This is a genomic window from Streptomyces sp. NPDC014995, from assembly GCF_043080745.1.
GTDB lineage: Bacteria > Actinomycetota > Actinomycetes > Streptomycetales > Streptomycetaceae > Streptomyces.
The window spans coordinates 57,672-114,692 of record NZ_JBIBVX010000009.1; the positions used below are offsets into that span (position 1 = coordinate 57,672).

48 protein-coding genes, 1 tRNA gene and 2 pseudogenes (2 of these 51 running past the window's edge) are annotated in these 57,021 nt (G+C 71.6%); 32 read left to right on the plus strand and 19 right to left on the minus strand.

The window, feature by feature from the left end; all coding sequences use genetic code 11:
- A protein-coding gene (locus ACF1A1_RS19235) for a Gfo/Idh/MocA family protein (RefSeq protein ID WP_392001224.1) crosses the window boundary here: on the minus strand, positions 1-15 show its 5' portion. Its footprint begins 1,137 nt before the window's first position; 15 of the gene's 1,152 nt are visible here — the first part of the coding sequence; it begins with the start codon at positions 13-15; the stop codon falls past the left edge of the window.
- A 288-nt stretch (positions 16-303) separates the two neighbouring features.
- Between ACF1A1_RS19235 and ACF1A1_RS19240 the strand changes: the two genes are divergently transcribed.
- Together ACF1A1_RS19240 and ACF1A1_RS19245 are read left to right on the plus strand one after the other, a co-directional pair.
- Positions 304-1,350, plus strand: coding sequence for a LacI family DNA-binding transcriptional regulator (locus ACF1A1_RS19240; protein WP_392001226.1), 1,047 nt, complete (start codon positions 304-306; stop codon positions 1,348-1,350).
- A 510-nt stretch (positions 1,351-1,860) separates the two neighbouring features.
- Positions 1,861-2,661 (plus strand): sugar phosphate isomerase/epimerase family protein, encoded by an 801-nt coding sequence (locus tag ACF1A1_RS19245; protein WP_392001228.1) that lies wholly within the window; start codon positions 1,861-1,863, stop codon positions 2,659-2,661.
- A 383-nt stretch (positions 2,662-3,044) separates the two neighbouring features.
- Here ACF1A1_RS19245 and ACF1A1_RS19250 read toward each other — a convergent pair whose 3' ends face one another.
- Complete coding sequence (locus tag ACF1A1_RS19250; RefSeq protein WP_392001229.1) at positions 3,045-3,677, minus strand: GNAT family N-acetyltransferase; 633 nt, start codon at positions 3,675-3,677, stop codon at positions 3,045-3,047.
- Positions 3,674-4,918 carry a 3-phosphoshikimate 1-carboxyvinyltransferase gene (aroA, locus tag ACF1A1_RS19255; RefSeq protein WP_392001231.1) on the minus strand — a complete coding sequence of 415 codons (1,245 nt, stop codon included), beginning with the start codon at positions 4,916-4,918 and terminating at the stop codon, positions 3,674-3,676. Before aroA ends, ACF1A1_RS19250 begins: the two co-directional genes overlap by 4 nt.
- A 518-nt stretch (positions 4,919-5,436) precedes the next feature.
- On the opposite strand from aroA, the gene ACF1A1_RS19260 reads away from it, so the two are divergent.
- Complete coding sequence (locus ACF1A1_RS19260; protein WP_392001233.1) at positions 5,437-7,233, plus strand: glycoside hydrolase family 3 protein; 1,797 nt, start codon at positions 5,437-5,439, stop codon at positions 7,231-7,233.
- A gap of 76 nt (positions 7,234-7,309) precedes the next feature.
- Here the strand turns inward: ACF1A1_RS19260 and ACF1A1_RS19265 are convergent, their stop codons facing one another.
- From ACF1A1_RS19265 to ACF1A1_RS19285, 5 genes are all read right to left on the minus strand, one after another.
- Complete coding sequence (locus ACF1A1_RS19265; RefSeq protein ID WP_392001234.1) at positions 7,310-8,734, minus strand: S28 family serine protease; 1,425 nt, start codon at positions 8,732-8,734, stop codon at positions 7,310-7,312.
- A 101-nt stretch (positions 8,735-8,835) separates the two neighbouring features.
- The gene (locus ACF1A1_RS19270; RefSeq protein WP_392001235.1) at positions 8,836-9,225 is read right to left on the minus strand and encodes a hypothetical protein; all 390 of its coding nucleotides are present in this window, start codon (positions 9,223-9,225) and stop codon (positions 8,836-8,838) included.
- A gap of 105 nt (positions 9,226-9,330) precedes the next feature.
- The gene (locus ACF1A1_RS19275) at positions 9,331-13,035 is read right to left on the minus strand and encodes an ABC transporter ATP-binding protein (RefSeq protein ID WP_392001237.1); all 3,705 of its coding nucleotides are present in this window, start codon (positions 13,033-13,035) and stop codon (positions 9,331-9,333) included.
- A 184-nt stretch (positions 13,036-13,219) separates the two neighbouring features.
- Positions 13,220-14,245 (minus strand): esterase-like activity of phytase family protein, encoded by a 1,026-nt coding sequence (locus tag ACF1A1_RS19280; protein ID WP_392001239.1) that lies wholly within the window; start codon positions 14,243-14,245, stop codon positions 13,220-13,222.
- Between the two features lie 73 nt (positions 14,246-14,318).
- Positions 14,319-15,179: a serine hydrolase gene (locus ACF1A1_RS19285; protein ID WP_392001240.1), complete on the minus strand. Its 861-nt coding sequence runs from the start codon at positions 15,177-15,179 to the stop codon at positions 14,319-14,321.
- Between the two features lie 318 nt (positions 15,180-15,497).
- On the opposite strand from ACF1A1_RS19285, the pseudogene ACF1A1_RS19290 reads away from it, so the two are divergent.
- Both ACF1A1_RS19290 and ACF1A1_RS19295 read left to right on the plus strand, forming a co-directional pair.
- A pseudogene (locus ACF1A1_RS19290) lies at positions 15,498-16,730 on the plus strand (hypothetical protein); the annotation flags it as partial.
- Between the two features lie 220 nt (positions 16,731-16,950).
- Positions 16,951-17,754: an endonuclease I family protein gene (locus tag ACF1A1_RS19295; protein ID WP_392001242.1), complete on the plus strand. Its 804-nt coding sequence runs from the start codon at positions 16,951-16,953 to the stop codon at positions 17,752-17,754.
- A gap of 87 nt (positions 17,755-17,841) precedes the next feature.
- On the opposite strand, the gene ACF1A1_RS19300 is transcribed toward ACF1A1_RS19295, so the two are convergent.
- The 3 genes from ACF1A1_RS19300 to speB are packed head-to-tail and all read right to left on the minus strand — an operon-like array spanning position 17,842 to position 21,214.
- Positions 17,842-18,498 (minus strand): hypothetical protein, encoded by a 657-nt coding sequence (locus ACF1A1_RS19300; RefSeq protein ID WP_392001243.1) that lies wholly within the window; start codon positions 18,496-18,498, stop codon positions 17,842-17,844.
- Positions 18,499-18,554: 56 nt separating this feature from the next.
- Positions 18,555-20,237: a thiamine pyrophosphate-binding protein gene (locus ACF1A1_RS19305; protein WP_392001244.1), complete on the minus strand. Its 1,683-nt coding sequence runs from the start codon at positions 20,235-20,237 to the stop codon at positions 18,555-18,557.
- The gene (speB, locus tag ACF1A1_RS19310; RefSeq protein ID WP_392001245.1) at positions 20,234-21,214 is read right to left on the minus strand and encodes an agmatinase; all 981 of its coding nucleotides are present in this window, start codon (positions 21,212-21,214) and stop codon (positions 20,234-20,236) included. Before speB ends, ACF1A1_RS19305 begins: the two co-directional genes overlap by 4 nt.
- Positions 21,215-21,464: 250 nt before the next feature.
- Between speB and ACF1A1_RS19315 the strand changes: the two genes are divergently transcribed.
- Positions 21,465-22,943, plus strand: a complete 1,479-nt coding sequence (locus ACF1A1_RS19315; protein WP_392001247.1) for a helix-turn-helix domain-containing protein — start codon at positions 21,465-21,467, stop codon at positions 22,941-22,943.
- A 90-nt stretch (positions 22,944-23,033) separates the two neighbouring features.
- A complete protein-coding gene (locus ACF1A1_RS19320; RefSeq protein ID WP_392001249.1) occupies positions 23,034-23,822 on the plus strand; it encodes a phosphatase in 789 nt (262 codons plus the stop codon).
- Between the two features lie 103 nt (positions 23,823-23,925).
- Here the strand turns inward: ACF1A1_RS19320 and ACF1A1_RS19325 are convergent, their stop codons facing one another.
- The 4 genes from ACF1A1_RS19325 to ACF1A1_RS19340 form a co-directional block, all read right to left on the minus strand.
- Positions 23,926-24,285, minus strand: coding sequence for a hypothetical protein (locus tag ACF1A1_RS19325; RefSeq protein ID WP_392001251.1), 360 nt, complete (start codon positions 24,283-24,285; stop codon positions 23,926-23,928).
- Positions 24,286-24,585: 300 nt separating this feature from the next.
- Positions 24,586-25,461, minus strand: coding sequence for an acyl-CoA thioesterase (locus tag ACF1A1_RS19330; RefSeq protein WP_392001252.1), 876 nt, complete (start codon positions 25,459-25,461; stop codon positions 24,586-24,588).
- A gap of 35 nt (positions 25,462-25,496) precedes the next feature.
- On the minus strand, positions 25,497-26,654 hold the full coding sequence (locus tag ACF1A1_RS19335; protein WP_392001254.1) for an acyl-CoA dehydrogenase family protein: 1,158 nt from the start codon (positions 26,652-26,654) through the stop codon (positions 25,497-25,499).
- 270 nt (positions 26,655-26,924) lie between these two features.
- The gene (locus ACF1A1_RS19340) at positions 26,925-27,521 is read right to left on the minus strand and encodes a TetR/AcrR family transcriptional regulator (RefSeq protein WP_392001256.1); all 597 of its coding nucleotides are present in this window, start codon (positions 27,519-27,521) and stop codon (positions 26,925-26,927) included.
- Between the two features lie 96 nt (positions 27,522-27,617).
- Between ACF1A1_RS19340 and ACF1A1_RS19345 the strand changes: the two genes are divergently transcribed.
- The 11 genes from ACF1A1_RS19345 to ACF1A1_RS19395 all read left to right on the plus strand — a co-directional run bounded on the left by ACF1A1_RS19345 (position 27,618) and on the right by ACF1A1_RS19395 (position 42,031).
- Positions 27,618-29,234: a carboxyl transferase domain-containing protein gene (locus ACF1A1_RS19345; protein WP_392001257.1), complete on the plus strand. Its 1,617-nt coding sequence runs from the start codon at positions 27,618-27,620 to the stop codon at positions 29,232-29,234.
- Between the two features lie 11 nt (positions 29,235-29,245).
- A complete protein-coding gene (locus tag ACF1A1_RS19350; protein WP_392001259.1) occupies positions 29,246-31,174 on the plus strand; it encodes an acetyl-CoA carboxylase biotin carboxylase subunit in 1,929 nt (642 codons plus the stop codon).
- Positions 31,171-32,130 carry a hydroxymethylglutaryl-CoA lyase gene (locus ACF1A1_RS19355; RefSeq protein WP_392001260.1) on the plus strand — a complete coding sequence of 320 codons (960 nt, stop codon included), beginning with the start codon at positions 31,171-31,173 and terminating at the stop codon, positions 32,128-32,130. Before ACF1A1_RS19350 ends, ACF1A1_RS19355 begins: the two co-directional genes overlap by 4 nt.
- The gene (locus ACF1A1_RS19360) at positions 32,130-33,290 is read left to right on the plus strand and encodes an acyl-CoA dehydrogenase family protein (RefSeq protein WP_392001262.1); all 1,161 of its coding nucleotides are present in this window, start codon (positions 32,130-32,132) and stop codon (positions 33,288-33,290) included. The genes ACF1A1_RS19355 and ACF1A1_RS19360 overlap by 1 nt, the downstream gene beginning before the upstream one ends.
- Positions 33,291-33,660: 370 nt before the next feature.
- Positions 33,661-34,710 (plus strand): ABC transporter substrate-binding protein, encoded by a 1,050-nt coding sequence (locus ACF1A1_RS19365; RefSeq protein WP_392001263.1) that lies wholly within the window; start codon positions 33,661-33,663, stop codon positions 34,708-34,710.
- 123 nt (positions 34,711-34,833) lie between these two features.
- A complete protein-coding gene (locus tag ACF1A1_RS19370; protein ID WP_392001265.1) occupies positions 34,834-35,688 on the plus strand; it encodes a siderophore-interacting protein in 855 nt (284 codons plus the stop codon).
- 172 nt (positions 35,689-35,860) lie between these two features.
- Positions 35,861-37,303 carry a lysine decarboxylase DesA gene (gene desA, locus ACF1A1_RS19375; protein WP_392001267.1) on the plus strand — a complete coding sequence of 481 codons (1,443 nt, stop codon included), beginning with the start codon at positions 35,861-35,863 and terminating at the stop codon, positions 37,301-37,303.
- Positions 37,287-38,570, plus strand: coding sequence for a lysine N(6)-hydroxylase/L-ornithine N(5)-oxygenase family protein (locus ACF1A1_RS19380; RefSeq protein ID WP_392001269.1), 1,284 nt, complete (start codon positions 37,287-37,289; stop codon positions 38,568-38,570). Before desA ends, ACF1A1_RS19380 begins: the two co-directional genes overlap by 17 nt.
- Positions 38,567-39,169 (plus strand): GNAT family N-acetyltransferase, encoded by a 603-nt coding sequence (locus tag ACF1A1_RS19385; RefSeq protein ID WP_392001270.1) that lies wholly within the window; start codon positions 38,567-38,569, stop codon positions 39,167-39,169. Before ACF1A1_RS19380 ends, ACF1A1_RS19385 begins: the two co-directional genes overlap by 4 nt.
- A complete protein-coding gene (locus tag ACF1A1_RS19390) occupies positions 39,166-40,935 on the plus strand; it encodes an IucA/IucC family protein (protein ID WP_392001271.1) in 1,770 nt (589 codons plus the stop codon). The genes ACF1A1_RS19385 and ACF1A1_RS19390 overlap by 4 nt, the downstream gene beginning before the upstream one ends.
- 175 nt (positions 40,936-41,110) lie before the next feature.
- Positions 41,111-42,031: a DUF4429 domain-containing protein gene (locus tag ACF1A1_RS19395; protein ID WP_392001272.1), complete on the plus strand. Its 921-nt coding sequence runs from the start codon at positions 41,111-41,113 to the stop codon at positions 42,029-42,031.
- Positions 42,032-42,091: 60 nt separating this feature from the next.
- On the opposite strand, the pseudogene ACF1A1_RS19400 reads toward ACF1A1_RS19395, so the two are convergent.
- Positions 42,092-42,292 (minus strand): annotated as a pseudogene (locus tag ACF1A1_RS19400) (phosphoesterase); the annotation flags it as partial.
- Positions 42,293-42,463: 171 nt separating this feature from the next.
- Between ACF1A1_RS19400 and ACF1A1_RS19405 the strand changes: the two are divergent.
- Together ACF1A1_RS19405 and glmS are read left to right on the plus strand one after the other, a co-directional pair.
- Complete coding sequence (locus ACF1A1_RS19405; protein ID WP_392001589.1) at positions 42,464-42,721, plus strand: hypothetical protein; 258 nt, start codon at positions 42,464-42,466, stop codon at positions 42,719-42,721.
- Between the two features lie 24 nt (positions 42,722-42,745).
- Entirely contained in the window at positions 42,746-44,563 is a 1,818-nt protein-coding gene (gene glmS, locus ACF1A1_RS19410) for a glutamine--fructose-6-phosphate transaminase (isomerizing) (RefSeq protein WP_392001274.1), read from the plus strand.
- 190 nt (positions 44,564-44,753) lie between these two features.
- On the opposite strand, the gene ACF1A1_RS19415 is transcribed toward glmS, so the two are convergent.
- Positions 44,754-45,317, minus strand: coding sequence for a GPR1/FUN34/YaaH family transporter (locus ACF1A1_RS19415; protein WP_392001275.1), 564 nt, complete (start codon positions 45,315-45,317; stop codon positions 44,754-44,756).
- Between the two features lie 151 nt (positions 45,318-45,468).
- Positions 45,469-45,996 carry a universal stress protein gene (locus tag ACF1A1_RS19420; RefSeq protein ID WP_392001277.1) on the minus strand — a complete coding sequence of 176 codons (528 nt, stop codon included), beginning with the start codon at positions 45,994-45,996 and terminating at the stop codon, positions 45,469-45,471.
- A 306-nt stretch (positions 45,997-46,302) separates the two neighbouring features.
- On the opposite strand from ACF1A1_RS19420, the gene ACF1A1_RS19425 reads away from it, so the two are divergent.
- The 10 genes from ACF1A1_RS19425 to ACF1A1_RS19470 all read left to right on the plus strand — a co-directional run bounded on the left by ACF1A1_RS19425 (position 46,303) and on the right by ACF1A1_RS19470 (position 53,132).
- A complete protein-coding gene (locus ACF1A1_RS19425; RefSeq protein ID WP_392001279.1) occupies positions 46,303-46,641 on the plus strand; it encodes a hypothetical protein in 339 nt (112 codons plus the stop codon).
- Between the two features lie 377 nt (positions 46,642-47,018).
- On the plus strand, positions 47,019-48,284 hold the full coding sequence (locus ACF1A1_RS19430) for a helix-turn-helix domain-containing protein (protein ID WP_392001280.1): 1,266 nt from the start codon (positions 47,019-47,021) through the stop codon (positions 48,282-48,284).
- 178 nt (positions 48,285-48,462) lie between these two features.
- Positions 48,463-49,065, plus strand: a complete 603-nt coding sequence (gene orn / locus ACF1A1_RS19435; protein WP_189941427.1) for an oligoribonuclease — start codon at positions 48,463-48,465, stop codon at positions 49,063-49,065.
- Between the two features lie 75 nt (positions 49,066-49,140).
- A tRNA-His gene (locus tag ACF1A1_RS19440) sits at positions 49,141-49,213 on the plus strand.
- A gap of 125 nt (positions 49,214-49,338) precedes the next feature.
- The gene (locus ACF1A1_RS19445) at positions 49,339-49,620 is read left to right on the plus strand and encodes a hypothetical protein (RefSeq protein ID WP_392001282.1); all 282 of its coding nucleotides are present in this window, start codon (positions 49,339-49,341) and stop codon (positions 49,618-49,620) included.
- 242 nt (positions 49,621-49,862) lie between these two features.
- Positions 49,863-50,504, plus strand: a complete 642-nt coding sequence (locus ACF1A1_RS19450; protein ID WP_392001283.1) for a hypothetical protein — start codon at positions 49,863-49,865, stop codon at positions 50,502-50,504.
- Between the two features lie 564 nt (positions 50,505-51,068).
- On the plus strand, positions 51,069-51,272 hold the full coding sequence (locus tag ACF1A1_RS19455; protein ID WP_392001285.1) for a hypothetical protein: 204 nt from the start codon (positions 51,069-51,071) through the stop codon (positions 51,270-51,272).
- A 2-nt stretch (positions 51,273-51,274) separates the two neighbouring features.
- Complete coding sequence (locus tag ACF1A1_RS19460; protein ID WP_392001287.1) at positions 51,275-51,811, plus strand: DUF6879 family protein; 537 nt, start codon at positions 51,275-51,277, stop codon at positions 51,809-51,811.
- Positions 51,808-52,650, plus strand: coding sequence for a helix-turn-helix domain-containing protein (locus tag ACF1A1_RS19465; RefSeq protein WP_392001288.1), 843 nt, complete (start codon positions 51,808-51,810; stop codon positions 52,648-52,650). Before ACF1A1_RS19460 ends, ACF1A1_RS19465 begins: the two co-directional genes overlap by 4 nt.
- Positions 52,651-52,736: 86 nt before the next feature.
- Entirely contained in the window at positions 52,737-53,132 is a 396-nt protein-coding gene (locus ACF1A1_RS19470; protein WP_392001290.1) for a hypothetical protein, read from the plus strand.
- Positions 53,133-53,420: 288 nt separating this feature from the next.
- On the opposite strand, the gene ACF1A1_RS19475 is transcribed toward ACF1A1_RS19470, so the two are convergent.
- A complete protein-coding gene (locus tag ACF1A1_RS19475) occupies positions 53,421-54,476 on the minus strand; it encodes a LacI family DNA-binding transcriptional regulator (RefSeq protein ID WP_392001291.1) in 1,056 nt (351 codons plus the stop codon).
- Positions 54,477-54,835: 359 nt separating this feature from the next.
- Here ACF1A1_RS19475 and ACF1A1_RS19480 point away from each other — a divergent pair, with 359 nt between their 5' ends.
- Together ACF1A1_RS19480 and ACF1A1_RS19485 are read left to right on the plus strand one after the other, a co-directional pair.
- Positions 54,836-56,200 carry an ABC transporter substrate-binding protein gene (locus ACF1A1_RS19480; RefSeq protein WP_392001293.1) on the plus strand — a complete coding sequence of 455 codons (1,365 nt, stop codon included), beginning with the start codon at positions 54,836-54,838 and terminating at the stop codon, positions 56,198-56,200.
- A 5-nt stretch (positions 56,201-56,205) separates the two neighbouring features.
- On the plus strand, positions 56,206-57,021 hold the 5' portion of the coding sequence (locus tag ACF1A1_RS19485; RefSeq protein WP_392001591.1) for a carbohydrate ABC transporter permease. It continues 195 nt past the right edge of the window; the window shows 816 of its 1,011 coding nt (coding positions 1-816); its start codon is at positions 56,206-56,208; its stop codon lies beyond the right edge, outside the window.

Genomic DNA, 57,021 nt, shown 5'->3' on the forward strand with positions numbered 1-57,021 from the left:
CGTCTTGCGTGTCACCGTCGGTCCCTTCGTAGGCGTCGTACGCAGCGTCGTACGCGAATCTGCGCGCCGCGTACGCCTCTTCCTGATCAGCGTCACAGCAAGCGCTTTCTATCTAGGGAGAAGCTAGCCTCTGACCAGCGGTATGGACAAGACCGTGTCCATCCCGAGTTGTTCGAGGGGGCGAACAACTCGGGCGTTGGGCCGTAAGGTCTGCTCGGCACGCCCGGAACCATGCCCCGGGCACGGCTGTCTAGGTGGGCGTACGACGACGTACGACGAGATGCGCGACCGGAGGACGACGAGATGACGGTGACCCTGGCGGACGTGGCGGCCCGCGCGCAGGTCTCCCCCGCGACGGTGTCGCGCGTACTGAACGGGAACTACCCCGTGGCCGCATCCACCCGGGAGCGGGTGCTGCGGGCGGTGGACGAGCTGGACTACGTGCTGAACGGCCCCGCGAGCGCGCTGGCGGCGGCCACCTCTGACCTGGTCGGCATCCTGGTCAACGACATCGCCGACCCCTTCTTCGGCATCATGGCGAGCGCGATCCAGGCGGAGATCGGGGGGCCGGGCGGGAGAGCCGGCGGCGAGCGGCTGGCGGTGGTGTGCAACACCGGGGGCTCGCCGGAGCGCGAACTGACGTACCTGACCCTGTTGCAGCGGCAACGTGCCGCGGCCGTCGTGCTGACCGGCGGCGCCATGGAGAACGAGCCGCACGCGGCGGCGGTCGCCTCGAAGCTGCGGAAACTGGCCGAGGCCGGGACGCGGGTGGTCCTGTGCGGACGTCCGCCCGCGCCGGACACCGGCGCGATCGCGCTGACCTTCGACAACCGGGGCGGGGGCCGGGAACTCACCGAGCACCTCATCGGGCTCGGGCACCGGCGGCTCGGTTACATCGCGGGCCCGGAGGAGCGCACGACCACCCGACACCGGCTGGAGGGCCACCGGGCGGCGCTCGCGGCCGCCGGCATCGAGGAGGACCCGCGCTGGACGGTCCACGGACGGTACGACCGGCGGGCCGGCTACGAGGCGACGCTGGAGCTGCTGCGCCGGGACCCGTCCCTGACGGCGGTCGTCGCGGCGAACGACTCGGTCGCCCTGGGCGCCTGCGCGGCCCTGCGGGAGTCCGGCCTGCGCATCCCGGAGGACGTGTCGGTGGCGGGCTTCGACGACCTGCCCTTCAGCATCGACGCGGTGCCCGCCCTCACGACGGTGAGACTGCCGCTGGCCGAGGCGGGGGCGCGGGCGGGACGCATCGCGATGGGCCGGGAGGAGCCGCCGCCCGGGGGGATCGCCACGGTGCGGGGGGAGTTGATGGTGCGGGGGTCTTCGGGGGTGCCGCGGGGGTGAAGGGGTTTTCGGGAGTGCTGCGGGGGTGAGGCGCCCAGCGGCGGTCGGCGTGGGGCCTCGGGGTGCCGTGGGGGTGAGGCGCCCCGCGGAGGTCGGCGTGGCATAGCGGGGCCTCGGGGGGCCGTGGGAGTGAGGCGCCCGCGCCGTCGGGCCGGCGCAGCGGGACGTCGGGGTGCCACAGGGGCAGGGTCTTCGGGGTGCCCGCGGGCGGAGTCAGGCGGCTTCCGGGGTGCCGTGGGCTGGGCGAGGGGTTCGTCCCTCGACGAGCTGGTGCTCGTACGGAGCCCTGGTCCTCAGTGGGGGGCGAGTCGATCTCCCCGGGTGGACCGGCGGCGTGCTCCCCGTCGCCCACCGCGTCCACCGGGCGGCACGGCCTCGTCCACGCCGACCTGCCCGGCGGCACGGCCTCGTCCACGCCGTCCCGGAGACCGCACCGCTCCCGCCGGCAGGGCCTGGTCGGCCGGGACCGGTGACTGGACCGCACGGCACACCCGCGTCACAGTAAGGACCATGAAGCTCGCCTTCTCCACCCTCGGTGTTCCCGGCCTGCCCCTCGCCGACGTGCTGCGGCTCGCATCCGCGCACGGTTACCACGGTGTCGAACTGCGCACCCACCCCGAGGAGCCGGTCCACCTCGGTCTGGGCCCGGACGAACGGGCCGAGGCGGCCGCCGCGTTCAAGGAGGCGGGCGTCGAGATCCTGGGGCTCGCGGGGTACGCGCGCGTGGCCGCGCCGGGTGACGACCAGCCCGTGATCGAGGAGATGCGCGGGCTCATCGGCCTCGCCCACGACCTCGGCGCGCCCTTCGTCCGCGTCTTCCCCGGCGGTTCCGACGCGCAGTCCCCCGCCGAGGCGGACGCCGTCGCCGCCCGGCGGCTCGGGGCCGCCGCCCGGTACGCCGCCGACCTCGGCGTCCGCGTCCTGCTGGAGACTCACGACTCCCACCGCACCGGCGCCGCCGCGATGCGCGTCCTCGGCCTGGTCGGACACCGGCAGGTGGGCGCGCTGTGGGACGTGATGCACACCTGGCTGGGCGGCGAGCAGCCGCAGGAGACGTACGCGGCGCTCTCGCCGTATCTCGGATACGTGCAGGTCAAGGACATCGCGTCGGCCGAGGACACCACCCCGCTGGCGCTGGGCGCGGGGGTGCTGCCGCTCGCCGAGTGCGTGGAGGTCCTCTCGCGGCACGGGTGGGACGGCTGGCTGTGCTGGGAGTACGAGAAGCGGTGGTACGAGGCCGCCGAGCCGTTGGACGGGCTGCTGGGCCCGGGGCGCGGGCATCTCGCCCGGCTGCTCAACGACTCCGCGTGATCCGGTCGCCGAGGTGCGCCCGGCGCGCGACGGCGCACGGCCGTGAACGGGACGGCCGGTCACCGTCAGGTGCCGAGGTGCGGCCAGCTGGGGACTCGCCCCACAGCGCGGTCGGGAGCGGGCCGGCCGGACCGGTACGGGCGCTGCCGGTGATCCGCTTCGGGCTGCCGGACGGCGACCGCACCGCACCGCGAGCAGCGCCGGCACCGGCGCCCGGTACGAGAGCCGGGCCGGCCGTCGGCGCCGGGTACGAGAGCCGGGCCGGCCGTCGGCGCCGGAGCCCGAGGCCCCCGGCTACCGCTCCGGGACGACCGTGAACCTCGGCCCGGCGGCGACCGGGGCGGGGGCCGCCGGTCAGGGGCGGGGGAGGCGACGGGCTGTCGTCACGCCGTCCGGGCCCGGAACCGCGCCACCCGCTCCTCCAGCCGCGCCCGTCGCTCCGGCCACTCGTCCGCGGTGATCGAGAACATCGCGGAGTCGCGGAGCCGGCCGTCCTCGCCGGGCGCCCAGGAGCGGGACCAGTTGCGCAGGACGCCCTCGAAGCGGGCACCCACGCTCGCGATGGCCGCGCGGGAGCGGCTGTTGCGGGCGTCCGTCTTCAGGTCCACCCGGGACACCCGCCACTGCTCGAAGGCGTGCCGGAAGAGGAGGAGCTTGGCCTCGGCGTTCACGCCCGTGCCCTGGGCGGAGGCCGCGAGCCAGGTGTAGCCGACCTCGACGGCGTCCAGTCGGTCCTCGCCCCACCAGGAACGCGGCTCCAGGTACGCCGTGGCGCCGACCGCCCGGCCGGAGACGAGGGACACCTGCGCGTAGGGCGCGATCAGGCCGGTGGCCGCGCGGGCGAGCTGGGCGTCGACGTAGTCGCCGACCTCGTGGGCCCTCGGCACCCAGGTGTACGCGTACGACCCCCGGTCCTCCTCCGCCGCCCTCACCAGTTCGGCCGCGTGCCGGTGCTCCAGCGGCTCCAGGCGGACCAGCGTGCCCTCGAGGACCGGCCCCTCCGGCTCGAAACTCACCCGACGATGTCCTTCCGCAGCCGCCCGAACGCCTCGTGGAAACCGGGGAAAGTCTTGCGGACGCATCCCGGATCGTCGAACGAGATTCCGGGGGCGCGCAGCCCGGTCACCGCGAAGGACATGACGATGCGGTGGTCGCCGTGGCTCTTGATCTCCGTGCCGCCCCGCGCGACCGGGCCGGGCTGGATCTCGATCCGGTCGGGGCCCGTGGTGACGTCCACGCCGAGCCGCCGGAGGTTGTCCGCGCAGGCCTCCAGCCGGTCGCACTCCTTCACCCGTGTGTTCGCCACGTCCTCGATCCGCACCGGGCCGGAGGCGAAGGGGGCTATCGCGGCGAGGGTCGGCATGGTGTCGGAGATGTCCCGCATGGTGACGGTGACGCCGTGCAGTTCGCCGGTGCCCCTCACCGTCGTGCGGTCCGCCTCGACCGTCACCTGCGCGCCCATCCGCCGCAGGACGTCCACGAAGGCCAGGTCGCCCTGGAGCGCGCCCGCGCCGAGGCCGGGCACGGTCACCTCGCCACCGGGGGTCACGGCGGCCGCCGCGAAGAAGTAGCTGGCCGTCGAGGCGTCCGGCTCGATCGCGTACGTCGTCGCGCGGTAGCCGCCCGGCGGGACGACGAACACGTCCCCCTCCCTGGCGACCTCCGCCCCGAACGCCCGCATCATCGCGATCGTGATCTCGACGTACGGCGCCGAGACCAGGTCGGTGACCGTGATGCGCAGGCCCGTGCGGGTCAGCGGGCCGAGCAGGAGCAGGGCGGTCAGGTACTGGGAGGACTGGCCGGCGTCCAGCACGACGTCCCCGCCCTCGACGCCGGCGGCCGTGACGGTCAGCGGGTGGTGTCCCTCGGCCTCCTCGTGGCGCAGGTCGACGCCCAGGTCGCGCAGGGCGCGGGTCAGGGGCAGCAGGGGTCTGCGGCGCATCTGGGGGGAGGCGTCGAAGCGGTAGGTGCCGTGGCCGGCGGCGGCCAGGGCGGGCAGGAAGCGGGCGGTGGTGGCGCCGTCGCGGCAGTACACGTCGGCCTCGGCGACCGCCGGCCCCGCGGGACGTCCGTCGACCTGCCAGGCGTCCGGGGTCCGTCCGACGCGGTAGCCGAGCCGGGTCAGGCCCTCGGCGAAGCCCTCGGTGTCGTCGGAGCGCAGGGGCCGCTGAAGGGTGGTGACACCGTCGGCGGCCGCCGCGAGGAAGAGGGCGCGGGCGGTGATGGACTTGGAACCGGGGATGTCGACGAGGGCCATGCCCCCGATGATCCCGCGACGGCGTTCCGGAGCGCGGGCGCGTCCAGGGGGTGGACGACCGTCTCACGGGGGCGACGACGCCCCAGCTCGGCACCGCCGGCGCCCCGCCCGGCCGGCCGGGGTGCCGGCCGGACCCCACCTCCCGCCACGCTCCGACCCTGAGCACCCGTCCGTCGCGACCCTCCGTCAGGAAGGACCGGCGCGGGAGCGGCAGGACACCGGGACCGTGCCGGCCCGGACCGGACCGGAGGCCGGAAGGGGGCCCGCGCGGTGACTGCGCGCGGACATGCCCACGCCCGGGAACCCGGCCCGGCCCCCGTCCGTCCAAGCCCCGAGTTGTCGGATGAGTCACCTCGGTGCGGTGTCGGCCCTCGCCGCTGGCTGCGATCGCCGACCACCCTCTCCGCCGTGCCGCGGCCGGCAGCATGCCGCCACCGGCGCGCCCCCCTCCAATGCGCCGGTGGCGGCCCCTCCGGAGGTACCGTGCGCATCCCCCGGACCCCTCGGAAGGAGCGCACATGCCCTCCAGACGTACCGTCCTCGCCGCCACCGCCGGCCTGACCACGGCGCTCGGCCTCGGCGGAACCGCCCACGCGGACGACCGCCGCCTGCGCGCCCTGATCTCCCGCATGACGCCGGAGGAGAAGGTCGGCCAGCTCTTCGTCACCCGTGTCCACGGCCACTCGGCGACCGCCCCCGACCAGGCCGACATCGACGCCAACGTCAGGGAGCTGGGCGTCCGGACCGCCGCCGAACTGATCGCCCGTTACCGGGTCGGCGGCATCATCTACTTCACCTGGGCGCACAACACCCGCGACCCCCGCCAGATCGCCGACCTCTCCGACGGCATCCAGCGGGCCGCGCTCGAGCAGCCGCGCGGGCTGCCGGTCCTGATCTCCACCGACCAGGAACACGGGATCGTCGCCCGCGTCGGCAGGCCGGCCACCCTCTTCCCGGGCGCGATGGCGATCGGTGCCGGCGGTTCGCTCTCCGACGCCCGCACGCTCGGGCGCCTCTCCGGACGCGAACTGCGGGCGATGGGCATCCGGCAGGACTACTCCCCCGTCGCCGACGTGAACGTGAACCCCGCCAACCCGGTCATCGGCGTCCGCTCCTTCGGCGCCGACCCGGAGGCGGTGGCCGCCCTGACGGTGGCGGAGATCCGCGGCTACCGGTCGGCCGGGGTCGCGGCGACCGCCAAGCACTTCCCCGGGCACGGCGACACCACCGTCGACAGCCACTACGGCTTCCCCGTCATCACCCACTCCCGCCAGGTGTGGGAGGAGCTGGACGCGGTGCCCTTCCGGGCGGCGATCGCGGCCGGCGTCGACTCGATCATGACCGCGCACATCCTGGTCCCGGCCCTCGACGACTCCGGCGACCCGGCCACGCTCTCCCGCCCCGTCCTCACCGGCCTCCTGCGCGAACACCTGCGCTACGACGGGGTCGTGGTCACCGACGCCCTCGACATGGCGGGCGTACGGACGAAGTACGGCGACGACCGCGTCCCCGTGCTCGCGCTCAAGGCGGGCGCCGACCAGCTCCTCAACCCGCCGAAGCTGGACGTCGCCTGGCACGCCGTCCTCGAGGCCGTCCGGAGCGGCGAGCTGACCGAGGAGCGCCTGGAGGAGTCGGTCCTGCGGATCCTGCGCCTCAAGGCCCGGCTCGGTCTGCTCACCGACCCGTACACCGACCGGGACCTCGTGGGGCGGACGGTCGGCACCCGCGCCCACCTCGCGACGGCGGACCGGATCGCCGAGCGGACGACGACCCTGCTGGTCAACGAGGGCCCGCTGCTGCCCCTCTCCCCCCGCACGCACGCCAGGATCCTGGTCGTCGGCGCCGACCCGGCCTCCCCCTCGGGCACCACGGGCCCGCCCACCACCGTCCTCGCCGCCGCCCTCACCGGGCTGGGCTTCACGGCGACCGCCCTGTCCACGGGGACGGCCCCGTCCGCCGAGACGATCGAGCGGGCGGTCACGGCGGCGGGCGAGGCCGACGCGGTGGTGGTGGGGACGTACAACGTCACCGCCACGAGCCCGCAGCGGACGCTGGTGGAGCGTCTGCTCGCGACGGGACGGCCGGTGGTGGCGGTGGCGATCCGCAACCCGTACGACGTGGCCCACCTCACGGAAGTCCGGGCGTACTTGGCGGCCTATTCCTGGACCGACGTCGAACTGCGCGCCGCCGCACGGGTGATCGCGGGAGTCGTGGAGCCGCGCGGGGCCCTGCCCGTACCGGTGCGGCGGGCGGACGATCCGGCGCGGGTGCTGTATCCGATCGGCCACGGCCTGACGTACCAGCCCCACGCCTGACGCCGGGGCGCTCCCCGAACCGGCGGCGGGCCGGGACCGAACCCCGCACCCGCCGCCGGTCACCCCTCGACGGATGTCACGGACGCAGTGCGGGCTCCCGCTCCACGTCGCGGACATCCAGCTTCGCGTCGAACTTCGCCAGCGGCTTCGCCAGCGACGCGTCCTGCTGTACCGCGGCCGGCGCGACGCCCGCCCACTCCAGGATCCGAGCCGTGGCGAGGGCCTTCTCGTCCGCGACCAGGCCGGCCACGTTCGCCCCGTGGTTCGCCCCGGGCGCCGTGAACACGTACGCGTCCTTCGCGCCCTTGCCGAGGCGGAACGGCTCCGCCCCCCACGGGTCGTTCTCGCCGTACACGAAGAGCATGTGCCGCGCGTGGTGCCTCACCCACGTGTCCACGTCACGCATCGCGAACGGCTGGAACGTCATCGGGATGTCGCGCGGGACGAAGTTCCGAGGCGGCTGGTAGCCGTAGCGGACGTACTGCTTCTCGATGTGCGGGAAGTGGATCGTCGGCGCGCCCAGCTGCGTGCCCGCCTGGTAGTAGTACGGGGTGTACGGGGACAGGCCCTGGTCCGTGTAGAACGAGAAGCCGGAGATCGCGTCCACGGAGTTCCAGATCTCGTCGTCCGTCGCGTTCGCCGCGTCCGCCGGGACCGAGTCGCAGTCGGACAGCAGGCTGTACTGCCAGAAACCCCAGACGTAGTCGAGGACGACGGCCTCGTAGGCGCGGTCCAGGCCGCCGATGGTGTCGAAGGTGTAGCCCTCGGCCGCCGCGTACTCGGCGTACTTCTTCTCCAGCGGCTCGCGGCGCACCAGCGCCTCGCGCTGGACGGCGTTCAGGCGGTCGCGGCACTCCTTGGTGCCGACGGTGGCGAAGAAGCGGTCGTAGGCCGAGTCCTCGCGGTTCACGACGTCGTTGGGGGCGACGTAGGCCACCACGCCGTCCATGTCCCGGGGGTAGAAGCGCTCGTAGTAGGTGGCCGTCATGCCGCCCTTGGAGCCGCCCGTGGAGATCCAGTTCTTCGGGTAGACCTCCTTGAGGGCCTGGAAGATGCGGTGCTGGTCGCTCGCCGCCTGCCAGATGTCCAGCTTGGACCAGTCGGCGGGGTCGGGGCGGGACGGGGTGAAGAAGCGGTACTCCATGGAGACCTGGTTGCCGTCCACGATCTGGGTGGGCTCGCGGCGGCCGGGGGTGGTGGAGACGCTGTAGCCGCCGGTGTAGAAGACCGTCGGGCGGCTGACGTCCTTGTGCAGCACGGTGATCCGCTGCTGGAACGTTCCGGCGGAGGGGTGCCGGTGGTCGGTCGGCTGGGCGTAGTTCAGGACGAAGTAGCGGTAGCCGGGGTACGGCTTCTCCTGGACCAGGCTCATGCCCGGGATCGAGAGAAGCCGGTCCTTGATGTCCGCGGCGTCCGGCTCGGCGGCGGTCGCCGCACGGGCCGTGGTCAGCGTGCCTATGAGCACGGTGAGCGCCAGCAGCCATCTGAGCGCCTTGCGCATGCGCGTGCACCCTTCCCTGTGAGACAGATGTGCGCCGGAAGCTATCGGAGCAACACCCTTCGCACCAGGGGGGGTTGAGAATCAGCCACCGTGTCGGGGCGTCAGCAGAGGATCCAGCCCGAGCTGCCGGAGCCGCGCCCGACGGATCCCTTGACCAGGACGCACCGGTGACCGGCGTACACGTCGATCGGCCCGATCCGGCGGGTGCGGCTGCCCTCCAGCCGCCGGGGATGGTGGCCCCGCGCCTGCACGCTGACCGACATCGTCTTCCGCGTGCCGGGGTTCTTCTGGAGGGTGAAGGCGCAGACGGTGCCGTTGCTCTTGTAGACGTGCACCGAGCCGGTGGAGAACGACACCGTCCGCACCTTGCGGCCGGGGCAGGGCGAGGACGCGGCCTCGGCGCCGGCCGGTGCCACGAGCACGAGCAGCACGGACGTGATCAGCACGGCCAGTACGGCCGGCGTCCGTCGGCGTATCGCATCCCTGTCCACGGTTACCGGTCCCCTCCCGCTCTTCCGTCATCGCCGTACTGGTGTACGGACGCACGGCGCGGGGCGAAAGGTTGCGCGGCCGGACGCGGGAGGGTGCGTCACGCGTCAGATCGACGTGCCCACCGGCTCTCCCACGAAGGTCTTCCACAGCTGCGCGTACCGTCCGCCGCGGGCCAGCAGCTCCTCGTGGGTGCCGTCCTCGGCGATCCGGCCGTGGTCCATGACCACCACCCGGTCGGCGCGCGCCGCGGTCGTCAGGCGGTGGGCGACGACGAGGGTGGTACGGCGGCCCGCCAGGCGGTCGGTGGCCTGGTTGACCTGGGCCTCGGTGGCGAGGTCGAGGGCGGCCGTCGCCTCGTCGAGAAGCAGGATGTCGGGGTCGACCAGTTCGGCGCGGGCCAGCGCGATCAGCTGGCGCTGCCCGGCGGACAGGTTGCGACCGCGCTCGGCCACCTCGTGGAGGTAGCCGCCGTCCAGGGTGGCGATCATCTCGTGGGCGCCCACGGCCCGCGCCGCCGCCTCCACCTCGGCGTCGGTGGCGTCGGGGCGGCCGTAGGCGATGGCGTCGCGGACGGTGCCGGGGAAGAGGTACGCCTCCTGCGGGACGACACCCAGGCGGTGGCGGTACGACGTGAGGTCGAGGGAGCGCAGGTCCGTGCCGTCGACCAGCACCCGGCCCGAGGTGGGGTCGTAGAAGCGGGCCACCAGTTTCACCAGGGTCGACTTGCCCGCGCCGGTCTCGCCGACGAAGGCGACGGTCTGGCCGGCGGGGATGCGCAGCTCGATCCCGGTCAGGGCCTCCTCCTCGCCGCCGTAGGCGAAGTGGACGTCGTCGAAGGCGATCTCGCCGCGCAGGGAGCGGACCTCCCGCGGCTCGTCGGCGGCCTTCGTGGACGTCGGCTCCCGCAGCAGCTCCTGGATGCGGCCCAGGGAGACCGTGGCCTGCTGGTAGCCGTCGAAGACCTGGGAGAGCTGCTGGACGGGGGCGAAGAACAGGTCGATGTAGAGGAGGTACGCCACCAGGGCGCCGGTCGTCAGGGTCGCGGCGTCGATCCGGCCCGCGCCCGCGATCAGGACGGCCGCCGCGGCGACCGACGACAGGAACTGCACGAACGGGAAGTAGACCGAGATCAGCCACTGGCCCCGGATCCGGGCCCTGCGGTAGCTGTCGCTGCGCTCGGCGAACCGGCGACCGCCGTCCCGCTCGCGCCGGAAGGCCTGCACGATCCGCAGCCCGGCCACCGACTCCTGGAGGTCGGCGTTGACCCCCGAGACGCGTTCACGGGCGAGTTCGTAGGCCTTCACGCTCGCCCGGCGGAAGAAGAAGGTGGCGACGATCAGCGGGGGCAGGGTCGCGAAGACGACGAGGGCGAGCTGCACGTCGAGCACCAGCAGGGCGACCATGATGCCGAAGAAGGTGACGACCGAGACGAAGGCGGTGACCAGGCCCGTCTGGAGGAAGGTCGAGAGCGCGTCGACGTCCGTGGTCATCCTCGTCATGATCCGGCCGGTCAGCTCCCGCTCGTAGTAGTCGAGTCCGAGCCGCTGGAGCTGGGCGAAGATCTTCAGGCGCAGGGCGTACAGGACCCGTTCGCCGGTGCGGCCGGTCATCCGGATCTCGCCGGTCTGCGCGGCCCACTGCGCGAGGACGGCGAGCAGGGCGAGGAGGGAGGCCGTCCACACGGCGCCCAGCGCCATGCGCGTGACCCCGTCGTCGATGCCGTGCCGGATCATCACCGGCAGCAGCAGGCCCATGCCCGCGTCGACGGCGACGAGACCGAGGCTGACCAGGAGGGGCAGGCCGAAGCCGCGCAGGAGGCGGCGCAGGCCGTAGGACTCCTCGGCGGTGACCGCCCGGGCCTCGTCGACGTCCGGGAGGTCGGTCGCCGGCGGGAGCGCCTCGACCTGGGCGAGCAGCTCCGGGGTGGCCGGCGTCCCGGACAGGGCCGTGTCCTTGGGCTCGCGGTCGCCGGTCCACAGGCGCGGGGTCACCCCGCGCTCGGCGTCGAACTCGGCGTCCAGCTCCTCCCGTACGGAGATGTCCTCGCGGGGTGCGGCGGGCCGGGCGTGGCCGGGCGAGACGCCGCCGAGTTCGTCGGGGTCGGTGAGGAGGCGGCGGTACAGCGCCGACCGTTCCTGGAGCTCCTCGTGGGTGCCGAGGTCAGCGAGACGGCCGCCGTCGAGGACGGCGATGCGGTCGGCGAGGTTGAGGGTGGAGCGGCGGTGGGCGATCAGGAGGGTGGTCCGGCCCTCCATGACGTGCTTGAGGGCCTCGTGGATCTCGTGCTCCACGCGGGCGTCCACCGCCGAGGTCGCGTCGTCGAGGACGAGCAGGCGCGGGTCGGTGAGCAGCGCGCGGGCGAGCGCGATGCGCTGCCGCTGGCCGCCGGAGAGGGTCAGGCCGTGCTCGCCGACCGTGGTGGCGTAGCCCTCGGGCAGCTCGGCGACGAAACGGTCGGCCTGGGCGGCGCGGGCGGCGGCCTCGATCTCCTCGTCGGTGGCGTCGGGGCGGCCGTACGCGATGTTGGCGCGGACCGTGTCGGAGAACAGGAACGAGTCCTCGGGGACCAGGCCGATCGCGGCCCGCAGGGAGTCGAGGGTGAGCTCGCGAACGTCGTGGCCGCCGATCAGGACGGCACCGCGGGTGACGTCGTAGAAGCGCGGCAGGAGCAGGGAGACCGTCGACTTGCCGGAGCCGGAGGAGCCGACGACGGCGAGGGTCTCGCCGGGGCGGATCTCGAAGCTGAGCCCGTCGAGCACCGGACGGCCGTCCTCGTAGCCGAAGGAGACGTCGTCGAACTCGACGGTCGCGGGGGCGTCGGCCGGGAGCTCCTTGGTGCCGTCCTTTATCGAGGGCTCGGTGTCGATGAGTTCCAGGACGCGTTCGGTGCCCGCGCGGGCCTGCTGGCCGACCGTGAGGACCATGGCGAGCATGCGGACCGGGCCGACGAGCTGCGCGAGGTAGGTGGAGAAGGCGACGAAGGTGCCGAGCGTGATGTGGCCGCGGACGGCGAGCCAGCCGCCGAGCGCGAGCATCGCGACCTGGCCGAGGGCGGGCACGGCCTGGAGGGCCGGGGTGTACCTGGAGTTCAGCCGGATCGTGCGCAGGCGCCCGGCGAAGAGCCGGCGGCCGACCTCCCGCAGCTTCCCCGTCTCCTGCTCCTCCTGCCCGAAGCCCTTCACCACGCGGACACCGCTGACGGCGCCGTCGACCACGCCCGCGACGGCGGCGGCCTGGGCCTGCGCGTACCAGGTGGCGGGGTGCAGCTTCGTACGGCTGCGCCGGGCGATCCACCACAGGGCGGGGGCCACGGCGAGCGCGACCAGGGTGAGCGGCGGGGACAGCCAGGCCATGATCACCAGGGAGATCAGGAAGAGCAGGACGTTCCCGATGGTCATCGGGAGCATGAAGAGCAGGCCCTGGATGAGCTGGAGGTCGCTGGTGGCGCGGCCGACGACCTGGCCGGTGGACAGCTCGTCCTGGCGGCGGCCGTCGAGGCGGGTGATCGTCCCGTACATCTCGGTCCGCAGGTCGTGCTGGACGTCGAGGGCGAGACGGCCGCCGTAGTAGCGGCGGACGTAGGTGAGGACGTAGACGATCAGTGCCGCGCCGATCAGGGCGCCCGCCCAGGGGGCCATGGCGCGGCTGTGGCCGCCGATCACGTCGTCGATGATCACCTTGGTGATCAGCGGGACCAGCGCCATCACGGCCATGCCGGCCAGGGAGGAGCCCAGGGCGAGGACGACGTCCCCGGGGTGGCGCCAGGCGTAGCCCCACAGTCGTCGTGCCCATCCCCGTTGCGGTGCCACGCCGGTGCCCTCCGATCGTCCTGATCTTCCGGAAGGCACCAACGCGGACAGAGGCGGATTTCATCCCTCCGCCTTCATCCTTCCGCCTCATCCCCCACTTCCTCCCTGCGCTTGCGCCCTCCGCTTCCGCCCTCCGTGACAGGGCCGGGCGGACCGGACAGGGCCGGGCAGACCGCAGAAGAGATCAGATACGCACCCGGAGGCGGTAGAACCGGGTCGTCTGTACGGCGTTCTGGTTGTCGTCGCTGACCAGCAGCACGTTCAGGCCGCCCCTGCCCCGGCCCGTGACCGCCATCCCCTCGATGTTGTCCAGCAACGGGTTGGGCTGGGGCTGCTTCGCCGTCGCTCCCAGTGACGGGCAGGTCACCAGGTCGGCGAGGAGGGTCTTGCCGACCATGCGGACGCCGTCCTGGCCCGTCAGGTTCCGGATGCCGCTGGTGTCGGTCGCCCGGCGCGGGTCGGCCAGGTACAGGCGGACCGTGTTGCCCACGCCCGGGGTGAAGCCGCGCTCCAGGACGAGGAGGCGGCCGTCGGGGGTCGCCTGGACCTCCGGGACGCCGAGGCCGGTGTCGGTGCGGTAGGCGTACTGGGCGCCGAGCCCGAAGCGGCCGTGGCGGCGTTCCCAGGTCTGGAGGCGGACGATGCCCGCGCCGTCGCCGGAGAGCGCGTACTCCATCGACGCCAGCAGGGTGCGGCCGCCGGGGAGCAGGGTCAGGCCCTCGAAGGTGCCGTTGGGGACGGCGCGGCCGGCCGGGGCGGCCCGGAGGGCGTCCGGCACGGGCAGGCGCTCGAGGATCGTCCCCGCGGGGCTGTACCGGCGTACGGACGGCTCGGTCTCCGAGGTGATCAGACGGGTGCCGTCGCCGTCGACGGCCAGGCCCTCGGCGTCGAGGGGGACGCCGCTCTCGTCGGCGAGCGGCACGGCCGACTCGGGCGCGAGCGTGGCGGCGTCCAGGCCGAAGAGGGCGGAGCGGTCGGAGAGGGCGGCCGGTGAGCCGTCCGCGTCGACCGCGAGCGCGGAGAGGTTGCCGACGAAGGTGCCCTGGAAGGTCGTCTTGTCGAGGGCGTCGGAGAAGTGGTCGAGGGAGACGGTGGGCGAGCAGGCGTGGGCGGCACCCGTGGAGCGGGCGTTCGCGGGCCCGGCGGCGGAGAGGCAGGTGGCCGCCGCGAGGCCGGCGGTGAGGGTGGCGAGTACGGTTCGCAGACGCATGGCGGTCACCGTAGGGCGGACGGGTGACGGCCGGGAGGACGCCCGTTGAAGACCGCCGGACCGGTGGCCGGGCTCAGGAGGCCGCGAGGTCGCGGTGGATGACCTTGGCGACGCCCTGGATGGTGGTGATGCCGTAGTTCATGGTGCTGTTGCCGTGGGTGAGCACGGTGATGTGGTAGTCGTGGCCGCCGCCCTTGAAGGTGCCGACGCTGTGCACCCGCCAGCCGTGCGTGGCGCGCGACAGCCAGCCGTTCTTGACGTGCCAGGAGACGTTCGCGGGCCTGCCGTACGGGGTGCCCCAGCGCTGGGAGGCGACGACCTGGCCCATCAGCGTGCGGACGTAGGTGCGCGAGGCGTCGGTGAGGACCGCGTTCCTCGCGGTGAGCAGTCTGAGGAGCTTCTGCTCGTCGGTGACGGTGATCTGGGTCAGGCCCCAGTAGCCGTTCGCGCCCGGCGTGGTCCGGGTCATGGCGGCGGCGGTGAGGAAGCCCTTGATCTTCGTCAGGCCGAGCTGCCTCCACAGGGTGGAGGTGGAGGCGTTGTCCGATTTGGTGATCATGGCGGTGGCGAGCGTCTTCTCACGGCTCGTCAGGGCGCGGTCGTGTTTCTGCGCGTCCCACAGCAGCGCGGCGAGGACGGTGACCTTGACGACGCTGGCCGAGTCGTAGGCGGTGGACGGGCGCAGGGTGCAGGTGGTGTTGGTGCTGCGGTCGTACAGGCCGACGGCGACGGTGCCCTTGCGGTTGGCGAGCGCGGCCGTGATGTCCTTCTTCAGCTTGGCGGCCAGACCGGTCCTGGCGGAGGTGCAGCTGACGGTCGGGGTGGCGGCCGCGGCGGGAGTGGCCGCGCCGGTGACGAGGAGGCCGGCGCCGAGGAGGGTGGCGACGAGTGTCCTCGGGCGTCTGGAGGTCCGGGGCGTGGTCCGCTGAGTCATGCCCTGTTGACACACGAGTTCGGGTGAAAGGTTGTACGACTCGCCGGGGTTGTCGGGAAAGGTCCGGCCAAGGCGTTACCGCGGCCCGGGCGTCTTCACAGGCAACGGCCAGCTTCGGCACAGCGGTCACCCACACCGGACGTCCAGCATGCGCAGGGTGACATCTGCCACCGATCCCCTCCCCCACCCGACCGTGTCCGCCGCGTCCGCCGGGCCGGCCGCGCCCGTCGCGTCCGCCGACCGGCCGCCGCCGGCGACGACTTCGGCGGCGCCACCGCCGGACCGGGCCCCGCGCTGGTCGCTCCCCGCGCTGGTCGCGGCACCATGCACCCGTACTACACGACCGCGCTCGCCCCGGGCATCGCGGTCCTGTGCGGAGGCGGCGGCGCGATGCTGCTGCGCGCGTTCCGCGCCGACAGGCGGTGGGTGTGGGTGCTGCCGCTCGCCCTCGGCGTCACCGCCCTCTGGGCGATCGTGCTGCTGCGCCGGGCCGCCGGCTGGAACACCTGGCTGTGGCCGGCCGTCGGGGTCGTCATGGCGCTGGCGATCGTCGGTCTGTTCGTCTCCCTCCCCCACTCCCGGCCTCGCTCGAGCGGGGGGACCCCCCTCGGCAACCGGGCGCGGCTGCTGGCCGCCTCCGTGGCGGCGGCGGTGGTCGCGGCGGTGGCGGGTCCGGCGGCGTACGCCTGGTCGGTGCCGTCCGGTTCCGGTGGCGGCATGGGCGGGACGAACCCGACGGCCAGGCCCACGACGGGGAACGGCGGCTTCGGGGGTGGCCCCGGTGGCGGTGGCGGTGGCGACCGGGGCGGCTTCCCCGGGGAACAGCAGCAGGACGGGCAGAGCAGCCAGGCCGGCGGTCGGGCGGGGGGCGGTTTCCCCGACGGCGGCGAGGCGCCCGGCGGCGGCAACGGCGAACTGCCGGACGGGCAGGCGCCGGACGGCACGGGCGAGACGGGCGGTACGGCTCCGGGCGGCACCGCCGGGAACGGCGGTACGGGCGCGCAGGACGGCGGCACGGCTCCCGGCGCCGGTGGCGGCGGTGGCGGTACGGGCCTGGGCGGCGGCACGGGCGGCGCGAGCAGTGAGCTGCTCGCGTACCTGAAGAAGCATCAGGACGGCGCCGAGTGGCTGCTGGCGGTGTCGAGTTCGCAGAGTGCCGCGCAGCTCATCCTCAGCAGTGGCGAGCCGGTCATCTCCATGTGGGGCTGGTCCGGCAGCGACAGGGCGATGACCCTGGCCAGGCTGAAGGACCTGGTGAAGGAGGGCGAACTGCACTACGTCCAGATCGGTGGCGGCGGCATGGGCGGCGGCCCCGGCGGCGGCTCCGACGTCAGCTCCGAGGTGACGGAGTGGGTGCGGAAGAACGGGACGGCGGTGCAGGAGAGCGACTACAGCTCGTCGTCGGGCTCCACGTCGGCCTCGGGTTCGGGTTCGACGTCGGCTTCGGGTTCGGCTTCGACTTCGGGTTCGACCTCGGGTTCGAGCGGTGACGCCGGCTCCCAGAACAACCAGTCGACGGTCTACCGTCTGGACGCCTCGGACGTCGGCTGATCCGCGCGCCGCCGAGCGTCCGAGCGGCCCCCGGCCCACCGGTCGGGGGCCGTTCGGCTGCGCCGGTCTCCGCACCCTCGTGGTCAACTCGCGTAGACAACGCCCGACTTGCCGGTTCTCGTCACCCAATCGACACGTCAGATTCATTGCCATGGCCGCATGTCCATGTCACTCTCCCGAGTGCCGCCTCCAATCAACCCGCGTAGATGGGACACCCCACATGCTGGCGACACGCATACGCCGTTGGAAGTCGGTGGCACTGACCACCGCTGCCGTCCTGGTCGGTCTCACCGCTCCCGCCCTGACCGCGACCCCCGCCGCGGCGACCACGACGGCGTACGACTCGACGTACTACAAGAACGCGGTCGGCAAGACGGGTACGAGTCTGAAGTCGGCCCTGCACACGATCATCAGCCCCCAGACGAAGCTCTCCTACTCGGCCCTCTGGGAAGCGCTGAAGGTCACCGACCAGGACCCGAACAACAGCAGCAACGTCAAGCTGCTCTACTCCGGCATCTCGCGCAGCAAGACGCTCAACGGGGGCAGCACCGGCAACTGGAACCGTGAGCACGTGTGGGCCCAGTCGCACGGCGACTTCGGCACCTCGGCGGGCCCCGGCACCGACCTGCACCACATCCGCCCCGAGGACGTGACGGTCAACTCCATCCGCGGGAACAAGGACTTCGACAACGGCGGCAGCAGCTTCACCAACTCGGGCGGCAGCCTGACCGACTCCAACTCCTTCGAGCCGCGCGCCGCCGTCAAGGGCGACGTGGCCCGCATGATCCTGTACATGGCCGTCCGCTACGAGGGCGACGACGGCTGGCCGAACCTGGAGCCCAACGACCTCGTCACCAACGGCAGCGTCCCGTACCACGGCCGCCTGTCGGTCCTGAAGGCCTGGAACGAGGCGGACCCGCCGGACGCCTTCGAGGAGCGCCGCAACCAGGTCATCTACACCACCTACCAGGGCAACCGGAACCCGTTCATCGACCACCCCGAGTGGGTCGAGGCGATCTGGTAGGCACCACCCCGCACCGCGGCAGGGCGCGCAGGGCCTTCCCGGACCTCCGGGGAGGTCCTGTCCCGTGCCGCCGGTCCGCCGGGGGCCTCAGGTGAGGTCGGCCGCGGGGGCGCCGTACCAGCGCCACTTCGTGAGCCGCGCGTGACCCGGGAGGCCGCCCCGGCCGGTGGCCCACAGGAGGGTCGGCCACCGGTCGGTGTCCGTCGGGGCGTGGGGGAAGAGCCGGGACAGCACCCGGCCGCACAGGCCGGCGTCCGGTGTCCAGCCGACACCGAGTCCCCCGGCGACGTCGTGCACGTGCACCAGCGTCTCCACGACGCCCATGGCGGCGAAGCCCTCGGGGTCGGACGCGCCGAAGACGTGGTGCGACCTCACCGTCGGTGGCGTCGTCCGCACCATGGCGGTCAGCAGGGCCCCACTGGCTTCCAGCACCTGCAACAGCCCGGCCGGGCCCGCGGCCCGGTCCGCGAAGACGACGTTCGCCGGACCGCCGGGCGTCCTCCGGCTCCAGACGAACGGCACGTCCGTGTCCGACGGCGGCACCCGCGGGCCCAGTTGGGCGGCATAGGCGAACAGGTCGTCGGCAAGGTGCTCGACCGTCTCCCAGCAACTCCACTCCAGGGAGCCTGCCTTGGCGTCCCAGTCCGCCGACTCCGCCTCACGCAGCGCGGTCACCGCCAGCCGGACGGCGGACTCCACGTCGGAGGCCGTGACGGGATCACGCGGCACGGCTGCTTCGGACATGACGGGACCGTATCAACGATCACGTCGGGCCGGGCGCTTCGTCCGGGACGCGGGGCTCACCCGAGATGCGTGGGCGCGAACATCCGCAGCACCGCCGGGAGGACGACCACCGAGGGGCCGGGCTCGGACAGCGCCTTCGCCAGGTCCGCCTCCAGCGTCTGCGGAGTCGTCCGCACCCCCGGGACCCCGAACGACTCCGCCAGCGCCACGAAGTCCGGTCGCGTCAGTTCCGTCGCCGTCGCCCCGCCGAAGGCGTCGGTCATGTACTCGCGGAGGATGCCGTAGCCGCCGTCGTCGACGATGAGCCAGGTGACGTTCAGGTCGTACTGCCTGGCCGTGGCCAGTTCGGCGAGGGAGTAGAGGGCCCCGCCGTCGCCGGAGACCGCCAGGACCGGGCGGGTCGGGTCCGCGACCGCCGCGCCCAGGGCCGCCGGGAAGCCGTAGCCGAGGCCACCGGCGCCCTGGGCCGAGTGCATGTGGTTGGGACCCTGGGGATCGAAGGCCGACCAGGCCCAGTACGCCAGGATCGTCATGTCCCAGAAGGACGGGGAGGTGGCCGGGAGCGCCCTGCGGATCGACGCCAACAGGTTCTGTTCCAGGGTGAGGTCCTGCGAGGCGATGCGTTCGGAGACCCGCGAGAGCACGTCCCGTACCCGCTCCGCCGCCGTCTCGTCCGCCCGCCGTTCCACCGTCTCCAGCAGCGCCTGCAACGCGAGACGGGCGTCCGCGTGGATACCGAGGGCCGGGTGGTTCGACTCCAGTTTGCCGAGGTCCGCCTCGATCTGGATGACGCGGCCCCGCGGCTTGAAGGTGTGGTAGTTGGACGACAGCTCGCCCAGCCCCGAGCCCACCACCAGCAGGACGTCCGCGTCCTCCAGGAAGTCCGTCGTGTGCCGGTCCTCCAGCCAGGACTGGAGCGACAGCGGATGCTTCCAGGGGAAGGCGCCCTTGCCGCCGAAGGTCGTCACCACCGGGGCCTGGAGCAGCTCCGCGAGCTGCCGCAGCTTCTTCGAGGCGTCCGCCCTTACCACTCCCCCGCCCGCGATGATCGCCGGGCGGGCGGCACGGGACAGCAGGTCGGCCGCGACGGCGGTCAGTTCGGGGCGCGGGGGCAGGTCCTCCGGGAGCGCGTCGGGTGCCGTCACCACCGGGATCGACGTCCGCGCGAGCAGCACGTCCTGCGGGATCTCCACCCACACCGGGCCGTGCGGCGCCGTCAGCGCCGACTTCCAGGCCTCCGCCAGCGCGGAGGGGATCTGGGACTGGGTGCGGACCGGGTGGACCGACTTGACCACGCCCCGGAACGAGGCCGCCTGGTCGGGCAGTTCGTGCAGGTAGCCGTGGCGGCCGCCGCCCAGGCCCGCCGTCGGGATCTGGCTGCCGATCGCCAGCACCGGCGCGCTGGCCGCCGCCTCCTGGAGGGCGGCGAGTGACGTCAGCGCTCCCGGGCCCGTCGACAGCAGCAACGGCGCCGCCTCGCCCGTGACGCGGCCGTACGCGTCCGCCGCGAAGCCCGCGTTGTTCTCCACCCGCAGGCCGATGTAGCGCAGGTCCGAGCGGCGCAGCGCGTCGAACACGCCGAGGGCGTGCTGGCCGGGCAGGCCGAAGACGGTCGTCGCGCCGAGCCCGGCCAGGGTCTCCACGACCAGGTCTGCGCCGCTGCGGCCGGGGGGAGGGTTCAGGGCGGCCTCCGTCTGCGCGGCGGTGGGGCGGAGCACCAGGTCGTGGTCGTGGGTCACTTGCCCTCGTTCTCCTTGCGGGCCTCGGCGATCTGGCGGGACATGATCGTGGTCAGTTCGTACGCCGTGTGCGATGCCGCCACGGACGTGATCTCCGCGTGATCGTACGCGGGGGCCACCTCGACGACGTCCGCCGAGACCAGGTTGCAGGAGGCCAGGCCGCGCAGGATCTCCAGCAGCTCGCGGGAGGTCATGCCGCCCGCCTCCGGGGTGCCGGTGCCCGGCGCGTGGGCCGGGTCCAGGCAGTCGATGTCGATGGAGATGTAGAGCGGCCGGTCGCCGATGCGCTGGCGGAGCTGGTCGGCGACCTCGTCGGCGCCGCGCCGGTAGATGTCCGCCGACGTGACGATGCCGAAGCCCATCTTCTCGTCGTCCGTCAGGTCCTGCTTGCCGTACAGCGGGCCGCGCGTGCCGACGTGGGACAGGGCCTCGGTGTCGAGGATGCCCTCCTCCACCGCGCGGCGGAACGGCGTGCCGTGGGTGTACTCCGCGCCGAAGTAGGTGTCCCAGGTGTCGAGGTGGGCGTCGAAGTGGAGCAGCGCGACGGGGCCGTGCTTCTTCGCGACCGAGCGCAGGAGGGGGAGCGCGATGGTGTGGTCGCCGCCGAGGGTCATCAGCCGGGCGCCGGTGCCGAGCAGGTCGTCGGCGGCCGCCTCGACCGTCTCGACGGCCTCGTTGATGTTGAACGGGTTCACCGCGATGTCGCCGCCGTCCGCGACCTGGGCGAGCGCGAAGGGGGAGGCGTCCTGCGCCGGGTTGTACGGCCGCAGCAGCCGGGACGCCTCGCGGATCGCGTTGCCGCCGAAGCGGGCGCCCGGCCGGTACGAGACACCCGAGTCGAACGGCACGCCCACGACGGCGACGTCGGCGCGGCCGACCTCGTCGAGGCGGGGCAGCCGGGCGAAGGTCGCGGGGCCGGCGTACCGCGGGATCCGCGAGGAGTCGACGGGGCCGCGGGGCGTCTCGTTGCTGCTCATGAACTGCCTACTTTCCTACGCGTCGTCGCGTATGTACTGCTCTGTACCGCTGAGCACGACTCTACTGGGGAGCCGGGACGGGGTCGGACACGAGTTCGGGGGGCCGGCCCGGCGAGGCGGGCCGCCGGGCGGCGAGGGCGACCGCGCCGGGGGCCGGGGCGCCCGTGCGCGCGGCTGCCGGTCCGGTCCGACCCTAGGTGGCCGGAGAGCGACTGCGAAGTGTACGTTTCATCCACTGGAGCCGTACGGCATGGAAGGAACGCACACCGTGCCGGAACCCGCCGTTCCGCCCACCCCGCCGGTCCCGCTCACCGCGCTGCTGGCCCGCGAGGACCTGGCCCTGCGCCAGATCGCCGGACCCCCCGCGCCCGGCCTGACCGTCCACGGGGCGCTCACCTCGGAACTGGCCGACCCGTACCCGTACCTGCTGGGCGGCGAGCTGCTGCTGACGGCGGGGGTGCACATCCCGGAGGCGGCGGGGTCGGGCACGTACTTCGACGACTACGTCGCGCGGATCGTGGCGGCGGGCGGCGCGGCGCTCGGCTTCGGTCTCGCGCCCGTCCACGACACGGTGCCGCGCGCCCTGGTCGCCGCCTGCGAGGCGTACGGCCTGCCGCTCCTGGAGGTGCCGCCGCAGACCACCTTCTCGGGCGTGGCCCGCGCCGTCTGGCAGCTCATGGCCCAGGCCCGGCACGCGGAGCTGCGCCGGGTGACGGAGGCCCAGCAGAGCCTCGCCTCCGCCGCCTCCCGCCCGGACCCGGTGCCGTCGGTGCTGCGCCGGCTGGCCCAGCGGACCGGCGGACGGGCGGTGCTGTACGGGCCGGACGGCGCGCAGATCGCGGCGGCGGGACGCGGGCCGGGAGAGCCGGTGGACGGGCCGCTGGCGGAACTCGCCCGGGTGCTCACCGCCCGGGGCTCCGCCACCGCCAGCGACACCGGCCCCGCCGGAACCCACCTCGCCGCCTACGCCCTCGGCGCGGGCCGGGGCTTCGTGCTCGGGGTCGCCGCGCCCCGGCGCGAACCCGGGGACCACACCATCGCCTCCGTCGCCGCCGTCCTGCTCTCCCTCCTCACCGGCGAACACCAGAGCGGCACGGGAGCGGCCCGCTCGTCGGCGCTCGTACGGCTGCTGCTGGGAGCCGCGCCGGAGACGGTGGCGCCGCTGCTCGGCGGGGAGCGGTGGCGGGTGGTGCATGGACGGCCGGAGGCGCAGCGGACGCCGGACGCCGTGGCCGCCTCCGCGCTGGGCGCCGCCCTCGGCTCACCCCTGGTCGACCTCGGCGACGGCGTCGTACGGGTCCTCGTCCCCGCCGACCGGGAGCCGGCCGCGCAGCCGGGATGGACGCTGGGGGCCAGCGCGGCCGTGGGGCCCGCCGACTGGCCGGCCGCCGACAGCCAGGCCGCCCGCGCCCTGGCCCGGGCCCGGGCGACCCGCGCACCCCTCGTCCGGCACGGCGCCCGCACCGCGCTCGCCGACCTCCTCCCGCCCGACGAGGCCGAGACCCACGCCCGTGCGCTCCTCGCGCCCCTCGCGGAGAACCCGGCCCTCGCCGACACCCTGCGCACCTGGCTGTCGCTGCACGGCGGCTGGGACCGTACGGCGGTGGCGCTGGGCGTGCACCGCAACACGGTGCGCCAGCGGATCGCCCGCTGCGCCGCCCTGCTGGACACGGATCTGGACGACCCGGACGTGCGGATGGAGCTGTGGTTCGCCCTGCGGCGACGGTGAGTTCAGGGGCGCGGGTCAGCACGAGTGACCCACGTCCCAGCGTCCGGGACACCGCAGACGGCCACAGTCGGCTGCCTCACAATGGACACCATGCCGATACCCGGGACACCCAGCCGCGCCGAGCTCGTCGACCACCTCGTCAGGACCCGCATCGCGGGTGACGTCGCCACCCCGCGCGAGAACAACCTCTCCCACTACCGTCAGCTGGCGAACGGTGTCCGCAACTTCTGGCTCGGTCTGGAGCTGGGCGACCGCTGGACCGACGAGCAGGACGTGCTCGCGGTGATGGCGGAACGGGTCGGCGTCAACGACGACCCCGAGTACCGGTACGGCCAGGACACCATCGACCCCCAGCTGACCGTCGACGCGCTGGACCGACTGGCGGGACGGCTGCGCAAGGCGGCCGAGGACCGGCAGCGGGTGCTGTTCGCCACCGGCCACCCGGGCGGCCTGCTCGACGTCCACCGCGCCACCGCCGCCGCCCTGCGCGCGGCCGGCTGCGACATCGTCGTCATCCCGGACGGGTTGCAGACCGACGAGGGGTACGTCATGCAGTTCGCGGACGTGGCGGTGCTGGAGCACGGCGCCACCCTCTGGCACACCCATTCCGGCGAGCCGATGAAGGCGATCCTGACCGCGCTGGAGCGCTCGGGCCGCCCACTGCCCGACCTCGTGGTCGCCGACCACGGCTGGGCGGGCTACGCCGGCCGGCACGGCGTCGACTCCGTCGGGTACGCCGACTGCAACGACCCGGCGCTGTTCATCGCCGAGGCGGAGGGCACCGTGCAGGTGACCGTGCCCCTCGACGACCACGTGGTCAGCCCGCGCCACTACGACCCGTTGACGGCGTACCTGCTGGCCGAGGCGGGCCTGGCGTAGGTCCGTCCACGATCCGGCGCCCGGAAACGGCGCGATGTGCGGCCCCGCCGAGGACCGCACATCGCGTGGTGACGATGTTGTTGACGGTGCGTATCAGTCCTTGTCAGTGCTTGCCGTTGTCGTCGTGGTCGCCATGGTCACCGTTGCCGCCACGGCCGTTGTCGTCGTGGTCGTCGTGGTTGCCGTTGCCGCCACGGCCGTTGTCGTCGTGGTCGCCATGGTCACCGTTGCCGCCACGGCCGTTGTCGTCGTGGTCGCTGTGGTGACCATTGCCGCCACGGCCGTTGTCGTCGTGGTCGCAGTGGTCGTCCCACCAGGAGTCGTCACAGTGATGGCTGTGGCTGTATTCCTGGGAGGTGACGGACGCCGAAGCGGTGCCCGCCGTACCGAAGGCGATACCGCCCGCCATCATCAGGCCGGCGGCGGACGCCGCGGCGAGGCGCCTCGCGCGTTGTGCTCGCATGGGAATTACCTTTCGCTCCACGGTCTTCCGCGCCCCGGGAGAGCCGCGGAAGTGGAGGCCGCAGCCGCGACAAGGAATCGCGACAGGGTCTTCGGGTGTCACCGCGTGTTCATCTGAAGCACAGGCTCGACCGCCGACGCCTCCAGGTCACCCACCACTACTCGCGGGCGATCGCTGTGGCCCTGGTCCGCTCTGTACGGGAACCGGTCGGCCGGGCGTACCGTGCGTGCGGCATTCACTCACTGAGCCTAGTCACGCTCCCGCACATCGGCATCTCGGGGAGAACCGTGCGCGGGACCGTCACCGGGGAACGCGGACCACACCCTCCTGGATCACCGAGACGGCGAGGCGTCCGTCCTGCGTGTAGATACGCGCCTGTCCCAGGCCGCGGCCGCCGTACGCCGACGGGGACTCCTGGTCGTACAGCAGCCACTCGTCTGCGCGGAACGGGCGGTGGAACCACATCGCGTGGTCGAGGGAGGCGCCGACGACGTCCCCGACCGCCCAGCCGCCGCGGCCGTGCGCGAGCAGGACCGAGTCCAGGAGCGTCATGTCGGAGACGTAGGTGGCCAGGACGACGTGCAGGAGCGGTTCGTCGACGGCACCGCCGAGCTTGCCGTTGGTGCGGAACCACACCTGCGAGTGCGGCTCTCGGGGCTCGCCGAACCTCCCGTACGGCGGCTCGTCGACGTAGCGCAGGTCGATCGCCTGACGGGCCTCGAGGAACCGCTCCACGACGGCCGGGTCGAGGTGGTCGTAGCCGCGCAGGCGGTCCTCGGAGGTGGGCAGCGACGCCGGGTCGGGCGCGGGCGGCATGACGGCCTGGTGGTCGAGGCCGTCCTCGTACGTCTGGAAGGACGCCGACAGGGCGAAGATCGGCCGGCCGTGCTGGACCGCGACCACCCGGCGGGTGGTGAAGGAACGGCCGTCGCGGATGCGCTCGACGTTGTAGACGATGGGCGCGCCCGGGTCGCCGATGCGCAGGAAGTACGCGTGCAGGGAGTGGGCGGGCCGGTCCGCGGGGACCGTGCGCCCGGCGGCGACCAGCGCCTGCGCCGCGACCTGACCGCCGAAGACGCGCGGGACGACGGCGGAGCGGGACTGGCCGCGGAAGATGTTCTCCTCGATCTGCTCCAGGTCGAGCAGATCGAGGAGATCGTGTAGTGCCTGACTCATGGCGTCAGTTCTACCGGCGGGGAATTTCGCGGACCTTACAGACCCATGTCCTTGGCGATGATCGTCTTCATGATCTCGCTGGTGCCGCCGTAGATGCGGTTGACCCGGTTGTCCGCGTACAGGCGGGCGATCGGATACTCGTTCATGTAGCCGTAGCCGCCGTGCAGTTGGAGGCAGCGGTCGATGACGCGGTGGGCGACCTCGGTGCAGAACAGCTTGGCGCTGGCGGCCTCGGCGGGGGTCAGCTCACCGGCGTCGAGGGCCTCCGTCGCGCGGTCGGCGACGGCCTCGGCCGCGTCCACCTCGGCCTGGCAGGCGGCCAACTCGAACTTGGTGTTCTGGAAGTGGGCGACCGGCTTGCCGAAGACGGTGCGCTCCTGCACGTACTGCTTGGCGAACCGGACGGCCGCCTTGGCCTGCGCGTAGGCGCCGAAGGCGATGCCCCACCGCTCGGAGGCCAGGTTGTGGCCGAGGTAGTAGAAGCCCTTGTTCTCCTCGCCGAGCAGGTCCTCGGCCGGCACCTTGACGTCGACGAAGGCCAACTCGGCCGTGTCGGAGGTGCGCAGACCCAGCTTGTCCAGCTTGCGGCCGATGGAGTAGCCCTCGGACTTGGTGTCCACCGCGAAGAGGGAGATGCCGAAGCGGCGGTCCTCCGCGGTCGGGGCGGAGGTCCGGGCGCAGACGATGACCTTGTCGGCGTGGACGCCGCCGGTGATGAAGGTCTTGGAGCCGTTGAGGACGTAGTGCGTGCCGTCCTCGGAGAGCTTGGCGGTGGTCTTCATGCCCGCGAGGTCGGAGCCGGTGCCCGGCTCGGTCATCGCGATGGCCCACATCTCCTCGCCGGAGACGAACTTCGGCAGGTACCGCTTCTTCTGCTCGTCGGTGGCGAGCATCTTGATGTACGGCAGGGCGAGCAGGACGTGCACGCCGGAACCGCCGAACTGGACGCCGGCGCGAGCGGTCTCCTCGTAGAGGACGGCCTCGAACTTGTGGCTGTCCAGACCCGCGCCGCCGTACTCCTCGGGGACGTTGATGCCGAAGATGCCCAGCTCGCCCAGCTTGTAGTAGAACTCGCGCGGGGCCTGACCGGCGGCGAACCACTCGTCGTAGACGGGCACGACCTCGGCCTCGATGAAGGCGCGAAGGGTCTCCCGGAACGCCTCGTGATCCTCGTTGAACACCGTACGGCGCACGCCGCCACCTCCACGTACCTCGGCCTGTCTAAGCGCTTGCTCACAGCACCGTACCGGCGAGTACGAGGTGCGTCCAGGGTGGGCCGGTGGTAACGCTCGTCACGCCGGGACCCGGTGGAAGGGGAACTCACCCACCCAACCCACCCGACGACCCGGCCGACGAAGTCGTACGAGTGGTGGGCGGGAACACAGACCCGGCCGGAGGCCGGGTGTCCCACCACGCACCGCGCACCCGCGCGCCCCCACCCACCACGCACCCCCGCCGGAGGCCTACCGCTCGCCGGCGGAGCCGAACGCCCCGCGGGCCATCCGGTGCAGCAGCGCCGCCGTGGTCCCCCGGCCCGGCAGTGAGCCCGCCCCGCCCAGGTGGGGGGTCGAGTTCAGCAGCCCGAACACCGAGTGGACCGCCGACCGGGCCGTCGGTTCCGTCAGCTCGGGGTACACCTCCCGGACCACCCCGACCCACAGCTCCACGTACTGCCGTTGCAGCTGCCGCACCAGCTTGCGGTCGCTGTCGCGGAGGCGGTCCAGCTCGCGGTCGTGCAGGGTGATGAGGGGGCGGTCGTCGATCGCGAAGTCGATGTGGCCCTCGATGAGGGAGTCGAGGACCGCCTCGGGACCCACGCCGTCGGCCTCCTGGAGGCGGCGCCTGGCGCCGTTGAGCAGCTGGCCGCTGATACCCACCAGCAGCTCGGCGAGCATCGCGTCCTTGCCGGGGAAGTGCCGGTAGAGGCCGGGGCCGCTGATGCCGACGGCGGCGCCTATCTCGTCCACCCCGACGCCGTGGAACCCGCGCTCGGCGAAGAGCCGCGCGGCCTCCTTGAGGATCTGCTCGCGGCGGGTGGGGGCGTCGGTTCTGGTGGCCATGGAAGCAATTCTAGACAGGGAGGTTAGCGGTCGTTAACCTGAGGGAAATGGTTAACGCTCATTAACAGTCGATCACTGGGTGAGGGGACCGCAAGGATGGAAGAGGCACCGGAGCTGACGAGCGCGGCGGACCCCGCGTCGGAGGCCTGGCGGGCCAACGAGGAAGCCCACCTCGCACTCGTCGGGGAGCTGCGCGGCAAGCTCGCCGCCGCCCGGCTCGGAGGCGGTGAGAAGGCGCGGGCGCGGCACACCGCGCGCGGCAAGCTGCTGCCGCGTGACCGGGTCGACACCCTCCTGGACCCCGGGTCCCCGTTCCTGGAGCTGGCGCCGCTCGCCGCCGACGGGATGTACGAGGGACAGGCCCCGGCCGCCGGTGTCATCGCCGGGATCGGGCGGGTGAGCGGGCGCGAGTGCGTCGTCGTCGCCAACGACGCCACCGTCAAGGGCGGGACGTACTACCCGATGACGGTGAAGAAGCACCTGCGGGCGCAGGAGGTCGCGCTCGAGAACCGGCTGCCCTGCCTGTACCTCGTCGACTCCGGCGGCGCCTTCCTGCCCATGCAGGACGAGGTGTTCCCCGACCGTGAGCACTTCGGGCGGATCTTCTACAACCAGGCCCGGATGTCGGGCGCCGGGATCCCGCAGATCGCCGCCGTGCTCGGGTCGTGCACGGCGGGCGGGGCGTACGTCCCGGCCATGAGCGACGAGGCCGTCATCGTCCGGAACCAGGGGACCATCTTCCTCGGCGGGCCGCCGCTCGTGAAGGCCGCCACCGGCGAGGTCGTCACCGCCGAGGAGCTCGGCGGCGGCGAGGTCCACGCGCGCGTGTCGGGTGTCACCGACCACCTCGCCGAGGACGACGCGCACGCGCTGCGGATCGTGCGGACCATCGTGTCCACCCTTCCGGCCCGCCCGGCGCTCCCCTGGGAGGTGCGGCCCGCCGTCGAACCCAAGGTCGACCCCTACGGGCTCTACGGCGCCGTCCCGGTCGACTCCCGTACCCCCTACGACGTACGGGAGATCATCGCGCGCGTGGTCGACGGGTCCCGGTTCGCCGAGTTCAAGTCCGAGTTCGGGCAGACCCTCGTCACCGGCTTCGCCCGGATCCACGGCCACCCGGTCGGGATCGTCGCCAACAACGGCATCCTGTTCTCCGAGTCCGCCCAGAAGGGCGCGCACTTCATCGAGCTGTGCGACCAGCGCGGGATCCCGCTGGTGTTCCTCCAGAACATCTCCGGCTTCATGGTCGGCCGGGACTACGAGGCCGGCGGCATCGCCAAGCACGGCGCCAAGATGGTGACCGCCGTGGCGTGCACGCGCGTGCCCAAGCTGACGGTCGTCGTGGGCGGGTCGTACGGCGCCGGGAACTACTCCATGTGCGGCCGCGCCTACTCCCCCCGCTTCCTGTGGATGTGGCCGAACGCCAAGATCTCCGTCATGGGCGGCGAGCAGGCCGCCTCCGTCCTCGCCACCGTCAAGCGCGACCAGCTGGAGGCGCGCGGCCAGGAGTGGCCGCCGGAGGAGGAAGAGGCGTTCAAGGACCCGATCCGCGCGCAGTACGAGCGCCAGGGGAACGCCTACTACGCCACCGCCCGCCTCTGGGACGACGGCGTCATCGACCCGCTGGAGACGCGCCAGGTGCTCGGCCTGGCCCTGACCGCCTGTGCCCACGCGCCGCTGGGTGACCCCCAGTTCGGCGTCTTCCGGATGTGAGGAGGGGAACCGTGTTCGACACCGTGCTCGTGGCCAACCGGGGCGAGATCGCCGTACGCGTCATCCGCACCCTGCGGTCGCTGGGCGTGCGCTCGGTGGCCGTCTTCTCGGACGCGGACGCCGACGCCCGGCACGTCCGCGAGGCCGACACGGCCGTACGGATCGGCCCGGCGCCGGCCGCCGAGAGCTACCTGTCCGTGGAGCGGCTGCTGGAGGCCGCCGCCCGCACCGGTGCCCGGGCCGTCCACCCCGGGTACGGCTTCCTCGCGGAGAACGCGGGCTTCGCGCGCGCGTGCGCCGACGCGGGCCTCGTCTTCATCGGGCCGCCGGCGGAGGCGATCTCCCTCATGGGCGACAAGATCCGCGCCAAGGAGACCGTGAAGGCGGCGGGCGTGCCGGTCGTGCCCGGGTCCAGCGGCAGCGGGCTCAGCGACGCCCAGCTCGTCGAGGCGGCCCGGGAGATCGGTACGCCGGTGCTGCTGAAGCCGAGTGCCGGCGGCGGCGGCAAGGGCATGCGGCTGGTCCGCGACCCCGCCGTCCTGGGCGACGAGATCGCCGCCGCCCGCCGTGAGGCCCGCGCCTCCTTCGGTGACGACACGCTCCTCGTCGAGCGGTGGATCGACCGGCCCCGGCACATCGAGATCCAGGTCCTCGCCGACGGCCACGGGCACGTGATCCACCTGGGCGAGCGCGAGTGCTCCCTCCAGCGCCGGCACCAGAAGGTCGTCGAGGAGGCGCCCAGCGTGCTCCTCGACGAGGCCACCCGGGCCGCGATGGGCGAGGCGGCCGTGCAGGCGGCCCGTTCCTGCGGGTACCGGGGCGCGGGCACGGTGGAGTTCATCGTCCCCGGCGGGGATCCGACGTCGTACTACTTCATGGAGATGAACACCCGTCTCCAGGTGGAGCACCCGGTCACCGAGCTGGTCACGGGAGTGGACCTGGTGGAGTGGCAGCTGCGGGTGGCGGCCGGGGAGCCCCTGACCCTCGGGCAGGACGACGTCCGGCTGACCGGCCACGCGATCGAGGCGCGCCTGTGCGCGGAGGACCCCGCGCGTGGCTTCCTCCCGTCGGGTGGGACCGTGCTCCGGCTGCGCGAGCCGCAGGGCGACGGCATCCGCACCGACTCCGGGCTCGACGAGGGCACCGAGGTGGGCAGCCTGTACGACCCGATGCTGTCCAAGGTGATCGCGTACGGCCCCGACCGGGCGACGGCGCTCAGGAAGCTCCGGGCCGCCCTCGCGGAGACGGTCACGCTGGGCGTGCAGACCAACGCCGGGTTCCTGCGCCGGCTGCTGGCCCATCCGGCGGTCGTGGCGGGCGAGCTGGACACCGGACTGGTCGAGCGGGTGGTGGCCGAGCTGGTCCCCACCGAGGTACCGGAGGAGGTCTACGAGGCCGCCGCCGCCGTACGGCTGGAGGCGCTGAAGCCCCGCGGCGAGGGGTGGACGGATCCCTTCTCGGTGCCGAGCGGCTGGCGGCTGGGCGGGGCGCACCGGCCCGCCGTGTTCCCTCTGCGGGTCACCGAGCCCGTGGAGTACGTCCCGCGCGGCACCCACACCGTCACCGACGACCGGGTCAGCGTCACCCTCGACGGCGTCCGGCACACCTTCCACCGGGCGGGCGAGTGGCTGGGCCGGGACGGCGACGCCTGGCAGGTGCGTGACCACGATCCGGTCGCCGCGTCCCTGACGGGGGCCGCGCACGCCGGCGCCGACTCGCTGACCGCGCCCATGCCGGGCACGGTGACGGTGGTGAAGGTCGCCGTCGGCGACGAGGTGGCCGCGGGCCAGAGCCTGCTGGTGGTGGAGGCGATGAAGATGGAGCACGTCATCTCCGCCCCGCACGCCGGCACGGTCGCCGAACTGGACGTGACCCCCGGCGCGACCGTCGCCATGGACCAGGTGCTGGCCGTGATCGCGCCGCACGAGGAGGAGGGATGACCGTGCGAGGGCTCCCGATGACCGTGCCGGCGCCCGGCCTGCCCGAGCGGGTCAGGATCCACGAGGTCGGCGCGCGCGACGGCCTGCAGAACGAGCAGGCGACGGTGCCGACCGAGGTGAAGGCGGAGTTCGTGCGCCGGCTCGCCGGGGCGGGGCTGACGACGATCGAGGCGACCAGCTTCGTCCACCCCCGGTGGGTGCCCCAGCTCGCCGACGCCGAGCAGTTGTTCCCGCTCGTCGCCGACCTGCCGGTGGAGCTGCCGGTGCTGGTGCCGAACGAGCGCGGGCTGGACCGGGCCCTGGCGCTCGGCGCGCGCCGGGTCGCCGTGTTCGCCAGTGCCACCGAGTCCTTCGCCAAGGCCAACCTCAACCGCACGGTGGACGAGGCGCTGGCCATGTTCGCACCGGTGGTGGAGCGGGCGAAGGCCGACGGCGTGCACGTACGCGGCTATCTCTCCATGTGCTTCGGCGACCCCTGGGAGGGCGCGGTCCCGGTCCCCCAGGTCGTCCGGGTGTGCCGGGCGCTGCTCGACATGGGCTGCGACGAGCTGAGCCTCGGCGACACGATCGGGGTGGCGACCCCGGGCCATGTCGTCGCTCTGCTCGCCGCCCTCGACGAGGAGCGCATCCCCGTCGGCGCGCTGGGCGTGCACTTCCACGACACCTACGGCCAGGCACTCGCCAACACCCTGGCCGCTCTCCAGCACGGCGTCACCACCGTCGACGCCTCCGCGGGCGGCCTCGGCGGCTGCCCGTTCGCGAAGTCCGCCACCGGGAACCTCGCCACCGAGGACCTCGTGTGGATGCTTCACGGCCTCGGTATCGACACCGGGGTCGACCTCGGCCGTCTCGTCGCCACCAGCGCGTGGATGGCCGGCCGACTGGGCCGGCCCAGCCCGTCCCGAACCGTCAGAGCCCTCGCCCACAAGGCCGACGAGGACCTCAAGGAGCAGTGATGGACCACCGTCTCTCCCCCGAACTCGAAGAACTCCGCCGTACGGTCGAGGAGTTCGCGCACGACGTCGTCGCGCCGAAGATCGGCGACTTCTACGAGCGGCACGAGTTCCCGTACGAGATCGTCCGCGAGATGGGCCGCATGGGCCTGTTCGGGCTGCCGTTCCCGGAGGAGTACGGCGGCATGGGCGGTGACTACCTCGCCCTCGGCATCGCGCTGGAGGAACTGGCGCGCGTCGACTCCTCCGTGGCGATCACCCTGGAGGCGGGCGTCTCCCTGGGCGCCATGCCGGTCCATCTGTTCGGCACGGAGGAGCAGAAGCGCACATGGCTGCCGCGGCTCTGCTCCGGCGAGGTCCTGGGCGCGTTCGGGCTCACGGAGCCCGACGGCGGCTCGGACGCGGGCGCGACGCGTACGACGGCCCGCCTCGACCCGGAGACCGACGAGTGGGTGATCAACGGCACCAAGTGCTTCATCACCAACTCGGGCACCGACATCACCGGACTGGTCACGGTCACGGCGGTGACGGGCCGCAAGCCGGACGGCAAGCCGCTGATCTCGGCCATCATCGTCCCGTCCGGCACTCCCGGCTTCACGGTCGCGGCGCCGTACTCGAAGGTCGGCTGGAACGCCTCCGACACCCGCGAGCTGTCGTTCTCGGACGTGCGGGTCCCGGCGGCCAACCTGCTGGGCGAGGAGGGCCGCGGCTACGCCCAGTTCCTGCGCATCCTCGACGAGGGCCGCATCGCCATCGCGGCGCTCGCCACCGGCCTCGCCCAGGGCTGTGTCGACGAGTCGGTGAAGTACGCGAAGGAACGGCAGGCCTTCGGCCGGCCGATCGGTGCGAACCAGGCCATCCAGTTCAAGATCGCCGACATGGAGATGAAGGCCCACACCGCCCGCCTGGCCTGGCGGGACGCGGCCTCCCGGCTGGTGGCCGGGGAGCCGTTCAAGAAGGAGGCGGCGCTGGCGAAGCTGTACTCGTCGACGATCGCCGTCGACAACGCCCGCGAGGCCACCCAGATCCACGGTGGCTACGGCTTCATGAACGAGTACCCGGTCGCCCGCATGTGGCGCGACTCCAAGATCCTGGAGATCGGCGAGGGCACGAGTGAGGTGCAGCGGATGCTGATCGCCAGGGAGTTGGGGCTGGTGGGCTGAGCCCTGCGGGGCCTGTCCGTCGGGAGTCGCCGCACCCCTGCGAGCAGCAGGCCCGGCACCGGCTGTCCCGTTGCGCGCACACGTGGGGTGTGGTGCAGCGGGCCGGCCGGGGCGGCGCGGCGAGCCTCCCCCGTCCGCAACGGGCGTCGTGTGACCGGATGGTGACCGTCCAGCACCCGGACGACGGCTGAGCCAGAGATGCTTTTCGGCCAACTCCCTTTGACACACGGCAAATTGACCGAAGAGGGCCGAGCACAGACATCTCACAGGATGTGGATCACACTCCCCCACCCCTGGACAAGATCTGAGGTTAGGCTAACCTACCTTCGAATTGTCCGGCGGTGATCCGCACGTTCGAAAGCAGCCACACATGTCCAACGCCAGAGCCACCCACCTCACCCGCCGCGGCATCATCGCCGCCGGTGGCGCCCTCGGCCTCGGTGCCGTGCTCGCAGCCTGCGGGGACGACGACGCGAAAAACGGTGGCTCGGAGTCGACGGCCGGAGCCACCGCCAAGTCCGGCCCCTGGACGTTCAAGGACGACCGCGGCACCACGGTGAAGCTCGACAAGATCCCCGCGAACATCGTCGCGTTCACCGGTGTCGGCGCCGCCCTCTACGACTACGGCATCCAGGTCAAGGGCGTTTTCGGCCCGACCAGGACGACCGACGGCAAGGCCGACGTCCAGGCCGGCGACATGGACATCACCAAGGTCGAGATCCTGGGCAACGTCTGGGACGAGTTCAACGTCGAGAAGTACGCGGCCCTCGCGCCCGACGTGCTCATCTCCACGACGTTCGACAGCGCCGGCACCCTCTGGTACGTCCCCGAGGCCTCCAAGGACAAGATCGCCAAGCTCGCGCCGAGCGTCGCCGTCTCCGTCTACGACCGCCAGCTCACCGCGCCGCTGGAGCGCATGTGGGAGCTCGCCGGGTCGCTGGGCGCCGACATGACCGCCGCCAAGGTCACCGACGCCAAGAAGCGCTTCGAGACGGCCGCCACCCGCCTGCGCGCCGCCGCCAAGGCCAAGCCCGACATCAGGGTCATGGCCGGTTCCGCGAGCGACCAGCTCTTCTACGTCTCCGGCACCAACCTCTCCATCGACCTGGAGTACTTCAAGGCCCTCGGCGTGAACTTCGTCGAGCCGCCGGAGAGCGCCAAGAAGGAGGGCGGCGGCTGGTACGAGTCGCTGAGCTGGGAGAACGTCGACAAGTACAAGGCCGACATCATCATGATGGACGACCGTTCCTCGACCATCCAGCCGGCCGACATCACCAAGGCGACGTGGAAGCAGCTGCCTGCCGTCAAGGCCGGGCAGATCATCCCCCGTTCGCCGGAGCCGATCCTGTCGTACGACAAGTGCGTGCCGCTTCTCGAGAACCTCGCGCAGGCTCTCGAGAACGCGAAGAAGGTTGCCTGAGAAGGGGCTGACGTCGTGGGTGAACTGCGGGCCGCCGTCTGTGGCCGGTCGCGCGGTTCCCCGCGCCCCCGAGTGGGCCGCCCCGCCCCCTGACTGATACCTGGCGATGATTCAGGAGCCCTGATGACCACGGCCGTAGCCGCCCCGTTCCGTTTCTTCTCCCTCCAGGTCGTACGGACGAGGCGGCTCGGGCCGTCTCTGGTCCGGGTGAGCTTCGCCGGGGAGGATCTGCGGGACTTCTTCTCCGACGGGTACGACCAGTCCCTGTCGCTGTTCCTGCCGCACCCGGGACAGAGCGAGCCGCGGATCCCCCACCAGCTCGGCGACGGCTGGTGGCAGGCATGGCGTGAACTCCCGGACGACGTACGGGCCGTGATGCGCTCGTACACGCTCCGGTCGCTGCGCCGCGACGGGCTGGGCCGGACCACGGGGATCGACATCGACTTCGTGCTGCACACCCCGGCCGGCCCCGCCTCCCGGTGGGCCGCCCGGGCCGCCGCCGGGGACCGGGTGGTGCTGCTGGGTCCGGCGATCGCCGACAACCGGGCGATCCGCTTCCGCGCGCCCGAGGACACCGACCTGGTGCTGCTGTGGGGCGACGAGACGGCCCTGCCGGCCATCTCGTCGATCCTGGAGTCGCTGCCGGCCGGTCTGCGGGTGCGGGCCTGGCTGGAGGTGCACGACGCCGGGACCATCCAGGACCTGCCGACCCCGGCGGACGCCGACATCACCTGGCTCGTGCACGACGGCCACGGCGAGGACGGCGCCGAGGGGTCCCCGTTGGCCCTCGGCCACCTTCGGGACGCCCCGCTCCCGCCCGCCGAGCGGCCGTACGTCTGGATCGCCGGCGAGTCGGGGTGTGTGAAGCAGCTGCGCCGGCACTTCGTCGGCGAGCGCGGGATCGACCGGCGCCGGGTCACCTTCGTCGGATACTGGCGTCAGGGCCTGACCGAGGAACAGCTGCGCGAGCAGGAGTAGGCAACCACCGCTCCCGCCGGGGAAGTCGACCGGCGGGCACGAACGTGATCACCGTCACCGCAGGGGCGGGACTCCGGACAATCAACTTAGGTTAGGCTTACCTAAGTTGAACCCGAGACTCCGCCCCTGAGTCCGTCCCGCAGCGGACCGTCCCCATCGGAGGACCCCCACCATGCGCTCGCACCTGCTCAATGACACGACCGCGGAGCAGTACCGCCGCTCCGTGACCGAAGGAGTAGAGCGGGTGGCCGCCAAACTCGCCGCCACCGACCGTCCGTTCACCGGCGTCACGGTCGACGCCCTCGCTCCCCGCATCGAGCAGATCGACCTCGACCAGCCGCTGGGCGACAGTTCCGCGGCCCTGGACGAGCTGGAGGAGGTCTACCTCCGCGACGCGATCTACTTCCACCACCCCCGCTACCTCGCCCACCTCAACTGCCCGGTCGTCATCCCCGCCGTGCTGGGCGAGGCGGTCCTCTCCGCCGTCAACTCCTCCCTCGACACCTGGGACCAGTCGGCCGGCGGCACCCTCATCGAGCGCAAACTGATCGACTGGACGGCCGCCCGCATCGGTCTCGGCCCCGCCGCCGACGGGGTGTTCACCTCGGGCGGCTCGCAGTCCAACCTCCAGGCGCTGCTCCTGGCCCGCGAGGAGGCCAAGACCGACAGCCTGGCGAAACTGCGCATCTTCGCCTCCGAGGTCAGCCACTTCAGCGTGAAGAAGTCCGCGAAACTGCTGGGCCTCGACCAGGACGCGGTGGTCTCCATCCCCGTCGACCACGACAAGCGCCTGCAAACCGTCGCGCTCGCCCATGAGCTGGAGCGCTGCACGAAGGACGGCCTGGTCCCCATGGCCGTCGTCGCCACCGCCGGCACCACCGACTTCGGCTCCATCGACCCGCTCCCCGAGATCGCCGAACTGTGCGAGCAGTTCGGGGCCTGGATGCACGTCGACGCCGCCTACGGCTGCGGCCTGCTCGCGTCGGTGAAGTACCGCGGCCGCATCGACGGCATCGAGCGCGCCGACTCCGTCACCGTCGACTACCACAAGTCCTTCTTCCAGCCGGTGAGCTCGTCCGCCGTACTGGTCAAGGACGCGGCCACGCTGCGCCACGCCACCTACCACGCCGAGTACCTGAACCCGCGCCGGATGGTGCAGGAACGTATCCCCAACCAGGTGGACAAGTCCCTGCAGACCACCCGCCGCTTCGACGCGCTCAAGCTGTGGATGACCCTGCGCGTGATGGGCGCCGACGGCATCGGCCAGCTCTTCGACGAGGTCTGCGACCTGGCCGTCGAGGGCTGGAAGCTGCTGGCCGCCGACCCGCGTTTCGACGTGGTCGTCGAGCCGTCCCTCTCCACCCTCGTCTTCCGCTACGTCCCCTCGGCCGTCACCGACCCGGCCGAGATCGACCGCGCCAACCTCTACGCCCGCAAGGCCCTGTTCGCCTCCGGCGACGCGGTGGTCGCAGGCACCAAGGTGGGCGGCCGCCACTACCTGAAGTTCACCCTGCTCAACCCCGAGACCACGACGGCCGACATGGCCGCCGTCCTCGACCTGATCGCCGGCCACGCCGAGCAGTACCTGGGAGAGTCCCTTGACCGCGCTTGCTGACACCACGGACAAGACCTACGACTTCGTGGGCATCGGGCTCGGCCCCTTCAACCTCGGCCTGGCCTGCCTGACCGAACCCATCGCCGAGCTGGACGGCGTCTTCCTGGAGTCCAAGCCCGACTTCGAGTGGCACGCGGGCATGTTCCTCGACGGCGCCCACCTCCAGACCCCGTTCATGTCGGACCTGGTCACCCTCGCCGACCCGACCTCGCCGTACTCCTTCCTCAACTACCTGAAGGAGAAGGGCCGGCTGTACTCGTTCTACATCCGCGAGAACTTCTACCCCCTGCGGGTCGAGTACGACGACTACTGCCGCTGGGCCGCGGGCAAGCTGAGCAGCATCCGCTTCAACACGACGGTCACCGAGGTGACGTACGACGAGGCGGACGAGCGGTACGTCGTGCGGACGGCCGCCGGCGACGCGTTCCGCGCCCGCCACCTGGTCCTCGGCACCGGCACCCCGCCCTACATCCCCGAGGCCTGCCAGGGCCTGGGCGGCGACTTCCTGCACAACTCCCGCTACCTGAGCCACAAGGCGGAGCTCCAGAAGAAGGAGTCGATCACGCTCGTCGGCTCCGGCCAGTCGGCCGCCGAGATCTACTACGACCTGCTCAGCGAGATCGACGTCCACGGCTACCGGCTGAACTGGGTGACCCGCTCCCCGCGCTTCTTCCCGCTGGAGTACACCAAGCTCACGCTGGAGATGACCTCGCCGGAGTACGTCGACTACTTCCGCGAGCTGCCGGAGGCCACCCGCTACCGGCTCACGGCCCAGCAGAAGGGCCTGTTCAAGGGCATCGACGGCGACCTGATCAACGAGATCTTCGACCTGCTGTACCAGAAGAACCTCGGCGGCCCCGTGCCCACCCGGCTGCTCACCAACTCCTCGCTGACCGGCGCGGCCTACGAGAACGGCACGTACACCCTCTCCTTCCGCCAGGAGGAGCAGGAGAAGGACTTCGAGATCAGCTCCCAGGGGCTGGTCCTGGCCACCGGCTACAAGTACGCCGAGCCCGAGTTCCTCGAGCCGGTCCGCGACAGACTGCGCTACGACTCGCAGGGCAACTTCGACGTCGCCCGCAACTACGCCATCGACACCACGGGCCGGGGTGTGTTCCTGCAGAACGCGGGCGTGCACACGCACAGCGTCACCTCGCCCGACCTCGGCATGGGCCCGTACCGCAACAGCTACATCATCCGTGAGCTGCTCGGCAGCGAGTACTACCCGGTCGAGAAGACCATCGCGTTCCAGGAGTTCAGCGTATGAGCGCCCACCCGTCGCCCACCACCAGCCTCGACGAGGCACTTCGCGCCGCCCCTTCCGGCGCGGCCGTCGGCCCTCTCACCCTCCGTCCCCTCGACCCCCTCAAGGACGCCGAGCTGCTGCACACCTGGGTCACGCACCCCAAGGCGGCGTACTGGATGATGCAGGACGCGAAACTGGAGGACGTCGAGCGCGCGTACATGGAGGTCGCCGCCGACGAGCACCACCACGCGCTGCTCGGTCTGCACGACGGCGAACCCGCCTTCCTCATGGAGTACTACGACCCGGCCCACCGCGAGCTGGTCGGCCTGTACGAGCCGCTCCCCGGCGACGTCGGCATGCACTTCCTGGTCGCCCCCACCGACCGGCCCGTGCACGGCTTCACCCGCGCGGTCATCACCGCCGTGATGGCGCACCTGTTCGCGGACCCGGCGGTGGACCGCGTCGTGGTCGAACCGGACGTCACCAACACGGCCGTCCACGCCCTGAACGAGGCCGTCGGCTTCGTGCCCGAGCGGGAGATCCAGAAGCCGGAGAAGAAGGCACTGCTGAGCTTCTGCACGCGGGACCGGTTCGTCGCCGCCACGGGGGTGAGCGCGTGAGCCTCGCCGACGCCGTGGCCCACCTCTCCCCCGAGCGCTGGGAGGAGGCCAACCGCCTGCTGATCCGCAAGGCCCTCGCCGAGTTCGCCCACGAGCGCCTCATCACTCCCGAGCGGCAGGGCGACCAGTACGTCGTCCGCAGCGACGACGGCCTGACCTCCTACCGCTACACCGCCGTGCGCCGGGCCCTCGACCACTGGCAGATCGACGCCGACTCCATCACCCGCGTGCGCGACGGCGCCGAACTCCCGCTGGAGGCCCTGGACTTCTTCGTCGAGCTGAAGAAGTCGCTGGGGCTGAGCGACGAGATCCTGCCGGTGTACCTGGAGGAGATCTCCTCCACCCTCTCCGGCACCTGCTACAAGCTGACCAAGCCGCGGCTCCGGTCGGCGGAGCTGGCGCGGGCCGGCTTCCAGGCGATCGAGACCGGGATGACCGAGGGCCACCCCTGTTTCGTCGCCAACAACGGGCGGCTCGGCTTCGGCATCCACGAGTACCTGTCGTACGCGCCGGAGACGGCGAGCCCGGTCCGCCTGGTGTGGCTGGCCGCGCACCGCTCGCGGGCGGCGTTCACGGCGGGCGTCGGCATCGAGTACGCGTCCTTCGTGCGCCAGGAGCTGGGCGCGGAGACGGTCGAGCGCTTCGACAGGCAGCTCACCGACCAGGGCCTCGACCCGGCCGACTACCTCCTCATCCCCGTCCACCCCTGGCAGTGGTGGAACAAGCTCACCGTCACCTTCGCCGCCGAGGTCGCCCGCAGGAACCTGGTGTGCCTGGGCGAGGGCGACGACGAGTACCTGGCCCAGCAGTCCATCCGGACCTTCTTCAACCAGTCGCACCCCGAGAAGCACTACGTGAAGACGGCCCTGTCCGTCCTCAACATGGGCTTCATGCGCGGCCTGTCGGCGGCGTACATGGAGGCGACCCCGGCGATCAACGACTGGCTGGCCCAGCTCATCGACAACGACCCGGTACTGAAGTCGACCGGCCTGTCGATCATCAGGGAGCGGGCGGCCGTCGGCTACCGGCACCTGGAGTACGAGGCGGCGACGGACCGCTACTCGGCGTACCGCAAGATGCTGGCCGCGCTCTGGCGGGAGAGCCCGGTCTCCTCCCTGCGGGACGGCGAGTCGCTCGCCACGATGGCCTCCCTGGTCCACGTGGACCACGAGGGCAGGTCGGTGGCCGGCGCCCTGGTCGAACAGTCCGGCCTGACCCCGACGGAGTGGCTGCGCGGCTACCTCCAGGCGTACTACACCCCCCTCCTGCACAGCTTCTACGCCTACGACCTGGTCTTCATGCCGCACGGCGAGAACACCATCCTGGTCCTGAAGGACGGGGTCGTGCAGCGGGCGATCTACAAGGACATCGCCGAGGAGATCGCCGTCATGGACCCGGACGCGGTGCTGCCGCCGGAGGTGCGGCGCATCCGCGTGGAGGTCCCGGAGGACAAGAAGCTCCTGTCGATCTTCACGGACGTCTTCGACTGCTTCTTCCGCTTCCTCGCCGCCAGCCTGGCCGCCGAGGGGGTCCTGGAGGAGGACGACTTCTGGCGCACGGTCGCCGAGGTCACCCGCGAGTACCAGGAGGCGACGCCCGAACTCGCCGACAAGTTCCGGCAGTACGACATGTTCGCCCCCGAGTTCGCGCTGTCCTGCCTCAACCGGCTCCAGCTGCGCAACAACAAGCAGATGGTCGACCTGGCGGACCCGTCGGGCGCCCTCCAGCTGATCGGCACCCTGAAGAACCCGATCGCCGGGTTCTGACCCGGGACGGGTTCCGACCCGGACAGGCGGGCGCCCCCGAGTACGGTCCTCGGGGGCGCCCGTCGTCCTGTTCCCTGCCTGGTTTCCCTGCTTGGTTTCCCCGACTGGTTTCCCTGGCCTATTTCCCGTGCCGTTTCCCGGACTTGGGAGAAACCGCTGATGGAACAATCCCCCCATGGCGGAAATCATCCAGAAGGACGGCACCTGGGTCTTCGACGGCGATGCCCTGCGGCTGACTCCGGGAAGGGACAAGAACGTCGGTCTGCTCCGCAGGACCCTGGGCGAACTCGTCGTCCCGCTGGGCGCGTTGGCGGGCGTCTCGTTCGAGCACGGCAAGAGGACCGGGCGGCTCAGGCTGCGGCTGCGCGACGGCGCCGACCCGCTGCTGCACGCGACCGGCGGCCGGCTGACCGAGCCCCACGACCCCTACCAGCTGCTGGTCGAGTCCGACCGCCACGGCGTCGCGGAGTACTTCGTGGACGAGGTGCGCAACGCGCTGCTGCTGGACCAGGTCCCCTCCGACCCGGTGGACGCCTACCTGCTGCCCGGCCCGTCCGTGCCCCTGTCGGTCTCCGCCGGGGACGGCACCGCGAGCTTCGACGGCGAGCGCGTCCGCCTGGAGTGGAACTGGAAGACGGAGGACGCCAAGGCCGCGGCCGGTGCCCGCAGCCTCCCCCTCGCCGAGATCACGGCCGTGGAGTGGCACCCGGCCGTCGGCCTGGAGAACGGCCACCTGCGCTTCACCGTGCGGGGCGCGCCCACCAAGACCCCGCCGAAGTACGACCCCAACGCCGTGGAGCTGTGGGGCTTCAAGAAGGACCCGCTGATGGCACTGGTGGCGGCCGCCGTCCAGGCCCGGCTCCCGCACCCGGCCGCGGCCCCCGAGGACGCGGTACGGCCGCCGGAGCCCGCCCCGCGCGCCCTCGCCACCGCGCCCGCTTCGCCCGCCTCGCCCACCGCGCCCGCCTCGCCCACCGAGGACGACCACGACGCGCTGCTGCGGCGACTGCGCGAGCTGGGCGAACTGCGCCGCGAGGGCGTCCTGACCGACGAGGAGTTCACGATGGCCAAGCAGGCGGTCCTCAAGCGGATGTGATGGTCCCGAGGACCGCCCGCCGCTCGCGCGCCCCGCCTTCCGGGCGTGGGGCCGGGACCACTCGGTGCTCGCGACCGTCCGGGGCGCGGCCTGTGCGGTGGCGCCGGTGACGAACGCGCCACCGGCGACGGCGCCGAGCGTGACCGCGCCGCCTCTGATCATCGTGCGGCGCCCGAACGTGGAGCGCAGGTACTCGTGCTGCTCGGCCATGCTCATGCGGCCGGCGAGCGGCTCGGGTACGCCCATGCGAGGAATGTCCATGGGGTGTGAAACTGGTCTCCTCGGGCGACGAACCGCGGGCGCGGGGGTGGACGGCGCGGGAACAGGCACTCATGAGAGGTTCAATGTTCGCCCCAAGATCGCCAACGGGCCCCTGCCCGGAATCGGGCAGGAATCTTGCGAAAGTCACGCCGGTACTCCAGGATCTACCGGGTGCACGACGAACTTGTTGATCATCTGATGCGATCCACGCCCCTGAACAGGGGCGAGGCGCTGCGGGTGATCCAGGACGTGCTCGCCTTCTTCGACGAGACGACCGAGGACTACGTCCGTCGCCGCCACCGCGAGCTCCAGGCCCGGGGCCTGGTGAACACGGAGATCTTCGAACGGATCGAGGCGGACCTGAAATACCGTGCGGTCGCCCCGCCGGAGCTCACGCTCCGGCAACTGCGGCGCATCGTCTACGGCTGAGCCGAAGCTTGGGGATACCTATATATGTGCGGAATTGTCGGATACATCGGGAAGCGTGACGTCGCCCCCCTCCTCCTGGAAGGCCTCCAGCGTCTGGAGTACCGCGGCTACGACTCCGCGGGCATCGTCGTCACCTCCCCGAAGACGGCCGGCCTGAAGATGGTCAAGGCCAAGGGCCGCGTCCGCGACCTCGAGGCCAAGGTCCCGGCCCGCTTCAAGGGCACCACCGGCATCGCCCACACCCGCTGGGCCACCCACGGCGCCCCCTCCGACGTCAACGCCCACCCGCACATGTCGGCCGACCTCAAGGTCGCCGTCGTCCACAACGGCATCATCGACAACGCCTCCGACCTGCGCCGCAAGCTGGAGGCGGACGGCGTCGAGTTCCTCTCCGAGACCGACACCGAGGTCCTCGTCCACCTCGTCGCCCGCTCCCAGGCCGAGAAGCTCGAGGACAAGGTCCGCGAGGCGCTGCGCGTCGTCGAGGGCACCTACGGCATCGCCGTCATGCACGCCGACTTCAACGACCGCATCGTCGTCGCCCGCAACGGCTCCCCGGTCGTCCTCGGCATCGGCGAGAAGGAGATGTTCGTCGCCTCCGACATCGCCGCGCTGGTCGCCCACACCCGGCAGATAGTCACGCTGGACGACGGCGAGATGGCCACCCTCAAGGCCGACGACTTCCGCACCTACACCACCGAGGGCACCCGCACCACCGCCGAGCCCACCACCGTGGAGTGGGAGGCCGCCTCCTACGACATGGGCGGCCACGACACCTACATGCACAAGGAGATCCACGAGCAGGCCGACGCCGTGGACCGCGTGCTGCGCGGCCGCATCGACGACCGCTTCTCCACCGTGCACCTCGGCGGCCTCAACCTGGACGCCCGCGAGGCGCGCCAGATCCGCCGCGTGAAGATCCTGGGCTGCGGCACCTCGTACCACGCGGGCATGATCGGCGCCCAGATGATCGAGGAGCTGGCCCGCATCCCCGCCGACGCCGAGCCGGCCTCCGAGTTCCGCTACCGCAACGCGGTCGTCGACCCCGACACCCTGTACATCGCCGTCTCGCAGTCCGGTGAGACGTACGACGTGCTGGCCGCCGTCCAGGAGCTGAAGCGCAAGGGCGCCCGGGTCCTCGGCGTGGTCAACGTGGTCGGCTCGGCGATCGCCCGCGAGGCCGACGGCGGCATCTACGTGCACGCCGGCCCCGAGGTCTGCGTCGTCTCCACCAAGTGCTTCACGAACACGACGGTCGCCTTCGCGCTGCTCGCCCTGCACCTGGGCCGCACCCGCGACCTCTCGGTGCGCGACGGCAAGCGGATCATCGAGGGTCTGCGCAAGCTGCCCGCCCAGATCGCGGAGATCATGAAGGGCGAGGAGGACATCAAGAAGCTGGCCGACGAGTTCGCCGAGGCCCGCTCGATGCTCTTCATCGGCCGCGTCCGGGGCTACCCGGTGGCCCGTGAGGCCTCCCTGAAGCTGAAGGAGGTCTCCTACATCCACGCCGAGGCCTACCCGGCCTCCGAGCTCAAGCACGGCCCGCTGGCCCTGATCGAGCCGGCCCTGCCGACGGTCGCGATCGTCCCCGACGACGACCTGCTGGAGAAGAACCGCGCCGCCCTGGAGGAGATCAAGGCCCGCAGCGGCAAGATCCTCGCGGTCGCCCACCAGGAGCAGGAGAAGGCCGACCAGACGATCGTCGTCCCGAAGAACGAGGACGAACTCGACCCGATCCTCATGGGAATCCCGCTCCAGCTGCTCGCCTACTACACGGCGAAGGCGCTCGGCCGCGACATCGACAAGCCGCGCAACCTCGCCAAGTCGGTGACGGTGGAGTAGGCGCGCCCCCGAAAGCGCCCGGGGCCGCATCGACATGCGGCCCCGCCGCGCGGGCGCGCGAAACCACGACGCGCTCGCGGAGGCGGGACGACAGACAGGACAACAGAACGGACCCCCCGTGATGCCACCCATCACGGGGGGTCCGCTCTCATGCGCCGGGGCTGCCCAACTCCCCGGCCTCGGCTGCCGTTCAGCCGGTGGCCGTCACCCCCCGGCCGGCAACCCGTCGAGGAAGAGCCGTGGGCCAGTGCGCGAGCGCCGCGGTCGCCGCGTACCACGCGACCGCGCCCGCGGCGACGGCGAACCAGCCGCCGACCCTGGCCAGACCGTCACCGCCCGCGAAGCCGGCGACGGCCAACAGCACCAGCGAGACGGTGAACAACCCGTACGTGCCCTGGGTCAGTCGGCCGCCACCGGCGAGCGTCAGGGAGAGCGCCACGAGCGCGAAGAGCAGCAGGAAGAGTCCGGCGGCGTTGTCGGAGACCTGGGATCCGGCGGAGACCGCCCAGGTGAACCAGAGCGCGCCGAGGGCCGCGTAGGCGGTACCGGTGGCCGTGTCCCGGTCCCGGAAGGCGAAGAGGCCGGCGGCGAACAGCGCGACACCGCCGACGTAGTGGGCGATGGGTACGGCGTCCGCCGCCGTCACGCCGTCGATCAGGCCGGTGTGCCCGAGTCCGAACGCCAACAGGGTGATGCCCAGGGCGAGTCGGCCCACGGTCGTGGTGGTGCTTCCCGCAGAGACGTCGTTGTCCACGGCGGGCTCCCTTCATGCGTCGTGCAAGGGTGCGGTGAGCGATATATGCCCTTCACAAAGGCACAAACACCTCTGCGCACCAGCGGATTCAGGCGGCGCACCAAGACAGGAGAAGGGAGCCGGGGCTCATCTCACCTGGGAGGAAGGCGAGTTACGGAATGACGACGACGGGCCGCTTGGCCCGCTTGGCGAGCCGTCCGGCGACGGAGCCGAAGATCCGCCCGACGATGCCGTGCGTCGAGCCGACGACGATCGCGTCGGCCTCGTACTCCCGTCCCACCTCTTCGAGTTCATGACAGATGTCTCCGCCGCGCTCGACCAGGATCCACGGCACCTCGGTGAGGTAGTCCGCGCAGGCGAGCTCCAGACCGAGCACCTCGGTGCGGTGGTCCGGCACGTCGACGAAGACCGGCGGCTCGCAGCCGGCCCACACCGTGGTCGGCAGCCGGTTGGCGACGTGCACGATGATCAGCCCCGAGCCGGAGCGATGGGCCATGCCGATGGCGTACGCGAGGGCGCGCTCGCTGGAGGTGGAGCCGTCGAAGCCGACGACGACACCGTGCTTGAAGGCGGGATCGCAGGTGGGGCGTGTCTCTTCCGCCGCCAGGGGATCGGCCGCCGTGGGATCGGCGACCGGCCGCTTGCGGTCCGCGGGTTCGAAGAATTCGTGACCGGCCATGGCTGTCTCGGCGTATCGATCCTTATACGGGTGGGACGAGCTGGAGCGGCGGAGCTGTGTCCGGGAATCATCTTCCCGGCCCCATACCCCCAAGGGTACGGCGGCACGCCTCGCCGGCCCAGATCCCGCGCGTGGTCCGTGGGGGTTCCAGGGAGCATGCACGAGGGGGCGCCCGTAACGCAATGGTTGCTGCCCCGTACAGGCGGTTTGCACGGGATTCCCCGTCCCGGGCCCGCCGGGTGAGTGACCGGCCGGTCGACCAGGCGTTGATACCCGTGAACCACCACCCAGGGAGGAGCCCGCCCCATGCCCTCGTCCCGCCCGAACCCCGAGGCCCACGCCGGCGACGACAGGACCACCGACCTGATCCGCTGGGCGGTCTTCAGCTGTGTCCTGGTCCCGGTGGTCCTCCTCTGGTACGGCACCTCCCTGGCCGGCACCGCCGGCACCGCCCTCGGCCTCGCCGCCGTCACGGCCGTCTGCCGGCTGCTGCTGCGCCGGTCCGAGCGGTACGCGGCCCGGCCGCCCGCCGACGAGCCCTGCCCGCACGTGCCGCACGCGCCCCACCGCGGACGCCATCAGCGCACCGGAACGGGGTCGCACCGTGGCGGTCGTCACAGCGGCGGAAGCACACCGGTCGGCTGACCGGTTTTCACGCACGCGACCGTAGCTTTTCAGCCAACTTCCGGATCCTGCGCATCCCTTGCCGTAACCACCCCCCACCCCCCGTTCGACCTGCACGGAAAGGGTCTCAGGGGTACTGCGCACCCTACGGAGATTGGCCACCGCGACAAGGCGCACTTCCCTGCACGACCCACGAGTGCAACGCTTCGTGATCGAATGCTTCACGCCAAGTTGCCATGTCGACAATGCGCCGGGTGCTGAACTGGCCACTCCGGCATCACGCGACACAGTAGATTCGATCTTGACTGTCTACGGCGGGGGACTCGTGCAGGACCGAGGGGAAACGTGCAGGAGCGACACAACCGAGGAGCCGCGACCACCGAGGGGGGCTTAGCAGGATGAGCCACGACTCCACTGCCGCGCCGGAAGCCGCGGCCCGGAAACTGTCCGGGCGACGTCGCAAGGAGATCGTCGCGGTGCTGCTGTTCAGCGGCGGCCCCATTTTCGAGAGTTCCATTCCGCTGTCGGTGTTCGGGATTGACCGCCAGGACGCCGGCGTGCCGCGCTACCGCCTGTTGGTGTGCGCCGGCGAGGACGGCCCGCTGCGGACCACAGGGGGCCTGGAACTCACCGCACCACACGGCCTGGAGGCGATCTCCCGGGCGGGCACCGTCGTCGTGCCGGCCTGGCGTTCGATCACCTCCCCACCACCGGCGGAGGCGCTCGACGCACTGCGCCGGGCCCATGAGGAGGGCGCCCGCATCGTGGGCCTGTGCACCGGCGCGTTCGTGCTGGCGGCGGCGGGCCTGCTGGACGGCCGTCCGGCCACCACGCACTGGATGTACGCGCCGACGCTGGCCAAGCGCTATCCGTCGGTCCATGTGGATCCCAGGGAGCTGTTCGTCGACGACGGCGACGTGCTGACGTCGGCGGGTACGGCGGCCGGAATCGATCTCTGTCTCCACATCGTGCGGACGGACCACGGCAACGAGGCGGCGGGCGCGCTCGCCCGGCGCCTGGTCGTCCCGCCGCGCCGGTCGGGCGGGCAGGAGCGCTACCTGGACCGGTCTTTACCGGAGGAGATCGGCGCCGACCCGCTCGCCGAGGTCGTCGCCTGGGCGCTGGAGCACCTCCACGAGCAGTTCGACGTGGAGACGCTGGCGGCCCGCGCGTACATGAGCCGGCGGACGTTCGACCGGCGTTTCCGCTCGCTCACCGGCAGCGCGCCGCTGCAGTGGCTGATCACTCAGCGGGTGCTCCAGGCCCAGCGGCTGCTGGAGACGTCGGACTACTCCGTCGACGAGGTCGCCGGCCGCTGCGGCTTCCGCTCGCCGGTGGCCCTGCGCGGTCACTTCCGGCGCCAGCTGGGCTCGTCGCCGGCCGCGTACCGGGCGGCGTACCGGGCCCGCCGGCCGCAGGGCGAACGCCCGCCGACCGACACCGAACCGTCCGCACCGGTCGCGGCGGCCTCGGCGCAGATGGGGCCGGCGCTGCACCCGGAGACCGGCGTGCCACCGCAGCTGCGGCGCACGGCGGGGGCCGGTGCGGGAACGATGGGCTCGACCGCCTCCGCGTCGTCCGCGTCCGCCATGTCGTCGGATCACGCGCGCGACGCGTACGCCGGGTCGCGGGCGGGACTGCCGGGGCCACGTAGCGGGATGTGAGCGTACGGGGCGGCGGGGGCGGAGATCATCCCCGCCCCTGCCGCCCCGCACTTCGGCGACTGCCGGCCCGGCCCGTCTCTTCCGGCACCGCAGAACCCCACACAGGACACGGCACCCTCAAGAACACCTCACCGCACACCCGGCTCAGCAAGCGGCAGCTCACCGTAGGGTTGGACGCATGAACGATCGCATGGTGTGGATCGACTGCGAGATGACCGGCCTCTCGCTGTCCGACGACGCGCTCATCGAGGTTGCCGCCCTCGTCACCGACTCCGAGCTGAACGTGCTCGGCGAGGGTGTGGACATCGTCATCCGGCCGCCGGACTCGGCGCTGGAGACGATGCCGGAGGTGGTGCGTCAGATGCACACCGCGTCCGGACTGCTGGACGAACTCGCGGGCGGCACGACGCTGGCCGACGCCGAGGAGCAGGTGCTCGCGTATGTACGGGAGCACGTGAAGGAGCCCGGCAAGGCGCCCCTGTGCGGGAACTCCGTCGGCACCGACCGCGGCTTCCTGCTGCGCGACATGCCGACGCTGGAGGACTACCTCCACTACCGGATCGTCGACGTCTCCAGCATCAAGGAGCTCGCCCGGCGCTGGTACCCGCGGGCGTACTTCAACAGCCCCGAGAAGAACGGCAACCACCGCGCCCTCGCCGACATCCGCGAGTCCATCGCCGAACTGCGCTACTACCGCGAGGCCATCTTCGTACCGCAGCCGGGCCCCGACTCCGACACCGCGAAGACGATCGCCGCGAAGCACGTCCTGCCCGCCCAGTAAAGGCGTGCGCGAGCACCCCTTCGGACCCTGTACACTTTTTCTCGGCCGGTCGGGGAAACCCGCACCGCCGACATGGTGGGTGTAGCTCAGCTGGTAGAGCACCTGGTTGTGGTCCAGGATGCCGCGGGTTCGAGTCCCGTCACTCACCCTGAATGATCAAGGGCTGACCCGTGTAAACGGGTCAGCCCTTGGTGTTTCTCGCCGTCATGCAACACGACGGGAACTGATCATGAGATCGGCCGTCTGTCTGCCCTGCCTGGCGCGCATCGTTGAATGACCGAAGAAGAACGGCGCCATCACCTTCCAGGAAATTGGCGCCAGGGCGGTCGGTGGCAGAACGAGAAGTTCGGCGGCGAGTACCCCGCCGAGGGGCGCGTCCAGGCCGAGTCGTTCCAGAAACCGGTCGAGCGCACGGCATCCAGTGGCCGCGCGGGTAGGCGCCCCGGACTGGGGCTCATCCAGACGCCGGCCATCTCCGGCGACGTGCCCCTCGTCGACTACGTGACCCGGTACGTCGAGCGCCTGAACGGCGTCGACGAGCGGACCAAGGAATGACTACCTGACGGACGGACAACCATCCACAAAAGGGACGGGAGTACTCGTGAGGCTCCAGTCGTCCCACTCCGTGGCCGACACTCCCTGACCCCCCTGGATGGCCGCCCGGCGCGGCCCCGAAGTCCTCCTGCAGCGGAGTCCGCGTTCATCACATCGGGTGAAGTTTCCCGTTTCGACGCAACCACACAGCTCCTTTTCAAGTCGCACACCTGCAAGACACAAACGATCCCTCGGGGGGACACGTGAGCCAGCAGCACCCGCAGCCCCAGCCGAACCAGCCCCACCCGCAGCAGCCGGGATGGGGCGGCCCCCAGACCCCGCCCGGCTACGGGCACCCGCCGTTCCAGCCGCTGCCGCCGAAGAAGTCCAATACCGGCAAGATCATCGGATTCGGATGCCTCGGCGTCGTCGCCCTGTTAGTCGTGATCGGCGCCATCGGCGTGGCCGTCGGTGGAAGCAGCAGCAACGAGTCCAGCGGTTCCAGCGACGTCACGCCTGCGGCCTCCGCTCCCAAGGACGACAGGAACGCCGCCGCTGGTGAGCCCAGCGACAAGGCCAAGACCGGCGAGGCCAAGGACGACGAGGCGAAGGTCGTCACCTTCAAAGTGTGGGGCACCGCCCCTGCCGGCGCTCTGGGCCCGCTCGACATCACCTACGGCTCGGACAGTGACACCCGCAAGGGCACCTTCAAGAACGGCAAGTTCGAGGCCACCTTGCCCCTGGGCGACGACGCGCTGTTCTACAACGTGATGGCCCAGCTCCAGGGCTCGGGGGACATCCAGTGCTCGGTCACGGTCGACGGCCACACCGAGAAGGCCCACGCGTCCGGCGGGTACAACATCTGCCACGCCCAGGCCAACGCCGGACTGCTCGGCTGGGACTGACGTAGCCCGTAGTCGCACTCGGCACGATCATGACGCGTCCTGGCCCCACGTCCGGCGTGTCCGGACACACCAGCCACGCGAGGCCCCTGTCCCCCGAGCGCTCACCCGAGCCGGCCGGGGCTTCGTCGTGCCAGACACCCGCTGCCCGGCGACGGGACCGGAGAGGTCCACCGTGGGAGGTCCCGGACGGGACGCTCACGATGCGCGCGGCGCCCGGGCAGCGGGCCCAACCGTCACAGTCCCGTCTCTCCCCGCCGATGAAGGGAGCACGGGATGGAACCGCTGGCGCGGTGGCTCCGCGAGCAGATCGACGAGGACGAGCGGATCGCGATCCTCAAGGTCGATCTGTGCGAAAACCTCCAGGGCCCTACGGGCGGAAGAGGGTCTTTGTCATGCCCGGGCGCCCAGTCCGACGCCGGTCGGCGTCCTCTCTCGCGGAATCGGGCGCTGTTGCGTGCAACGGGCCACCCGACTCGAGACACGCGCAATCTCGCGCAATCCTTCAGCGTGCCCGCAGCATTCGCAGCATCCTGGGTTCTCCAACCAGCGTAGATGGAGGGCCGGATGACGCTCAGGTTCCTCGGCACCACGTCCGAACACGGCAACTGCCCCACCCTGTACGAGGTCGTTGAGACGGGAGACATCGTCGTTCAGGGCGACCAGCTCACCGACCCCGAGCACCTCGCCCAACTGCGCGACGTTGGCGAACACGAGACGTTCGTCGTCATCCCGCGCGAGTTGCTGACCCGCTTCGCCCCCAAGGAGTGACCGTGCCCCCGCTGATCCCCTTCGAGGAGATCACCCACCTCTTCACGGAGTTCGAGCACACCGCCTTCCGGTTGGAGACTCGCCGCGGCTACGCCTCCGACCGGCAGGGCGCCCGCTTCCGGGCGTTCATGAGCGGCATCGCGCCGCTGCCCGAACCAGACCACCCCTGGAACGTCAACGTGCGCGCTAAGACGGAACAGGGCGCACGGTTCTCCCGCGTGCGCATCATCGACGAGCCCCCGACGGACGGCCAGCGGTTCCTCATGGCGACCGCGGCCGGGAACGTCGCCGCGGGTGAGGACATTCGTGTCCTGTCCCGCTCCGAGGCCGTACGGCTGGGCCTGCCAGACTTCGACCTGTGGCTGTTCGACTCGCACGTCCTGGTCCGCATGCACATCGACGACACCGACACCACGATCGGAGTCGAGGTGATCGACGACCGGGCCGAGGTACTCGCCGCCTGCCGTGCCAGGGATGCCGCCTGGCGCGTCGCAGTCCCTACTGCTGAGGTCTGGGCACAGGTACGTTCGTCCGTGTGAGCACGGACTTCCAGAGCGCCAGGGTCGCCCTCGGCGCGCGACTGCGCGAGCTGCGCGCCGAGGCCGGCCTCAACGGCAAGGACATGGCCGAGCGACTCGGCTGGCAGCGCTCGAAGGTCTCCAGGCTGGAGACCGGCAAGCAGACCGCAACAGCCGCGGACCTCACCGCGTGGGCACAGGCCGCCGACGCCCCGGCCGAAGCCGCCGACCTCCAGAGCCGACTGCGAGGCCTGGAGTCACACCAGCGTTCCTGGCGCCGCCAGCTGGCCTCTGGTCACCGGGCCGTACAGGACCGCTATGTCGCCGAGTACCGCCACACCACCACTCTGCGCGGCTACGAGGCCACCGTCATCCCTGGACTGTTCCAGACCCCGGACTACGCCCGGCACTTGCTCATCCGCAACGCCGAGCTGATGCAGTCCCCGCGCGACACCGACGAGGCCGTGAACGCCCGCATGAAACGCCAAGACGTCCTGTACGAGGCCGACAAGGCCTTCCGTGTCCTTATCTGGGAGGGCGCCCTGCACGTCCTCGTGTGCCCACCCGACGTCATGGCCGGACAGCTTGACCGACTGGTCGGGCTCATCGGTATGAGCACCGTGTCGCTCGGCATCGTGCCGCTCGGTGCCCGGCTGAAGATCACCCCCAAGCACGGCTTCTGGATCTTCAATGAGGACCGCGTCATCGTCGAGACCGTCAACACCGAGTTCACGCTCGAAGCCGCCGACGACGTAGCCCTGTACGCACGGGTCTGGGACCACCTCGACGAAGGCGCCGCCTACGGCCCGCAGGCACGCCGACTCATCGGCCGCGCACGGGCCTCTCTGGGCTACGCCTGAGCAATCCGCCGCAACCGCCCCAGCGGGTCCGCAATCACGCGCAACCGCCGAGCGGGCGCACACTCCCGCTGCCTACGGTCCTGGTCATGGAGACCACCACACCTTCGTCTGACGACACTCCGCGGACACGGCTCGGTGCCCGGCTCGTTCGCGCCGCGACATCCGACCGCGACCGCATCGCCGCCCGGGCCCTCGCCGAGGAGCGCACCGTGCTGGCAGTGCATCAGGTGGCGTCGGCGCTCCTCGTGGTGCAGGGCGGCCGTACCGTGCTCCGTTGGGAAGGGCTGATGGGGAAGCTGTACACACTGCCTCTCGATCCGGGGCAGCGTGCCTTCCTGGGGCTGGTGATGTCGATGGTGGGCATCGGCTCCGTCACCATCGCTGCCGTGGCCGAGCTCGACACGGAGCGGCTGCGCATCATCACCCAGGCAATCCTCCGGCTGGCGGGCGACGACAGCATCGCGATCGCCACCCGTCTCTGAGACCTCGGTGCCGACGGTGCAGACAGCCGCCCTCACCGGGAGAGCGGCCGCCCTGCACCCCCGTTGCGGGGGCGGCCGTTACAGCTCGAGGTCGAACCTCACCCCCCATGCCCGGGATCCGAGCAATACGCAGGAGGTGGACAGCCTGCGTTCCGGGTCGGTCACCGTACGAGATCAGTGAGGTGTGCGCCTGGGCGCTGACGCCGGTGCCGGGCCTGGCGGAGTCGGACGCTCAGCCACCTCCCGGACTCACCGCAGCCCACGACAGCACCGGCCCTGAACGGACCCCTACGACGAAGCCCGCCCCACCAGCTCCGTCGCCAGGACCACCTGGCGGCGCTCCAGTCCCCGGGAGACCGCCGGGCGGCGGTCCGCTATCTCCGTGAGGAGGAGGTCCAGCATTCTGCGGCCCATCTCCTCGATGGGCTGGCGGACGCTGGTCAGGGGCGGGTCCATGTGGCGGGCGATGGCGGAGTCGTCGTAGCCGATCAGTGCCACGTCCTCCGGGATGCGGCGGCCCGCCTCGCGCAGGGCCTGGCGGGCGCCGGCCGCCATGACGTCGGAGCCGGCGAAGACCGCGTCGAGGGAGGGGGTGCGGGCGAGCAGGTCGGTCATCGCGCGGTGGCCGCCCTCCTCGGTGAAGTCGCCCGGCTCGATGAGGCCCTCGTCCGCCTCGTACCCCGCGTCGCGCAGGGCGTCGCGGTAGCCGTCGACGCGGCGCTGGGCGCCGTAGACGTCGAGGCGGCCGGTGATGTGGGCGATGCGGCGGCGGCCCCGGGCCAGCAGGTGCTCGACGGCGGAGCGGGCGCCGCCGTAGTTGTCGGAGTCGACGGAGGGGAGCGTCTCCGCGGCGGAGCGGGGGCCGCTGATCACGGCCGGGATCTCCAGCTGGGCGATGAGGTCCGGCAGGGGGTCGTCCGCGTGGACCGAGACCAGCAGGACGCCGTCCACCCGGTGCGCCGCCAGGTACTGGGCCAGCCGTCGCCGTTCGCGGTCACTGCCCGCGAAGATCAGGAGCAACTGCATCTCGGTCTCGGAGAGTTCGGCGCCGACGCCGCGCAGCATGTCCGAGAAGTACGGCTCCGCGAAGAAGCGGGTCTCCGGCTCGGGGACGACGAGGGCGATGGCGTCCGTGCGGTTGGCGGCGAGGGCGCGGGCGGCGGTGTTGGGGACGTAGCCGAGCTCGGCGACCGCGGCCTCGACGGCGGCGCGGGTCGCGTCGCTGACCCGGGGCGACCCGTTGATCACCCGGGAGACCGTGCCCCGGCCCACACCGGCGCGTGCGGCCACCTCTTCGAGGGTCGGCCGGCCACCGCTCCGGCCCCGCGCTCCGTGGCTTGCCATGGGCTCCGCCTTCCCGCCGTCGTCATCACGCTGGCCTGGAATCTAACAGTCCCGTCCGTTCGCACGACCGCGCACCGGAGGTCACGGGAGCGCGCACCGCGGACCGGCACCCCCGGCCGAAAGCACCGCTCCCGGAGTTAGCTAACAGCCGGATAACTGAACGCATCCCTCCGCGCCCCCACTCTTGACACCCCCGCCCGAACCGACGACTCTTCAACACATCACTTGTGGGAGCGCTCCCACGGTACCTGACACATACACATCCCGCACGTTCCCCGCCCGAGCCGCAGCGAGAAACTAACGGGCCCAACCATGCAGTTGGCCGGGGGGTCGGCACGTCAGGGCAACAGGAGGACGCAATGCGAGCACGTACCCTCCCCCACTCTCGGCTGCGCTCGAGCGGGGGGACCCCCATCGCCCGCAAGGCGCTGGTCCTCGCGGCCGTCGCGACGCTGGGCGCGGGGCTGCTGGCCGGCTGTGCCGACGACGGCGGCGACGACGGCTCCGAGGGGTCGTCGTCCGGCGACGGCAAGGGCAAGACCACGATCACGCTGGGGCTCTTCGGCACGATGGGCTTCAAGGAGGCCGGCCTCTACGCCGAGTACGAGAAGCTCAACCCGAACATCAAGATCGCCGAGAACGTCACCGAGCGGAACGAGAACTACTACCCCGCGCTCGTCAACCACCTCACGACCAACAGCGGTCTGCAGGACATCCAGGCCGTCGAAGTCGGCAACATCGCCGAGATCGTCGCCACCCAGTCCGCCAAGCTCCAGGACCTGTCCAAGGTTTCGGGCGTGAACAAGAGCGCCTGGCTGGACTGGAAGTGGGCGCAGGCCACGACCAAGGACGGCAAGACGATCGGTTTCGGCACGGACGTCGGTCCGATGGCCATCTGCTACCGCAAGGACCTCTTCGAGGCGGCCGGTCTGCCCGCCGACCGCACGGAGGTCGGCAAGCTGTGGGCGGGCGACTGGAACAAGTTCGTCTCCGTGGGCGAGCAGTACAAGGCGAAGGCGCCCAAGGGCACCACGTTCATGGACTCCCCCGGCGGCCTGATCAACGCCATCCTCAGCAGTGAGAAGGAGAAGTTCTACGACGCCTCCGGCGAGGTCATCTACAAGACGAACCCCGCCGTCAAGAACGCCTTCGACCTGACCGCGAAGGCCGCCGAGGAGGGCCTGGTCGGTGCGCAGACCCAGTTCCAGCCGGCCTGGGACACCACCATCGCCAACAGCAAGTTCGCCGCGATGGCCTGCCCGCCGTGGATGCTCGGCTACATCAAGGGCAAGTCGAAGCCGGAAGCGGCCGGCAAGTGGGACGTCGCCGTGGCGCCCAAGTCCGGCAACTGGGGTGGCTCCTTCCTGACCGTGCCCTCCAGCGGCAAGAACGTGAAGGAGGCGGAGAAGCTGGCCGCCTGGCTGACCGCGCCCGCGCAGCAGGCCAAGCTGTTCAAGGTGCAGGGCTCCTTCCCGAGCGCGCCGAGCACGTACACGATGGCCGAGGTCACCGGCGCCAAGAACGAGATGACGGGTGACGCCCCGATCGGCACGATCTTCGCCGAGGCCGCGAAGGCCAGCCCGGTCCAGGTGATCGGCCCGAAGGACCAGATCATCCAGCAGGGTCTGACCGACAACGGCGTCATCCTCGTGACGAAGGGCAAGTCGGCGGAGGAGGCCTGGAAGACGGCGACGAAGACCATCGACAACAACCTGGACAAGTGACCCGTATGGCCACCCGCCACGACACCGCCGCGCCCCCCGTCAAGGAGGGGGGCGCGGCCCCGGGCCGCCCGCCCGCCGTCCCCACGGATGCGGAGCAGCGGCGCCGGGCCCGGCTCTCCCGGCGCTGGCAGCGCGACATCCGCTGGAGCCCGTACGCCTTCGTCTCGCCGTTCTTCCTGCTGTTCCTCGCCTTCGGCCTGTTCCCGCTGGTCTACACGGGCTGGGCGTCGCTGCACCAGGTGGAGATGACCGCGCCCACCGACATGAATTGGGTGGGGCTGCGCAACTACACCCGGATCTTCGACGACGACTTCTTCTGGAACGCGGCGAAGAACACGCTCACGATCGGGATCATCTCGACCGTGCCGCAGCTGCTGATGGCGATGGGGCTCGCCCACATCCTCAACTACAAGCTGCGCGCCTCGACCTTCTACCGGGTCGCGATGCTCGCCCCCTACGCGACGTCGATCGCGGCCGCCTCGCTCGTCTTCGTGCTGCTCTTCGGGCGCGACTACGGCATGATCAACTGGGTGCTGGACATGGCCGGGGTCGACCCGGTCGACTGGCAGAACGACAAGTGGCCGTCGCAGATCGCGGTGTCCACGATCATCATCTGGCGGTGGACCGGCTACAACGCGCTGATCTACCTGGCGGCGATGCAGGCGATCCCGCAGGACCTGTACGAGTCGGCGGCGCTGGACGGTGCCAGCCGCTGGCAGCAGTTCTTCCACGTGACGCTGCCGTCGCTGCGGCCGACGATCCTGTTCACGGTGGTCGTCTCGACGATCGGCGCGAGCCAGGTGTTCGGCGAGCCGCTGCTG

Bases quoted from the DNA above. Each gene is read 5' to 3' on its own strand.
- ACF1A1_RS19240 (WP_392001226.1), top strand. From the start codon at position 304: ATGACGGTGACCCTGGCGGACGTGGCGGCCCGCGCGCAGGTCTCCCCC.
- ACF1A1_RS19245 (WP_392001228.1), top strand. From the start codon at position 1,861: ATGAAGCTCGCCTTCTCCACCCTCGGTGTTCCCGGCCTGCCCCTCGCC.
- aroA (WP_392001231.1), bottom strand. From the start codon at position 4,918: ATGGCCCTCGTCGACATCCCCGGTTCCAAGTCCATCACCGCCCGCGCC.
- ACF1A1_RS19260 (WP_392001233.1), top strand. From the start codon at position 5,437: ATGCCCTCCAGACGTACCGTCCTCGCCGCCACCGCCGGCCTGACCACG.
- ACF1A1_RS19265 (WP_392001234.1), bottom strand. From the start codon at position 8,734: ATGCGCAAGGCGCTCAGATGGCTGCTGGCGCTCACCGTGCTCATAGGC.
- ACF1A1_RS19280 (WP_392001239.1), bottom strand. From the start codon at position 14,245: ATGCGTCTGCGAACCGTACTCGCCACCCTCACCGCCGGCCTCGCGGCG.
- ACF1A1_RS19285 (WP_392001240.1), bottom strand. From the start codon at position 15,179: ATGACTCAGCGGACCACGCCCCGGACCTCCAGACGCCCGAGGACACTC.
- ACF1A1_RS19295 (WP_392001242.1), top strand. From the start codon at position 16,951: ATGCTGGCGACACGCATACGCCGTTGGAAGTCGGTGGCACTGACCACC.
- ACF1A1_RS19300 (WP_392001243.1), bottom strand. From the start codon at position 18,498: ATGTCCGAAGCAGCCGTGCCGCGTGATCCCGTCACGGCCTCCGACGTG.
- speB (WP_392001245.1), bottom strand. From the start codon at position 21,214: ATGAGCAGCAACGAGACGCCCCGCGGCCCCGTCGACTCCTCGCGGATC.
- ACF1A1_RS19315 (WP_392001247.1), top strand. From the start codon at position 21,465: ATGGAAGGAACGCACACCGTGCCGGAACCCGCCGTTCCGCCCACCCCG.
- ACF1A1_RS19320 (WP_392001249.1), top strand. From the start codon at position 23,034: ATGCCGATACCCGGGACACCCAGCCGCGCCGAGCTCGTCGACCACCTC.
- ACF1A1_RS19325 (WP_392001251.1), bottom strand. From the start codon at position 24,285: ATGCGAGCACAACGCGCGAGGCGCCTCGCCGCGGCGTCCGCCGCCGGC.
- ACF1A1_RS19330 (WP_392001252.1), bottom strand. From the start codon at position 25,461: ATGAGTCAGGCACTACACGATCTCCTCGATCTGCTCGACCTGGAGCAG.
- ACF1A1_RS19340 (WP_392001256.1), bottom strand. From the start codon at position 27,521: ATGGCCACCAGAACCGACGCCCCCACCCGCCGCGAGCAGATCCTCAAG.
- ACF1A1_RS19345 (WP_392001257.1), top strand. From the start codon at position 27,618: ATGGAAGAGGCACCGGAGCTGACGAGCGCGGCGGACCCCGCGTCGGAG.
- ACF1A1_RS19355 (WP_392001260.1), top strand. From the start codon at position 31,171: ATGACCGTGCGAGGGCTCCCGATGACCGTGCCGGCGCCCGGCCTGCCC.
- ACF1A1_RS19360 (WP_392001262.1), top strand. From the start codon at position 32,130: ATGGACCACCGTCTCTCCCCCGAACTCGAAGAACTCCGCCGTACGGTC.
- ACF1A1_RS19365 (WP_392001263.1), top strand. From the start codon at position 33,661: ATGTCCAACGCCAGAGCCACCCACCTCACCCGCCGCGGCATCATCGCC.
- ACF1A1_RS19370 (WP_392001265.1), top strand. From the start codon at position 34,834: ATGACCACGGCCGTAGCCGCCCCGTTCCGTTTCTTCTCCCTCCAGGTC.
- desA (WP_392001267.1), top strand. From the start codon at position 35,861: ATGCGCTCGCACCTGCTCAATGACACGACCGCGGAGCAGTACCGCCGC.
- ACF1A1_RS19385 (WP_392001270.1), top strand. From the start codon at position 38,567: ATGAGCGCCCACCCGTCGCCCACCACCAGCCTCGACGAGGCACTTCGC.
- ACF1A1_RS19395 (WP_392001272.1), top strand. From the start codon at position 41,111: ATGGCGGAAATCATCCAGAAGGACGGCACCTGGGTCTTCGACGGCGAT.
- glmS (WP_392001274.1), top strand. From the start codon at position 42,746: ATGTGCGGAATTGTCGGATACATCGGGAAGCGTGACGTCGCCCCCCTC.
- ACF1A1_RS19420 (WP_392001277.1), bottom strand. From the start codon at position 45,996: ATGGCCGGTCACGAATTCTTCGAACCCGCGGACCGCAAGCGGCCGGTC.
- ACF1A1_RS19425 (WP_392001279.1), top strand. From the start codon at position 46,303: ATGCCCTCGTCCCGCCCGAACCCCGAGGCCCACGCCGGCGACGACAGG.
- ACF1A1_RS19430 (WP_392001280.1), top strand. From the start codon at position 47,019: ATGAGCCACGACTCCACTGCCGCGCCGGAAGCCGCGGCCCGGAAACTG.
- orn (WP_189941427.1), top strand. From the start codon at position 48,463: ATGAACGATCGCATGGTGTGGATCGACTGCGAGATGACCGGCCTCTCG.
- ACF1A1_RS19445 (WP_392001282.1), top strand. From the start codon at position 49,339: ATGACCGAAGAAGAACGGCGCCATCACCTTCCAGGAAATTGGCGCCAG.
- ACF1A1_RS19455 (WP_392001285.1), top strand. From the start codon at position 51,069: ATGACGCTCAGGTTCCTCGGCACCACGTCCGAACACGGCAACTGCCCC.
- ACF1A1_RS19470 (WP_392001290.1), top strand. From the start codon at position 52,737: ATGGAGACCACCACACCTTCGTCTGACGACACTCCGCGGACACGGCTC.
- ACF1A1_RS19475 (WP_392001291.1), bottom strand. From the start codon at position 54,476: ATGGCAAGCCACGGAGCGCGGGGCCGGAGCGGTGGCCGGCCGACCCTC.
- ACF1A1_RS19480 (WP_392001293.1), top strand. From the start codon at position 54,836: ATGCGAGCACGTACCCTCCCCCACTCTCGGCTGCGCTCGAGCGGGGGG.